The sequence below is a fragment of the Bradyrhizobium sp. SZCCHNR1017 genome (assembly GCF_032381375.1).
Lineage (GTDB): Bacteria > Pseudomonadota > Alphaproteobacteria > Rhizobiales > Xanthobacteraceae > Bradyrhizobium.
In genome coordinates this window covers 1-57,671 of sequence record NZ_JAUHIR010000015.1, presented here as the reverse complement: position 1 = coordinate 57,671, position 57,671 = coordinate 1, and the positions used below count along the sequence as shown (strand labels likewise).

Sequence of the window (57,671 nt, the reverse complement as noted above, 5' to 3'; positions counted from 1 at the left end):
TCCTCGGGGCGGCGCGATGCCTTCTGCCTTTCGCGATAACGCCAGCACGTCCAGATTAGCTTGGCAGCCTCGCCACGAGTGAGCCACCTGTCCCGGGGCTGCCCCTTCTCCGGCAATGAGACCTTGACAATCTCGCGATGAAATCCCTCGGCAGCATGATGGCCAATGGCGGCGCGCAGATCCTCCAGATCTCGCCGGGCGCCGCCCCGATTGCAGCGCTGCTTCCTATACGCGCGACACTCTTCGCCGTTGACCTCGCCGAGCGTCTTAGCGCCCCACCAGTCGTTCAATCGTTCAATCCGCTTCTTGAACTTCCTGATCGCCGGCACCGTGTCCTCAGCCTGACCGTCCACCGCGAAGCGGTCCCGCAATTTTTGGAGCTGAGCATCGATATAAACCGAGAGGACATCTGCGATCGGGATGTCGTCGATATGCCTCACGCGCCGCTTCGGCGTATATTTGGACGCTATGTATTCTTTGAGCTTCTTCTCGGCTGCTGCAACCTCATCCGCAGCGCAGCCTGTGCTGACATCCCGACCGTTGTCTCTGATGATCCAGGTCGCTCGGTGGGTGATCCTCCCGCGCTTGTCCCGACGGGCGGCCTTGAGCTGGAGTCGAGCTCCCTTGCTTCGTCGCGGCATAGCTCTCGCATCCGTTCAATGTGAGCCAGCGTCGTAAATTCCTTGCCGGCAATTCTCTCGATGATCAGCCGATTACGGTCGCGCTCCCGCCGCAGACCTGCAACTGTCATTCCTCCCAGAGGAAACGCGATCTTCACGGCATCGGCAAGGCGAAGGGGCGTGTCAGGCGCAATTTTCGGTTGCGGACGATCTGCCATCAGGATTCTTCAGAGCTAGAACGCGAGCTAGCACCAAACTAGCTGGAGCCCGACGCTGAAGGAATTGATAAGCCAAGGCTGGCGTGCAACGAAGTGTGCACGCGCGCAATCGGATAGCGCAGCGAAAACAAAAGACCTGCGCTTCAGCCGCGCCCTGCTGCAAATAGAAATTCGCGGCGGCGCCCCCCCGTTCCTCAGGGCCAGCAGGCGCTGCCACTTGTCGAATTGCCGCGGGATTGCGGCCTGCTGAGTTACCGCAACAGCGTGGCACCGCCCCACGCTCGTCCCGTCAGCCTCGTTTACTCTCGTGAAACAGTTCAGCCAGCGTCGCATCTAACGCGATGGCCACTCGGCTTAACGTATCGAGCCGAACATCGAGCTTACCCGCCTCCAGCTCGCTGATCAGCGCCTGCCGGAGACCAGCCGCATTAGCCAGTTCCTCCTGAGTCAAGCCCCTATCTAGCCGAAAACGCCGCAAATTGCGCGCCAGTATCTGCCGCGCGGCATGAATGTCCCGCCGAACCATGAGGGCAAGAGACACATTGGAAGCTCTTGCCATCCATACGTAATAACGTATATTCCGATCGATATCCTCAGAGCGGAAGACCTCTCGGGTGAGCGGATGCAGACTTTCAAGTGTGCAACGCCGCGACCGAAGCTGATTGTGAGCGAGAAGTGCGATGCCAAGCAGTCCTTCCGAGCGGACAATTGCGGTGACAGCGATCGAGCACAACAACAAGGAGGCCGAGGGCCAGCACAACGTGTCTGCAACAGCGTCAATACCAGCGTGAGCGAATATTAGCCACCATCGAAACACCAGGGACCAAGCCGGTGGCGGCTTTGAGGCTGTGTGCTGCGCAAACGGTTCTGTCGGAGCTCAAATGGACACGCGAATCTCGTTCAATAGTCTCGACTCTGTGACGTCGTCGGACCCAGACGCCAGTCTCTCGGCTCTCGAGGAACAGTTTGTTGCGCTGGCGACAGAACTCGATCGTGACGCTCCCGACCTATCTAAGCGAGCTGACGAGTACGTTACGGCATATGACGAGGCGCTGCTGGCCCGTCTTGATCCCATCGAACGGGCGATCATGGAAACTCCTGCTCACACGGTGAAAGGCCTGAGCATAAAGGCCCGTCATTTAGCCTACGTCCTGTCGGAGTATTGGGAAGCTCCGATCGATCAAATCGAGTGGCAAGGGCGAGCGGTACGTCTACTCGTTGAGGCGATCTGTAAGATTGCGCACGCGCCTGTGCACATTCGTCAGTCGAATTCCAGCGAATAGCGCCGCTCTGTCCTGGCCTTCGGGCAACGGAGGCGTGGCGAATATCTGCAAGGCGACTGGCTGTGCATGAGCTTAGCGCCGCAGCTAAATAACTGACAGAACGAGAATTTTGGAAGATCCCCCATCAACGGGGGACGGAGAGTGGGGACGGTAGCGCGCGACAAATCGTGATCATCACGCCTGATCATGCCCATTCACCGGCGACCGTCCTGGCGTACGGCAGGACACCGTGTTTCTCTTGTCCCACGCGTCGAGTTCACCTATCGGATATAGGACCGCTTTCCCGATTTTGACGAAGGCCGGCCCAACGCGCATTGCTCGCCAGTTCCGGATTGTTCCGACGCTCACTGCGCCACGGTAGCGATCCGAGACTTCCTCCGGTGTCAGGTATTTTCGATCCTCCATTGCATCACTCCCGATCACGCGACCATGAATGCAGTATTTTCCGGTCCCAACGGCGTTCGATAGCCAGACGCACTCGTGGATAGTGAAAGAGAAAGCGAACGGCGGTACAAAGGCGTATCGTCCACTTCGATCTAGCGTCGCGATGTCCGGTGTGCTCAAGAAACCGCATCTCATTTCGATGAGTGATATCGTCAGCTTCAGGCCAGAAGCACACCTCAGCGATCGATTGACGGGTCGTAAAGCTGCGCTCTCACTCCGGCAGGCCCGCCAGCCGCAGCCCCTTCTTGAACGTAGCCCGATGCTCAGGCCGCTGGATCGGTATCCAATTCTCCAGATCGGACATCCGAAACGCGGGATGCAGCTTGAGCAAATGCGCGGCTGCGTCTTTCGCCTGCTCCATCCGCCCGGCAAGCGCGTGCGACGCGATGATGATCAGCACGACGAACCCTGAACTCGGCAATTGCCGGAACGATCGTTCGGCCCAGGACAGAGCCAGCTCGAAACGCTCCGCGAACAAATGCGCCATCGCCATCCCGGCCTGCATCCGGAACATCTCTGGATCGAGCGGGCTGAATCGCATCGCACGTGTGAAGAAATCGATAGCGCTCTCGGGATCACCGCGCAAAACCCGCAGGAAGCCGCCCAAGAACCAAGCCGCCGCCAGATTGGGGTTGAGCAGCAGCGCCCTGTCGAGCAATGCAACCGCGCCCTCCAGATCACCGGCCAGATGGGCCAGCGTATGCCCCGCGCGGGTCAGCGCGACGGCGTCATCCCTGCCCAATTCGATCGCCGAACGAGCCAGCCGGATCCCTTCGGTGAACTCCAGGGACTGATCGGTCATCCAGCCGTTGATCTTTCGCAGGCAATAGCACCACGCCGCCATCGCATGGGCCGAGGCAAAACTGGGATCGAGCGAAAGCGCTTTCTGAAACAGAAGCGAAGCCTCGTCGATCGCGTCGCGCGTCCCGCGGTGCAGATGCGGCATCGCGCGCAAATAGTGATCATACGCGCTCAGATTCCCCGTCGGCTTTCGCCGGGCGCGGTCGATTTCCGCGCGCTCGAGTTGTGAGGCGATCACGCCGACGATGCTGGTTGCGATCTGGTCCTGAAGCTCGAAAAGGTCGTCGATCGTCTCTTCAAACCTATCCGCCCACAGATGAGTGCCGGTGGTCGCGTCCACGAGTTGCCCGGTGATGCGTACCCGGTTCGCGGACTGCCGCACACTGCCTTCGACGACGTAGCGCACGCCGAGCTCGCGGCCGACCTGCTGCTCATTCACGGTGCGTCCCTTGTAGGTGAAGCTCGAATTGCGGGCGATCACGAACAGCCAGCCGATCCGCGACAACGCGGTGATGATGTCTTCGACGACGCCGTCCGCAAAATAGTCCTGCCCGGGATCGCCGCTGAGGTTACGAAACGGCAGCACCGCGACGGAGGGAGCATCCGGGAGTGACAGCGTCGGCCGCTGGTCGCCCGCCGAAGAATGCGATCGGGCGTCTACGGCGGTGGCGGACACCTCGTCCTGCCGGACCTGCCCGATGAAGCGCATTCCCTTGCGCGAAATCGTCCGGATCAGGCGCTGCTCCTTGCCGCTATCTCCGACTGCCCGGCGCACGGCGTTGACGTGACTCGTCAATGTCGATTCGGAGACGATGCGACCCTGCCAGACGGCGGTCAGCAGATCGTCCCGTGTCACAACCTGATCCCTATTACAAACCAGGTAGAGCAGAAGGTCGAAAACTTTCGGCCCGACCGCGACGAGCTGCGAGCCACGGGTCAGCTCGCGCCGCTCAGCATCCAGGCAAAAATCTTCGAACAGGAAACGCAAAGCCGCTCCGCTTGGACGACAATCCAATGAGAATTGAAGGCCGATTCAGCCCGTCCGCAAGGCTTTCCTGCCCGCATCAGCTCATCCTCGCCGTCGCAATAAGGCCGTCTCCGGCTGGAAAAGTCGAGGAAAATCAGCATGAAGATCGTTGTCGTCGGGGGCACAGGCCGGATCGGGACCAAGCTTGCCGGCTTGCTGCGCCGCAAGGGGCACGATGTCGTTCAGGCCTCCCCCCGCACGGGTGTCGACGCCGTCACCGGTGACGGGCTCGACCTCGCGCTGTCGGGCGCGGACGTTGTCGTCGATGTCGCCAATTCACCGTCGTTCGAGGACGGCGCGGTTCTGGAATTCTTCACGAGGTCCACCCGCAATGTCCTTGCGGCCGAAATCGCCGCGCGCGTACAGCACCACGTCACACTGTCCATCGTCGGGACCGATCGCCTTCCGGATTGCGGTTACTTCCGCGGCAAGCTCGCCCAAGAGCGTCTGATCCGGAATTCGGGGCGTCGTTACAGCATCCTCCGCGCCACACAGCTTTACGAATTTGCCGACGATATCGTCGCGACCTCCACGCATGGACAAGTCGCCCGGCTGTCGCCGGCGCTGTTTCAGCCGGTCGCCGCGGACGATGTCGCTGCCGCGCTGGCCGCCGTGACGCTGGCCCCGCCGACCGACGGCATCATCGAACTGGCCGGCCCGGAGCAGCTCAGCCTCGACGACTTCGGCCGCAGATACCTCGCCGCGATCAACGACCCGCGCAAGGTCGTCGCCGATATCCACGCCCGCTATTTCGGCGCGGAGCTGGACGACCGATCGCTCACGCCGGGCGACCATCCGCGGCTCGGCGTCATCCGCTTCGCCGATTGGCTTTCCTCCCTTCGCCAGTAACGCAGCGCGGCCGGCGGTGCTCTCCGGCAACCGCCACGCGGCTCCTCGTGCGAGATGAACATGACCAAGGCTGTTCCACACGATCTTGAGGGAGAGGAGACGGCGGCAGCGCCCGAACCGCGCGAAGCCGCTCGCCCGTCGGCCAACCGCCCTCTCGCGGACGCCGAGATGGCCCGCGTGCTCGGCACCGAGCCATTTCGCATGGCACTGGACGCGACCGGCGGCGGGGTGACGCACTGGAAGCACGACCCGCTCCACGACGTCGTCGAGCCGATGACCCACCACGTCATCATGGCCTACAACGGCGTGGTTCAGCGCATGGAGCGGCGGTCGGGACGTTTCGTCTCGGCGGGCATGTTTCGTCCCGGCGTCGTGATCATCATTCCCGAGGGCGCGAGCTCGCGATGGGACATCCCGAAGCCGGTCGATGTCGTGCAGCTCTATCTTCCGCACAGCACGCTAGTGCGTGTGGCCGACGAAGCCGAAACCAACAGGCCGGCCGATCTCCTGGAACGGACCGCGCATCCCGACCCGATCACGTCCCGCCTGCTGCTGAGCGCGGCGGACGTCCTGGAAGGCAGCGAGGCCCTGGATTCGCTGTTCAGACAGCAACTCACCGACCTCCTCGCCACGCGTCTGCTGGCCGCGCACACCGGCGCGCCGACCGCGGTCCAGCCCATCGTCGGCGGTCTGGCGCCGAGAGTGCTGATGCGCGCCATCGAGCGGCTTCGCTCCGAGAGCGACGCGGACGTCTCGCTTGCGGCGCTCGCCGCGGACGCCGGCCTGTCGCGCTTCCATTTCTGCCGCGCCTTCAAGGAAAGCACCGGGCTCTCGCCGCACGCCTGGCTCCGCCAGCGCCGGCTCGAGCAGGCGATGCAGATGCTGCGCGACCCGGACGTGTCCGTCGTCACGGTCGCGGCCGCGCTCGGCTACGCCTCGCAGACCGCGTTTGCTGCTGCATTCAAGCGGCTGACCGGGGACACCCCTACCGATTGGCGCCGGCGGGCGCGTTAGCAGCAATTGCTCTTTAGTCGCCGCAACCGCGCTGGGGCACCAGCACACAGGGTTCGTTAGATCATCATCGTGTCCAAGCCCACCAATCGGAGATGACCAATGCCCTTGAACAAGCCGCTCAATCGGATTGCGAACACCACGCGCCGGAAGATCCTCGCGACCTCGGTGATGTCCGCGGTCTCGCTCAGCGTCCGTTCCACGACCGCGATCGGCGAGGAGTCAAGAAGCTCGACCTTCGCCGCGCAAGCGGTGGATCCGACGGCGTTCGTAACGACCAAAGACGGCGTGAAGATCTTCTACAAGGACTGGGGGCCGAAATCGGGTCAGCCGATCGTCTTCCATCACGGCTGGCCGCTCTCGTCCGACGACTGGGACACTCAGATACTGCATTTCGTCGGCAAGGGGTTTCGCGTGATCGCCCATGACCGCCGCGGTCACGGCCGTTCGAGCCAAGTCGGCGAAGGCCACGACATGGATCACTACGCGGCCGATGCTGCCGCGGTCGTCGACCATCTGGACCTGCGAAATGCGGTCCATGTCGGACATTCCACCGGCGGCGGCGAAGCCGCGCGCTACGTCGCGCGTCACGGCCGCGGCCGTGTCGCGAAGCTCGTGCTGATCAGCGCCGTGCCGCCGCTGATGGTCAAGACGGAGAACAATCTCGGCGGCTTGCCGATCGCCGTTCTCGACGATGTGCGCCGGCAGCTCGCCGCCGGCCGGGCGCAGTTCTATCTGGAATTCGCGAGCGGTCCGTTCTTTGGCTACAACCGCCCCGGTGCCACGGCGTCGCAGGCCGTGATCTGGAACTGGTGGCGTCAGGCCATGAGCGGCGGCGCCAAGGCGCATCTCGACGGCATCAAGGCGTTCTCCGAAACCGACTTCACCGAAGACCTCAAGGCCATCGCGGTGCCGACCCTCGTCCTGCACGGCAGCGACGACCAGATCGTGCCCGTCGCGGACTCGGCGCCGCTTTCGGCGAAATTGCTGAAGAACAGCTCGCTGAAAATCTACGACGGCCTGCCGCACGGCATCTGTACCACCCATGCAGCGATCGTGAATGCCGACCTGTCGGCCTTCATCGCCGGCTGATCCTCTGCATCGATCCAATCCAATCACAGGAGACACAAAATGCGACTGGTCGTCATCGGTGCCGGCTTCGCCGGTATGTATGCGGCATTGTCCGCCGCCCGGCTGCGCGACATCCACGGCGTTTCGCCCGAGGCGCTGGAGATCGCGCTGATCGCCCCGGAGCCGACCTTGGTTGTCCGTCCGCGGCTCTACGAACCAAACCCCGAAACGCTGACGGCGCCGCTGCTGGATGTGCTCAAGGCGATCGACGTGGTCTATGTGCAGGGCACCGCCGAGGCGATCGATGCTGCGGCGCGCGAAGTGAGCATAGCGGCACCCGGGGGCAAACGAACGCGGCTCGCCTACGATCGCCTGGTCGTGGCCACCGGCAGCCGGCTGTTTCGTCCGAGCATTCCCGGCCTTGCCGAGTACGGTTTCAGCGTCGACTCGCTGGACGACGCGGTGGCCCTCGACAGGCACCTGCACGGACTGGCCGGCCGGCCGGCCGGGAATGGCCGCGACACGGTCGTCGTCGCCGGCGGCGGGTTCACGGGCATCGAGGCAGCCACCGAGATGCCCGCGCGGCTCCGCGCCATTCTCGGCCCCGATGCGCGGCCGCGCGTCGTCATCGTCGAGCGCAATCCGGTCATCGCCCCCGACATGGGCGAAACCGCGCGTCCCGTCATCGAGAACGCATTGAAGCGGATCGGTGTGGAGACATGGCTGGGAGTCGGCGTTGCGTCGCTCGACCAGTCCGGCGTGACCTTGTCGGGTGGCGAGCGCATCGCAGCCGAGACCGTGATCTGGGCTGCCGGCATGCGTGCCGCGCCCCTGACCGCGCAGATTCCAGCCGAGCGCGACAGTTTCGGCCGGCTGCTGGTCGACCGCGACTTGCGCGTGCCGAGCGCGGCGGGCATCTTCGCGACCGGCGACGCTGCGCGCGCCGCCTGTGATGATGCCGGCAACTACGCGCTAATGTCGTGCCAGCACGCCACGCGGATGGGCGCTTTCGCCGGCAATAACGCTGCCGCCGAACTGCTCGGCGTTCCGACCGCGCCTTATCACCAGGCGGCCTACGTCACCTGCCTCGATCTCGGCGAGGCCGGCGCTTTGTTTACACGCGGCTGGGATCGGACGATCGAGATGGTCGGCGACCAGGCGAAGAAGACCAAACGCGAGATCAACACCGTCTGGATCTACCCGCCGCTTGCCGAACGTGCCGCCGCGCTCGCCTCCGCCGATCCGGAACGCGTCACCGATCTCTGACCGCCTCACCGAACGAGCCGGACGTCTTCAGGGATGAAACCAGCCTTCAATAACCTGCAACAGGAGACCAACATGAATCTGCAAAACACCTCACACCTTGTCACACCGAAGCCGGATGAACTGGTGCCGTCGCGCTATGCCCTGAAGGTCGGCGAGATCGACGTGCTGGTGATCAGCGACGGGGTGCTCCCGCTGCCGACCACGATGCTCGGGCACAACGCTGCGCCGTCGGCGCGGGCCGCTTGGTTCAAGGACATGTTCCTGCCGACCGACGCCTTCGATTGGGCCCTGAATGCCGTCGTCGTCCGGAGCGGCGGCAAGACCATCCTGATCGACGCAGGGCTCGGGTCGGATCCCGACCTGAACCTGCCGCGGGCCGGACAGCTGATCAAACGCCTCGACGCCGCCGGCATCGATCTCGCGTCCGTCACCGACGTCGTGCTGACCCATATGCACATGGATCACGTCGGCGGCCTGCTGGTCGAGGGCGTGAAAGACCGGCTGCGGCCGGACCTGCAGATCCATGTTGCGGCCGCCGAAGTCGAATTCTGGCGGGCGCCGGATTTCTCGCGAACGGCGATGCCGGAAGGCTTCCCGGACGCGCTGCGCGCAGCCGCGAAGCGCTTCGCGAGGGAGTACCACAACCAGATCCGGCAGTTCGACGAGGAGCACGAAGTCGCGCCGGGCATCGTCGTCCGCCGCACCGGCGGTCACACTCCGGGACACAGCATCGTCCGCCTGACGTCCGGCGGCGAAGCGATGACCTTCGCGGGCGACGCCGTGTTCACGGTCGGCTTCGACCATCCCGACTGGCACAACGGCTTCGAGCACGACCCGGACGAGGCAACGCGCGTTCGCGAGGGATTGCTGCGGGACTTGGCGAAGACGGGCGAGCTACTGGTCGCCACCCATATGCCGTTCCCGTCCATCGGACGCGTCGGGCGCGAAGGTAACGTGTTTCGGTTCGTGCCGATCTACTGGGACTACTAATCGTTCACCGGATTGAAGCCGGGCTGCGGCGCAGGACATCACCAACGGAGTGTGCCTACGCCGCAGTTTGCAAGGCTGGTCAGCCGGCTTCGCCGATCGCGCTTAGGCGCGAGCTCTAACTGGTTCCGGTGATCCGGCAGCGGTACTCCATGGGCTCACGGCTAGGTCTTCCCAATTTTGCGAACCGGCTCGCTAGGCTGCGATTGGTGCCATCCGGCACGTTGATCTCTCAGGTCTTTCTTCTTCTAGCAACACTGTGGGTGTCGGAGCAGTGCCATACTGCAATAAGTGAGCAACAGAACTTACGACCGCCGAATCTACGCCGCGGAGAGGCGCTTTTATCTTGCGATCGACCGTCGGCAGGTAACCGTCCGGTCCCTGCACACCTTCCCCCTCGTGTGTTGTCGTTCCATTTCGGGCTCTCTGCTACTGTGGAGAATCTCCGGTGGGATCCAAACATTTCGAGAACAAAGCGCGCTGCGAGTGGTGGTCGCTGCACATCGAAGCGTGGCGTCGGAGCGGTCTCGGGATCCGCAAATACTGCCAGCAACAACGTCTGACCGAGAACACGTTGCGGCGTTGGCTGAAGCGGCTGGCCGGCAACGAGACTGCGCTTAAGCTCGAGAAATATCAGACGGAATTGCGCCGCGAGCGCGCCCGGGAAGAGCGAAGAAAGGCGCTCCGAAAGCAGAAGCAGCGCAGGTTCACGGTCACCTCGGATGTGCGCAATCGGGCGTCCCAGGCATTCTGGGCGATGCATGTCGAGGCACTGAACTGGAGCGGAATGGAGCTCCGCGCCTACGCTGCGGCGATGCAGTTGTCGCCGCATTCGCTGCGCAAATGGCGCGACCGACTGGCCACCGGCGAGGTCACGATCGACTGGCGCGCCCATCTTCATCCCTCCGCCCGTCCGGCCGTTAGCACTAGTGCTAGGAACTCACAGCCCGAACGCCGCTTGACGGCTGCCGAAATCGGCGATCCGGCAGCGCCGCCGGCACCGGTTCGACGCTTTCTTCAGCGGCGAGGAAACGCTCGGGATCGCCAGGGAAACCGAGCTACCAGGCGCAAGGTCTCTGCCCTCGCGCGCAAGCACGGCATCGTCACCGGGCTGCTGTTCCGCTGGCGCGCGCAGTTCGGCATCGCGAATAAGAAACGCTCCAAGCTCGCCGTGTCGTGTTGCCCAATCATCAAACAGCTGCAGCGAATGCAGTTCGGACGCAGCTCCGAGCGCTTCGATCCCGACCAGCTTACGCTCGGTCTTGAGGACCTTGACAGCGACATCGGCCGCGTCGAGGAAGCGCAACCAAGGCTCGCTCCGGAAACCAAAGCGCCACCGCGACGTCGCACGCTGCCAGATCACCTGCAGAGAAAAGATGTTCTCCTCGACGTCGACAGCAGACTCTGCAGCTGCTGTGGAGGTACTCTTCATTTGATCGGCGAGAGTGTCAGTGAGATGCTGGATTGGGTCCCGGCGCAGCTTCGCGTCGTGCGCACTACCCCGTCCGAAGTACGCCTGCCGAGCCTGCAACAAGGTCGTGCAAGCCGGCGCGCCGGACTGGTTGATCGCTGGCGGCCTGGCGCCCCCCGCGCTGCTCTCGCACGTGTTGATCAGCAAATACTGCGATCACCTTCCGCTCTATCGGCAGTCGCAGATCTTCCACCGTCATGGTATCGATCTCCGCCGCTCGACGCTGGCGGGCTGGGCTGGTGGTGCATGCTGGTGGCTCGAGGCTTTGCACGAGCGGCTTTGCAAGAACGTGTTCGCCTCCAACCATCTGTTCGCCGATGACACGCCGATCCCAGTACTCGATCCTGGCCGCGGACGAACCAAGACGGGGGCGGCTCTGGATCTATGCCCGCGAGCAACGGCCGCGGAGCGGACCCGAACCTCCGGCAGCCATCTATCTGTTCGCGCCGGACCGCAAAGCCGAACGTCCAGCCGCACGTCTTGCTGCCTTCAAGGGCATCCTGCATGTCGACGGATACGCTGGCTTCGAGCAGCGGGCCGATAAGGAGGGCATCACGCTCGCAGCGTGCTGGAGCTACACGCGACGCAGGTTCTACGACGTGATCTCCACGGTCACGTCGACACTGTTCCCGGTATCGAGGGGCCGTCGAGCACAGTGAATTGCCGGAAGTCTCGATCGGCACGTTCATGAAGAAGTTCAGGTTGCAGACGACGTCGCGCTTGCTCAGGCCGTACCGCGAACCGGAGTGATCGAATGTCCGATGACGAGCCTCAACGTTGGTCGTTGCCAGCTATTCATAAATTTGTAATAGTGGGGTACGGAGGTCCGGAGCGAGGTCCGATGGAGTCCACCCAACTCTCAATTGTCCTGACCAAGCGCGATCGTTTCCTGAAGACGTTGCGCGACGAACTCGCTAAATTTGAAGCGCGAGAGAATGAATTCCTCCGGCAAGATCGCAAGCAGCGCGCCGCCGAGATGGGCCTTCCGCTGAGAGAGGCCGGGTCGGAATAAGCGAGCTAGACTGAAGCAGCTTCGCGCAGAGTGGAACCCAATTTTCGCGAAGGCTCCAGTCTGCAGCCCCCTGACGAGAGGCACTTGCGGCAGACATGTCGGGCGTGGAACGTCCGACGCCCGCTCAGCGTCGCCCCAAGCCCGAAGGAAACACCGCCGTAGGCCGATACGGCACGACCGAGCGTCCGAAATTGGCTCCATACTGCTGCCGTACCGCGGGAATGTTCACGGTGCCGACTTTGAGATCGGATGATCTCGCGTCGATCGGCGTCTGGTTTTCGGCGGGGTTCACGGCGTCCACCTTGCGCCTGAGGCTCTCGTTAATGCAGCCGAACGTGCGAGGCTGTGCCGATGCATCGCCCGCGCAGCGCTCGGGTTTGTCGCCAGACGTCGCCATGCGACCACCCAGCACTGGAGCCGCGGCCGCGTCCCCTGATCCCGGCAACAGCGGACTCGCTGGCGGGCGATCAGGCAGGTCCACCGTCACCGGCGGAAGAAGTTGCGGCTCGGCAGCGATGGAAGGCCCGCTGACGAGGAGCAACATCGCGGCAGGAACGGTTGTCATTGCCGGGATGGGCCATCGGCTCAAGAACAGCATGGGTTGTCACCTGCCCGCGCGCGCCTGCACGACTAGCGTGCTGAGTCTCGCATTGAGGGATGCCAAATCGACACGGCCGACCGTCGCCGGTCCGATGAGACAGCGGCGGCCACAGGCGCCTCCAGCGCGCACAACGCTGCTCGAACCGGCGCTGCCGGGCGCTCCGAAGGTCGCCGTCGGAACCGCGCCGGTCACGGCGAAGCCGCGGGCGGCGAGCTTGGCCCGCACCGCCAGGCAGTAGTTGACCGACAGATAGGAGAACCGCGTCTCGCCATGACCGGCGCGATATTTCATCGTGGCAGTACAGAGATCGCCGCCGGCGAGACGCCAGGCCTGGGCCAGGTAAAGCACACCATAGTGAATGTTGGTCTCGGGCACCGCGAGCTCGGCATTGCTACCGATAAACCCCAGCATCCGCGCCGTAGACGGCATGATCTGCATCAGGCCGATCTCGCCGGAGCCGCCGATCGCGTCGGGGTTGTAGCCGCTCTCCACGGCCATGACCGCCTCGGCAATCTCCGGCGCAAGTGTTGAGTTCCGAACCTCCTTGGTGATCAACGCCCGATAGGTGCCGAGTGCGTCTGACTGACCTGCATTCGAAGACGTGCCGAGGGAAGGAGACGAGGATGATCCTGGCTTTGCGAGTGCAGAAGCCACTGGCGGCCTGGCGACAACGTTCAGCGTTGCTCCAGAGCCAGCATCACTCTCGCGAGTGGCGCGATCCTCCGCAGCCGGCTCCGCGTGCAACGGGACGGCCGAGACGGCCCCCGCCAGTGCAATCGCGACGGCTGCGAGCACACCCCTGCGGCGGTCGCACGGTATGGCCGCGTTTGGCCTACCAGGATCGATGCTCACGCTGTCCCCCATGCGCGCGCTACTGCACCGGACGAGCCGGACCCGCATCAGCGATGTGGCCGTTTGCGGACGCGGTCGTCGTCGCCATCTGGGCATCGTCGGCCTGCTTCGGCTTGGCAAGGGCTGAGATCTCCTCACGGAGGAAAGACACCAGCTGCTGCACGAGCTGATCCCAGATCTCGATCTGTCCGCGTACATGGTCCGGCGAAACGCCGCCCGCCAGGGAGATGTCCAGCGACAAAGCCAGGAAGGGCGGGCTGAATTGCAGGCGCGCAAAGCGGCGCGTCGCGTTCCAGCGATTGACGAGATCGAGCGGCATCTCACCCTGCACATGCAGGACCGCAATCAGCGCGACATCGACGAAGACCTGCTCGTCGCCGGGCACCATATTGCCGGGACGAATGTCGAATGCGATCCCGTTGGTCGCGGACCGCAGATAGGACACGTTCGCGGCGGGATCGGTCAGTGTTTCGACGCGGTAGCCCGCGTGCTGGAACTGCTCGCGCAGCTGATCGAGGGGCAGCCTGTCGATGATGGTGTCGGACATCAGAAGCTCCGGCGAAGAAACGAGAGGACGGCCGGCGTGCCGGCAGCGCGAGCAGACATAGCGGCGCTATCTCGCCGCCGAGACCTGCTCGCTGAGCAGATTGGACAGCGCGAGCTCGTTGATGACAGGCGGATGCTGCTTCACGAGTTCGGCGAGATAGGCGCGCCGCAGCGCGCTCGCGCGCTCGTTGCGGATCTGCTGCACGAGCGCATCACGGACCTCGGGCAAAGTCCGCGTGTAGGACGCCTTGGTGTCCACCAGCTTGAGGATGTGCCAGCCATCGTCGAGCTTGATCGGCTCCGACACGGCGCCCTTGGCGAGCTCCATCACGCTGGTGCGGATCTCCGGCCGGATCTGGCTCTCGACGATCCAGCCCAAATCGCCGCCATTCTTGACCTCGCTGGCGTCGTTGGCGAGGGCCGCGAAATCGGCGCCCGGCGCATTCAGCTTACGCTGAATGTCCTCGATCGTCTTCTTGCTCTTGTCCTCGGCCGCCTTGTCGGAATCCTTTGTCAGCGGCACGAAGATCTGCGCCAGCTGGAACTGGCGCGGCATCAGCAGGGCGGCACGGTTGGCATCATAGACCTTCTGCAGCTCGTCCTCGCTGGGAAAGCCGGCGGGAGGTGTCGACACCGATTGCAGATACAGCTCCACCACGGCGTTCTCGCGCACGCGGTCAAGCTGTTCGGCGATGTTCGGCTGCTGATCCCACTTCTTGGCGACGACCTCCTGCAGCACAATCCGATTGGCCAGCATCATGCGAACGGCCTGGCTGAGCAGGCCCGGATCCTGTCCGAACGCAGCGCGTTCGCGCGGCCCGAGCGCGGCGACATAGCCGCGGATCTCGTCAGCGGAGACGTTGGTGCCACCCACGCGCGCGATGACGTCATCGCCTCCCGTGCCCTTGCCGGATGCGACGCTCTGCACCGGCGTCGAGGCCGGAGGTTGCGCGGCCGTGGCCGCCACCGGTGCTGACGGCTTCGGCTTGACGGCCGGCGCAGCAGGACGCGGTGGGGCGGTCTGCGCCGAAGCCACCAAGGGGGCGCAGGCCAGCGCCGCGGCGAGCATGGAAACCTGGAACGATCGCAGCCGGACTGCGCTGCCGAACGATGAAGAGCTCATGGTGCTGCCTTCTGGTCGAGGATCTTGTCTTGGAGATCTTGGATCGCGTTCTGGATTTCGACCCGCCGAAAGCGGAGGACGGGCTCACGCGCCACGATTGTGTCGCCGATGGTGACACTTTGATAACGCTGCAGCAGATCCTGGCCGTGCTTGATCAGTTGCGTGTTCTTGGCAACACAGCTGTCGGTCGATGCCTTGTACGCTTTGGCGTCAGCCTCGAACTTGGCGCGCGCCGCGTCGCGATCGCGGGCGACGCTGGCCGCCTCCTCATAGGCGGCCTTCCATTTGTCCAGGGTCTCGTCGCGCTCCGCGAGGCGGCGGTTGAACTCCTCCGTCATCTCGCGCTCGCGCTTCTCGACCCTGCGGGTCTCGGCCTTCGCAGCCTCGATCTGGACCTTGGCGGCGGCCTTCTCCTTGTCGGCGTCGGCAAGCTTCGCCTGCAGCGCGGCGCGCTGGTCCTCCAACTGGCGCGTCTGCATGGTGGCCGCGCGCAACGCCTCGCGCAGCTTGTCGGCGTCGCTGTCGGCGGCGTATGCGAGGCTCACCTGCATGCAGGCGATAGCTGCGATGCTGTGGACGATCCAACGTTTGCGCATGGGTCAGAACTTCGCGTTAAGGTCGACGAGCAGCACGTCGACCGCGTAGGGCGCGCCCCCGATGCTATTGGCACTCATCCAGCGCAGCGAGGCCCAGACATTCGGGCTGAGACCGTAGCTGCCGCCGAGGAAATAGCCCTTGAGATTGGTGCCACCGAGACCAAAATCGGAATCGACGAACGCATCGAGCGTGGCGTCGGACTCCAAATATTTGTAGCCGGCGTGGACATTCCAGTCGCCGAGCTGCTTGATCTCCTTGTTGCCGACCGTGACACGTGTCATCCAGCCTTTATCACCGCCATTGAACGGGCCGATGGTCTGTCCGTTCGACGTGGCTGCGCGATTGTTTAGCGCCATGCCGGGCGCCGTGATGCCGGTGCTTGCGGCGAGGCCGGTGCCGGCGGCAGTGAGCGCCCGATTAAAGGCCGTATTCCAGACGAACTCGCCATCGATCACGATGTGATAGGGATGAAAGTCGCCGAGATCGACCGATACGCTCACCGTCAGCGGCCGGTATTTCTGCAGCAGACCGAAATATTGATAGAGACCCGTCGTGCCGTAATTGTTCCAGGAGCCCACCTGGAAGTTGCGCAGCAAAGTGTAGGTGTTTCCCTTTTGGGCGAACAATGGCCGCGTCTGGTCCGTGTTGCAGACATCCGAGCTCGACTGAACGTAGCAAGGCTCGGAAGGCTGGCCCTGCACGTTCTCGAAATCGTAGAATGCAGCGGCGACCCGGAATTCGTGCAGTGGATCAAAACGCGACGCAAAGCCGCCCTGCGCGCCGAACAGCCACTTGTCGTGACTTGCAAACTTGGAGTCCAGCTGCGTCAGATTGGTACCAGCGTTGAAGTCGGTGTTGAAGATCGGAAAGGCGCCGATCACGCCGAACGGCGTGAAGCTCTCGGACACGCGATATTTGCCCTGTAGCGCAAAGCCGTCGAAACCGAGATCGCGATGCCAGACGAGATCGGTCGGCGACCAGAACGGATTATCGAAACGTCCGACCGATGCAACCAGGTCCCGGTCCCATGCCTGATAGGTCAGGTAACCCCGATCGAGCCACAGCCCGAACTTGGAAAAATTCGAACCACCGCCGCCCATTGTCTGGTTCGTCGAAACCGGAGAATTCGACTCTCCCGTGGCAATGCGGAGTCCAGCATAGAAGCCGCTAGTGAGATCCGCCTCCATTCCGAGGCGCGCGCGAAGCTTGACCTGGTTGCGGTTCTTGGAGGCGTTGTAAGTCGGCAGATTGTAGGCACTCGCCATGTCGTACGGAGAGCCTGTGTTCACGGTGTTGAAGTTGAACGCATCGAGCTGATCATTCCCGGTCGGGAAGAAGCTGCCCTGGTAGCGGGCACGAATATCCCCGTAGAAGCGGATGCGCTGCGCCCATTCCGGGTATTTGCCCGGAGACGCCCAGTTCTCGTGCTCGGCCTTCGCCATCACCTCGCGCTTGATGTCCTCACGCAGCTGCCGCTTGACGACTTCCGGCACGTAGGTGACGTGCCGCGTCCCGTGCGGCTCGGTCGCCGCCGCCGCGGCATTGGCAGCCTTGGCGGCTTCCTCGGCTCTGGTCGACGCGTTCTTCGCCGCCTGGCGCGCGATGTAGGCTTCGTCGTCGGCCTGCTTGATCAGCCCCGCCGCCTGGTCCTCGGTGAGGACGCCCTGCTTGACGAGAAGATGAACAAGATTGATCGTGGCGTTCGGCGAGGTCGGCTTGGCATCCGACAATTTCGGTCTGCTCGAGCCCGGCTTCTTTTCGGATGCTGCGGCCTGATCGGAAGTCTGGCCAAATGCCGGGGCGGCACTACCGGCCACCGCGAGCGAGGCGGCAATCAGAAGCGCACATCGGCGTGCATTTGGAAAAGTCTCGAACATCGTCCCCAGTCCTTTTAGTTCGTCGTGTCTGTCGAGAAATCAGCTCGGCCGGCTCGCCGTGACGCGCGTCACGATCGGCATCGGCATGTCCTTTGGCGGCGGTTGGCGCAGCATCAGACTGCCGAGAACGTCGTCGCGCAGCGCCTGGTCGAGCGCTGCGTCCCCCGTCGATGAGAGCAGCTGCACGCGGCTGACGCGCCCGGAGCTGTCGGCCCAGAGGCTGATCTGCACTTTGATGACCGCCTTCTTGGTCTTGTCGTTGGCGCGCAGTGCCGCCTCGATCTGCTGCTGAATGATCGAGGCGTACCATCCCCAGCGGCTCCCGCCGCCGCCTCCGCCGCCGCCATAGGGCCTGCCGCCGAGACCGAACAGATCGCCGGGGCCGGTCGCCTTGGCATCGAGCGACAGCGGGCCCGGCGGCTGATCGTCCTTGGCGTCCTTGACCGGCTTGTCCTGCGGCTTGTCGAGCGGCTTGTCCTCTTTGAATTCCGGCTCCGCCATCTTCTGCTGCTCGATCATCTTCTGCTCGACCGGCGGTGCCACCTTCGGGGGCGGAGGCGGTGGAGGCGGCGGCGTGATGTTGAGCAGCGTGATCTCGTGAACCTGACGCGGCGGAGGCGGCTGATCGCGCTGGGCGAGAACCCAATAGGCGACACCGCCCAACGGCAATGCGATCGCCATGATCTTTGCGGTCAGACTCAGCGACGAGCGCAACCGGCTTGGTTGGGCACCGGCTCGCGCCGGCTCGGCCGCTGCTTGACAGCCGCTCTCGAGCTTGCTCACGACAAGCTCCCGCCCGGCCTGGGCTCACCATGACGCTCGGCCATGTACTGCAGCACGAACTTCACCAGCGTTGTGAAATCCGGCGTTTCGAACGTGATCTTCGAATCCGGCGCGGCGGCGATCTTCAGGAGGAACGCCTCGGGCTGGTGCCGAAGCTCGACATAGGCGTCGCGATCGATCGACAATCGCGGCCGCGGACCGTGCGACATGGTCATCAGAAACGGGTCGCTCTCATCCTCTCCACTGACGTAGAGGCCGCGCAGTGTCGGCACCAGGCTGGCGAGCAGCGCTTCGCTCCGGACCGGAAACGGCAGCACAGCAGCAGACTCGTCGCATTCACTCAGCGCCGTCTCCCCTTCAGGCCGCGCTGGCAGCAATTGCATCCGCCGCCGCAGGATGAGCTCACGCATCTGCACGAGCACGCCAGCTTCAGGGCGATGCGAACCAGGCGGATGATCCGGGGGCCGTTTGCGCATGATCTGGTCCACCTCGATCACTTCACCAACGGCTTGGTCGCAAGCCCGACCTGGGTCAGGCCGATGCGGCCCAGCAGGTCGAGCACGTCCATCACGCTCTGATATTGCGCCTGCGCATCACCGCGCAGCACCACCGGAAATTCCGGCGTCAATGCCTTCTGCTGGATCAGGCGCTGCTCGAGCTCCGGCAAGGTCACCGGAATGGTGTCGAGGAAGATCTTGCCGTCGTTGGCCACGGTGATCGCCTTGGTCGTCTGCGTCGCGAGGCTCGGCGCCGCCGACGCTTTCGGCAGATTGACCTTCTGCCCCTGCACCGTCGCCGTCGTCATGATGATGAAGATGACGAGCAGCACGTAGGCGAGGTCCAACATCGGCGTGATGTTGATGTCGTCATAGGGCTTGGAGTCGGTATTGATCTGCATGGCGCTACTCCGCTGCCATGCGGCGCTCGACCGGATCCGGCTGATCCGCGGAATGAAGCTCCGCGAGCCGCGTCACCAATTCGTCGACGAACACCTGGATGTCGCCGGTGAGATCCTTGATCCGTGAGATGAGGTAGTTGTAGCCGAACAAGGCCGGGATCGCGACGCCGAGCCCCGCGACGGTGGCGACCAGCGCCGCGGCAATGCCGGGCGCGATGGCGTTGACGTTGACGTCACCGCTCGCCGCAATCGCAGCGAAGGTGATCATGACACCAACGACCGTTCCGAGCAGACCGAGGAACGGTCCTCCCGAGATCGCGATCGTCAACATCACCATGAGCCGGTTCAGGCGCTGGATCTCCCTGACGACGCCGCCGTCGAGAGCAGCACGGATCGCGGCCATCGACGTGGCGGAAAGGTAAGGCTGGGCGTTTCGGGCCGAACGTCGCTGGATCTCGTCGGCTGCAATGCGATAGATGCGATAGAGCGACGATGACCGCAGCACGATCGTATCGCGCTTGCCGATGCCGCCCGCGAGCGACGCGACGGCCTCGGCATCACCACTGCCGAAGATGGTGAGGTCGAACTTCGGATCGCGATAGACCTTCAGGAAGCGCGCATTGGCCTTCGCCTGACGCCTCAAGTAAGAGGCGCGATCGAACATAACCATCCAGCTGATCGCGGCCATGACCAGCAGGATTCCGATCACCACCCATCCGTCGAGCGTGACCGACTTCAGAATGACCGCGAAATAGCCGGACAGCCAGCTTGCCGTCTCCTCGTCGACGCTGAACGTGACGAGCTTGCCTTGATCCAGCCCCTGACCGATCGCAGCGATGCGGATGAAACCTGCCGGTCGCGCGACCTTGCTGATCTGGATCTCGTCGACGTCGCCGACGAATCCCGCAAACGTCGGGCTCGCCGCGACGGTAGCATCATTGGTACTTTCCGGCACACCATTCGCATCCGCCGAGGCCGCATCACCGGGTGCCGCAGCGGAAGCCGGTTGAGCGGCAGCCTGGCTGGCCGTCGCGGCATCGCCGCCACCGATCTGCGCGGTGGTGTCGAGCTCTGGCAGACTCGCATCAAGCGCTGCGTAGGCATTGCCGTCGAGATAGAGCGATATCCTGCCGCTGGCTGCAACGACGGCCAGATGATGCCAGCTCGCCGGAGCGATCGCCGCACCTGCCGAAGTCCGCTGCGCGGAGCCGGCATTGGTCATCTCTACGAATGGCGCGCCATTGTCGAGGCCGATCACGATGCCGCTGCCGCCGTTGCGGCGGCTGAACAGCGCTGCATTGGGCTGCAGCGTCGCCGGCTTGATCCACAGCGAGAACGTCCAGCCGGCATCGGCGGCCGTCGCCAGCGACGATGATGACGGCAGCATGAGAGGCGTGCGCCCGTCCAGCCGAAGGCCCGTCCCGATCAGGGAGCCCTCCGCCGGTTGTCCGACGCTTTGCGCGTTGTTGCCCCAGACCGTGGAGTCCAACGCAGGCGTGCCCCGCTCCGCCAGATGGTACACGAGGGCAAAATCGGGATCGTAGCTGCCCTTGGCATCCGCAGTAGGCACAGCTTTTTTGTTGCCGTAGTAGAGCCAGATCTCCGTCTTGGCGCCCGACGGCAGGCTCGGCACCGAGACCCAGACCAGCGCTTCGCCCAGGAGCGCGTCATATTTTTCGATGTGGTGCTTCAGCGGGGTCTTGTCGTCGCCGGCGACGAAACGGAGATCGCTGCCGTCGTCCTTGGTAGCGCTGAACCGGAAGTTGCCGGGATGCAGCCTCACCAGGACAGGCGTCGTGCCGATCGGATCGGTGATGTTGGCGCCGGCAGCACTCGCATCGATGCCGATCTTCTTGCGCAGCTGCCACTCGTCGTTCCACCAGGCACTTGCCGGCGACGACAGAATCGCCAATGCGGCGACCACACCGAACAGCCTCGCGGCGACGCGCTTCGCAACTCTCCCACAGCAGCTCGCTCGCCTGTCCTCGCGTTCCATGATCATCAGAATTCGCCCCAGAGCCGGACATTGAGGCGCGGATTGCCCGCGCGGGTATAGGTTTGGTTGGTCATCGGGACCGACAGCGCGAACACACCATTGAATGCGTTGAACATCTTGAAGCGGGTGCCGACGCCATAGCTCCAGAGGTCCGTTTGCGACGTCTGATCCGGCAGCGTGCGCTGGGTGTGAACCAGACCGGCATCGGCAAACAGGAACAACCGCGTCTCGTTGAAGGTGGTAAAGCGCGGCGCGCCCTGCCCGGTCTCGTCCTTCATCTGCTTCTGCAGCATCGCGCCGATGTCGGGGCTGCGCAGTTCGATATTGCCGATGATGCCGTCGTCGCCCAGTGCTTCCGATTCCAGATAGCCGCGCACGGTGTCGAGGCCGCCGGCGCTGATCTGCTCGCTCGAGACCAGTGGCCCATCCGCCTTCTGTCCCTGCAGCCTGCCCCAAAGCAGATAGCCTTCGGGCAGCTCCTGGGTGTGCGAAACGTCGACGTTCACATGCGTGAAGCTCGCGGACGCCGCATAGCGCTTGTTGTCGAACGCGACATGATCGCTCGACAGCGGCCGCAGATTGGACGTCAGCGATGCGTTGAACTGCGTCGTAAACTTCTCGCCCTGGAAGGTTGCCGTATAGCTGGCCACGGCAGGGAAATACGTGACCGGGGACGCGAAACCGCCGCCGTTCAGGGAGACGAGCTGGAAGAAATGCTTGTAGTCGACGCCGGCCGACAGCGTCTGCGTGAACCCATCGCGGCCCGGCAGCGTCATGACCGCGCGCGTACCCACGATCTGGCCGGGGCCAACGATGTTAGTGCCGCCGACCGTGGCGACGTCGCTGTTCGACTTCACGGCGTAAGCCAGCAACGCCAGCCAATCGACCGGTAGGCGCGCCAGATAGGAGGCAGAAAACACTTCCGTGTCCTTCGGACGCTGCGGCGCGACCTGATAGCTGAGCGTCAGGGAGTGCCCGAGCTGCCAGAGATTGTCGTAGTGAACCGTGGCGATCGCTCTGGTCGCGGTCGTATCGCCGGAACGACGGTTGTTGACTTCGAGGCTGCCGTGAATCGGCGCCTTGTCCTCGACGGTGAGGTCAACATCGACAGTTCCAGGCGCAACGCCGGCGCGCAGTGCCGGCGTCACCCGGCGATCCGGCCATTGGTTGAGCGCGTAGATATCCTTGGTGAGGTCGTTGAAGTTCGGGACGGTGCCCTCCTTGAGCGAAGGCGCCCCGTCCTTGATCTTGTCAGTATCGAAGTAGCGCGAGTTCTTGACGCGGAGCCGGCCGACCTTGAGCTCTCTCACCTTGAGAATGACGACCTTGTTCGACGGATTCTGGGGTGGGACCTCGACCGAGACGGTCTGAAACCCCTTGTCGTGATAGGCCTTCTCCAGCGCCGCGCGCGCCTTCTCGACATCGTCTGCCGTCTTGTTCGGACCAAGGAAAGGATAGATAGCCTCTTCGAGGTCGACCTGTGCCAGCTTCTCGGCGCCTTGGACGGCGAAATCATCGATATCGAAGCGCTGCAGCGGACCAGCCGCCGGCTTGGCCAGGGCTGCGCCAGTCGGCGGCTGCTGTGCTGCCGCAGCCTCGGCCCGAACCGGCGCGACGCTGCCGCCTGCAAAAGCTGCCACCGACAGAAGCATGGCCACCGAGCCGATCCATGCCGGCCGCGAAGGCGAGCGCCTGCCACGCTCGTAACCAATTCTGACCCGCACGGACTTCCGCTCACCTTCGGGCACGCCCATGACGCCACGGCAGGAAGCCGCGAGCATGGTGCCTCAGCAGGAAAGACGACCGGCCCCTCAAGAGACTGAATCGGAATTTTAACGAATGCCGAGTTCGACCGAGCCGATTCGCAGACTATCAATCCGTTCGCAGAACGACCGCGATGAGCCGCCGGGCAAGCGCCTCCGGCGTAGTCTGTGCGTTTCATTTGTAGTTCTGAAGCTACGGCGATCCAGCGCCGTCACGCTCCGTGAGGAGACATCAGCTCAGCAGAACGAGACCGCCCGGCAGCGAGCGTGCCTTGGCTCCGAACAGGTTCTCGGCCTGGCTGATGAAATCATCCAGGCGGTCGAGATGAAACGTCCCGGAAATCATGCGCCGCCCGAGTTGCTCGTCCAGGACCACGATCTTGCCTGGGCGATAGCGGTTGATCTCGGTGACCAGGCGACTGACCGGCCAATCGCGCACGATCAGAAGGCCATTCTGCCAGGCCTTGGCCGTGTCGAGATCCAGCCGCGAGGTCGAGCCAAGCCCTTTGTCGCCCGAGTAGGAAATCTGCTGAGCTTTGACGAGCTTGACGACACGGCCCTTGCACGCAACATCGACGCTGCCGTCGAGACACGAGACGGTCACGAGACCATCGAGGCACTTCAGGTTGAAGTCGGCCTGCGACGCCGTAATCTGACCGCCTGCAGCATCGATGACGACCGGGTCCCGTGCGGTCGATCCGCACTGCACCGCGGCCTCTCCCGAAATGAGTTCGAACCGCCGTGGCCCATCCGCGGGTCGCAAGGCGATGCTGGTCTGGGTGTTGAGCACCAGGGAGGCGTCACTCGCCAGCGCAACGCTGCGCCGCTCGCCCTTGGCAGTCCGCATGTCGGCGGACAGTTCCTGCAGCGACGGCCAGAGATCCAGCGGCGGACGGAGCGCCAGATAGCCGCCGGCCACTGAAGCTGCAGCCGCAATCGCTCCGCCGATCAGCGCGCGGCGGCCGAGACCAGCGCGAGGCATCGGCTCCGGGAGCGAAGCTGCTTTGACGAACGCAGCATCGCCAGCGAGCTTGCGGGTGGCGTCGCCAAAGCCGCGCCATAGCGTGACCGCCTGCCGAAACGCGGCTTCGTGCTCAGGGCTTCGCTGTCGCCACGACGTCAACGCAGTAGCATCGTCCGAGGTTGCCTCCCCGGAATGAAGACGGATCACCCATGCCAAAGCCTGACGAAGGGTCTGATCCATGTCCGACTGGCTGTCGTCGCCTGCGATCAAGATGAGGCTCGCTCGTTTCGGCGGCCGAGGGACGGTTCCCTCATGGCAACGCTCTGCGGTCATCTGATAGACGATTCGTATAGCGCTGGACCGAAAGGGAAAATCGAATACTTCGCACGCGTCAATCTCGATATCGGCGGAGCCGCAGTTCTATCCGGGCGCTGGTGCACCGCTGAATAGCGTACAAAGCCGGAATGCAGCAAGCTCCCTTCTCGCTGGATCGCGCCGCGCTAGCTGCGATTGCTGGATTGAGAGACGGCGCGAGGACCGAATCGGCGGACCACCTTGCGCCCGAGCCGGCGGCCGAGATGCTCCATGGCATGCTGCAGATCGAATTCGACGGTGCGTACGTTGATGCTGAAACGCTGGGCGATCTCACGATGCGGCATCAACTCGAGGTGAGCACAGATGAAGACGTCGCGCTTTCGCGGCGGCAACTCCGCAAGCGCCTTTTCGAATTGTTCGAGTTCGAAGCGAGCCTCGACCTCGGCTGCAGGTCCCGGCCGCTCGTCGGGCAGAGCCATGATCGCTTCGATTTCCGAGGCGTTCAGCAGCCGGCGCTCGCTCTTGCGGTGATCCTTTGCCAAATTGAGCGCCATCCGGAACAGATAGTCGACGGGACTGCGAACGGGGATGGCATCGGAGACGCGATCCGCCCGTACGAAGGCTTCGTGAAGCGCCTCGCGCGCGACATCCGGCGAGCCGAGGCAGCGCGTCAGGCGGCGGGCCAGACTTTCATAGTCCGCCGCGAGCACATCGCGCAGCGATTTGCTGTTCGAGTAGGACACCAACGCAGCCCCGTGACGCCGCCCGCATTTGCAGGCGGTTCTCAACCCCACTGTTGTACCTATCGGCGGAGAATGACAGTGACGTGACGACCAGAGATGGCGACGCCGTTGACCAACTACTGTGGCAGATCGAACGCGATCGTGTAGTCCAGGCTGAGCTGCCCGGGCAATTCCACCGGAATGCTCGGCAGCGGCTGCGCCCTCCTCACGGTGTCGACGGCGGCGGCATCGAGAGAGGCGAAGCCGGAACTCGACGCGATCCGGACGTTCGTGACCGTGCCGTCACGCCGCAGCGTGAGCACGAGACCGACCTGGCCCTGGATGCGCTCGCGCTGGGCACGTTCAGGATAATATTGAAAGCGGGCGATGTGCGACTTGACCGTGCGAACGAAGGTCATCGTCTTTTGGTCAGGCTTGGTCTGCTGGGCGGCCAGCGGCGAGCCAGGAACAGGCGCGTCCCAGGCCGGCGCGGCCGGCAGATGCGACAACACCAGGCCCGAAGCTGTTGAATCCCGGGTCGTCACGCTCTCGGACCCCGCCACGACTGCAGCAGCGACGACTTTCGGATCCTGAGCCGGAGCGCTGGCCGGAGACAAGGCCGGCGCGGTCGGTGTAACGGCCGGCCGCGCGGCATCAGCCGCCGGCGACGCGACGAGCCGCACCTGCATCACGTTGTCACTCGAGTGCATTCCGGTGCCGGTCGGCGTGTGACGCAGCCAATACACGCCGACGGCCAGAAGGGCTGGCACGGTCATCGCAACGGCTGCGAGCGAGCGCAGACCGATTGCCGGGGCCGCCGCACGCCAGTCGTGATGCTGCGACTCCTCATCAAGGTGCTTGGACCACCACGCGCTCTGCGCCATCGAATTCAATCCATTCAAGCACGCATGCCGAAATCATGAACCGGCCGGCTGGGGGACGCCGAGCGCCACATGATCTTTCCCGCAGACATCTTCCCTGGCATAGCCAAGCTGGTATCGCGTTATTGATCCGATGTCGAGGCGCCGCGCGATCGTTTCGGCCGCTCGCGGAGCCTCGACGTCAGAGGCGTTCAGCAATTTGGAGTCTGCAACTACAAAACGAAACCGGGCGCCATGACGGCGCCCGGCTCAGGATCGTGACTGGGCGATCTGCACGGGACCCGCGTCCCCTGCAGCTGCCTTACTGAGCGCCGGCGCCAGCGGCGACGGTGCTGCAACCGTCGACCTGGGTCGAGCTGGCGGCGATGGCAGTACCGCTGCCTGAGGCCAGGTACGACGAGCTGATCGCCGTCACAAAGGCGCTATTCAAAGCATTGAAGCCGTTGTTCTGCAGCACGCTGGCCGCATCCTGGCTCGAATAGAACCAATTCAGGAAGTTGGTGATGTCCGCCACGCGGGTCGGGGCCGACGCCGTGTTGTAGCAGCTATAGAGATAGGCGAAGGTCGTGCCCGTGACGGGATAGGCACCCGCGATGATCGGCAGACCGAGCTGCGACTTGCCGACAACGTTCACCCCGCTCACTTTCCCGTCGGCAGGAACAACCGTCACGCCATCGGCCAACGTTGCACCGGCCGCATACTGTTGGTTGTACAGATTCCAAGCCGTATAGGTTGTGCCAGTGGGGACCGCAACGCTCCTGAAAGCGTTATCGGCCGATGCCGGGGTCGGCGCAACGAAGCTCTCCCCAAGGTCACCCGGGTGATAGACACCACGAGCCCGCTGATCATCGTTCTGGACGCTGGCCGACAGCGGCGCGCTGGCGGCGGGGTTGTAGGGCTTGGCGAAGTCGTTGCTGACATAGCCGATGCGGCCGCCCAGATAGTTGCCGTTGGCATCCTGCGCGTTGCTGTTGACGGTGTCGGCGACTTCGCCGGTGCCGTTGCCGGCGAGCCAGCCGCCGGCGCCGGTCGAGACGTCCACACCCTTCACGGCCTTGATGTTGGCGATCAGGTTGGCGAAGGTCGTCGACGGCAGGTTGGCGGCCGACGCGTTGGTCTTGGCGGCGATCGTGGTGGTCGTGGTCGTACCGGTCACCTGGTCGTTGAGCGTGACGACCGTGCTGGCGAAAGTGACGCCCACGCCGGTGAAGATCTTCGCGTAGTTGTGCGAACCAGCGGTGTCGTCGAGCTGCGGGCAGCTGTTGGCGAGGAAGTTGGTGAGGATGAAGCTGGTGCCGGAGCCGTCGGAACGGAACGCGACCTGGATCGGCAGCGAGTTCGACACATAGGCCTGAGCCGCGCCGCCGTTGCCGGTGTTGTCGTCCATGAAGGTCTGGACGCGGGCCTGACCGGCGTTGTCGAGCGCCGCGATGGCAGCGGTGGAGCTCCAGTCGCGCACCTCGCCCGAGAAGATGGCGCAGAGCTGAGCGGTCGAGAGCTGGATCGCCGAGCCGGGGGTGCCCGCGGTGCCGGCCGAGTTGATGGTCCAGGTCGCCGTCGGGGTGGCGTTGGTGTTGACGACGATCGCGACCGGCGCCTCGATCATCGGCAGCTGGATCGCCGGACCGAATGCGGCAGCGTTGTAGGCCGTTGCCGAGGATGCGTTGCTGGCCGTGATGGTGGTCTGGTTCTGCCAGTTGCTGACCGAGGAGAAGTTGGTCAGGGCCGTCACGCTCGGCGTGTTCGTCGGCGAGCTCGGAAGCGGCGAGTCACCGGCGCCGAAGTCGACGCGCGCATAGGGATAGGTCGCGAGCGCCGGAACGCTGCTCTCGAGGAACACCGGCGGCACGGCCGGCAGCGACAGCGACGGCGCGCTGCCACGCAGCAGCTGCTTCGGATCGTTGGTGATGAAGGCGCGCTGGCCGGCACCGGAGCCGACGGCGGCGTAGAGACCGACCGTTCCGAGCGCACCGAGCTGGCTGCAATTGGCGCCGTCCGGCGTTGCGGGAAGCAATCCGGGAGTCGGGGTCGCCGCATTGAAGCCGGTCGAGAAGCTGTAGCCGTCGCTGGTCACGGTCTGCGCGTTATAGCAGTCCATCGCCTGACGCATGGCGAGCGATACCAGCGTGCTGCCGCCGCCGTAGACGGCGGTCTGGGCAGCGACGGGCTGCACCGCTGCGGCAAAGGTCGCGGCAGTCGACAGCACCAGCACCGAAGCGGTGCAGCGCAGGCGGCTGATCGAAGAACGAGTCGTCATCGGAAATCTCCGTGGGGTTGCAGTCGGATTGCGAGCCTTCGATGCACAATGATGCAGGTCATCATCGATGGGAGGAGGACCCATCGTGATGCAACGATCAGTCGGACGAGCGATCCACTCTCCGGCACGACCGGTGCGATCATTGGGGACGGATTGACGATCCCACAAAGCTCGCCCGCATCATTGCAATCGGTGGCTTGCATGGGAGAGACAATCGACACGGCGTCTCAGCGAATCTCTTTCTTCGAAAAATCTCGCGCTACCGTTCGGTGATCGAGCAGTGCGCCGGAACCTTGGTGGCTGCGAGCGAGCACAACTCTGTGTTTGAGACACGTGCTGCAACACATGTCATGGGTCAGTCATTGTGAGCCGGTACTTTGTTAGTGACGAGAACTTCGCGGCCGTGTGTTCCGAAAGGTCACCCAGGGGCGGGCGTTTCAGAAATGCGGGATCCGGGCCGAGCGGCGTTGCTGCGCGCGCTGATCGATGGCTATGACGAACTGAAGCGGCGGCTCGCCCGCCGATTAGGTTCGACCGAGCTGGCGGGCGAGGCGCTTCAGGATACGTTCCTGCGCCTGGAATGCGGCAACGACGTCGGCGTCATCCAGAGTCCGCGCGCCTATCTGTTCCGGACCGCGCTCAATCTCGCAACCAACCGCCGCGTGGCTGAGAGCCGCAGGCTCACGACATCGGAGATCGACGCGCTGCTCGAGATTCCGGACGATTCGCCTGATCCCGCCCGCATCGCAGAGTCTCGCTCCGAAATGGCGGCGCTGAGCCGTGTGCTGGGGCAACTCTCCGCACGTCAGCGCGACATCGTCTTCGCGACCTTCGTCGATGAGCTATCGGTGCACGAGATCGCCCGACGGCACCGGATTTCCACCCGCCGGATTCAGGTCGAGTTGCGCGAGGCGCTGCTCCATTGCGCAGGCCAGCTCGATCGTTCGCTGGAGCGGCGGGCACCGTCACGGCCAGACGCCCGCCTGTTGGCTTGCCCTCCCGTGCGGGCCTGGACGCCGGCGCTGGAGGACACTGGTAGTTAGGACCGCGGCGATGACGGCCGTCCGCGCCATCGCCGCGGACCTTTCACAAGCTGGACTGTCTCGCGGGGGCCTTCCGACCCTGTCGTCGTCGAGTCGACGCAGCGCCAACAAAAGGCGACCTACGGCGCTCGCCCTCGGTCTCATCGAAGCGCAGCTTACCCGCGCGACGAAAAGACATGACGTTACCGGCCTGCTCGCGCGGAGCCATATGACGCCGGCTCACGGCTGTGGACGGCACTCCGCCGCGCCATCCTTGCAGGCCTCGGGCTTGGATCCACCGCTCTGAGGCGCCATGGCGCCGCTGTTGTTGCCGCTCTGGCCTGCGCCGTTGCGCGCAGGCGTGTCGGTGCCGGAACTGCCCTGGCCGCTGCCACCATAGCCGAGCACTTCGACGATGATCACCGACGGCCGCGCATCAGTGGACGACTGCTGCGACGGCGCGAGCTTCTGCGGCGCGGCCGCCGTGTTGTTGCCGAGGGTCAAGGCCGCCACCGGCGGCGGCGCGACGGTCGGAAGGCCTGTCGTCGCACCCTGGACGTTGATGTTGAAGGCGTTGAGGATATGCGCGGCACCGAGGCTGAGATTGCCGGCGACGCGAATTCCGGCCGCGCCGGCGTCGATGGTGCCGGTCGGCGCGTACAGGTTGACGTCGCTCTGGCTCGGGTCCTGCCCCTTCAGCGTGACCAGCGCGGCGATGCCGGCGCCGGTCACCAATCCGGTCGGATTGAGGTAGCAATAGCCGTTGGCGTCGCAGATGGTCTGCTGCGGCGGACTGGCCGCATAGGTCTTGGAGCCCTGCCCGGCGTTGATGTCGCCATTGGCGGAGAACATGTCGATGTCGCCGCCCTGCATGGTCATGACCCGGCTCTGCGCGAGCTGGATCGTGCCGTCGCTGTAGCCGCGAATCGTCCCGCCGGCGAGCGTGAAAATTCCTTCCTGAATGGGACTCAGCAGGTCACTTCCATTGCGGCCGACATTGATGTTGCCGCCGGGCACCAGGATGTTGATGTCGTTGCCCATCTGTGTCTCGAGCACCGAGCCGCCGAGCGAGATCGTGCCGGTGACGACGCGATTGGCTGCGCCGTTGACGCCATTGACGGGCCGGTTGTCGGTATAGCCGAGCGCCGCCGGGAACAGGGTCGAGATCGCGGCATAGGCGCGGCCATACTCGCCGGTATACGCGCTGGCCGGATCGTTGCGATCCTTGCCGACCCGGATGAGAAAGTCGTTGAAGCTACTGACGATCGCGAGCTTCTCGCGCAAGGTGGGCGTATCATGTCCGGCGGCGATGGTGGCGAACCTCGCACTCGCGGCGTCCCTGCTGATTCCGAGGACGCCGGCGATGTCGGCCAGGAAATCGAAGCCGACATCCGGCGCGGTCGGCGCGATATAGGTATTGATGAAGGCGATGTAATTGGCGCGCGCACCGGTGCCGAAATAGCTGCTCAGAGCCTGATCGACCAAGCCGTGCTGCTTGTCGACGGCCAGCGCATTGAAGTCACTCCATGCCTTGGCGCGGGTGGCGGTGTCCCACGACTTGGACGGATCAATCCCGTCGTTGAGCTTGGCGGCGATGAGCCGCAACAGATCGATCCCGCTGGTGACCGACCGGGCCGGATCGACATATTCGGCGATCATTGCCGCGTAGTCGATGTGCTGCGGCTTGACGCCGGCCATCACATAGATGTCGGCGCTCTGGTTCGGCAGATATTTGACCAGTTGTCCCGGGACATCCGTATTCGTGCCGTAGTTGGTGCCGTTGCCCGCCGCAACCAGGCCCGCGTAGCCGTTCTGGCTCTGGCGGAGCGGACCGATGTTGCGCCCGGCCTGGATCAGCCACGAGCCGGGACCGTAGAGGACATAGGAACCGCCGATGATCGAGTTTCCCGCCACCAGAGATGTGACGTCGCTGACATTGTTGTTCTGGAAAGTGATGGTCGCAAGTCCGGCATTGGTCTGCGGGACACCGTCGACAGCCGACGTGATCGCAAATTCAGACAGAATGTTGTTACCCGCGGTCATGTCGGCCGGCTTGATCAGCGCGATGGCGGCGGTGCTCGCCATCGTGATATCCTGTCGCGCGGCGATGATCACCGGCACCGGGTCATTGGCGTGCAGCGCCTGGGTCAGATCGGCAAAGGTCTGCCCGAGCGGATTGATATAGCTCGTGACGGAACTAGCGGCACTATGCACGTATTTGCTGGATGCTCCGGTCGCCAGATCCAGCATGACGAGTTTTGAGTTGGAGTTGAAAGTGATTGACTGGGCCGCCAGCAGCGACAGCGTTCCCGAAGCCGTCCCAGTTGAGCTCGGGATCGGGACGATGTTGATGGTCTGCCCTACGGCACCGACGAGGATGGATCCGCTGAGGGCCGTGACGTCCAAGGTGGCGGGATAATTCGAACCACCGACGGGCGTTCCATAGACGTTGGTGCCCTTGGGCACCAATGTGCCCGCAGTCGCGGTTGCGAGAGTGATGTCGCTGGAGACGCTGGTCACGGAGATCCCGCTCCGGTCACCGTAACTGGTGAAAGGCGTGCCCATCCAGGAGGACGTCGCCAGATTGGACGCTGCTGGCAGGGCGACGTTGGAAACGACGGGCAGTTGCGCCGGATCATAGACGGACAGGAGGTTGATGCTGCCTCCGGCCAAGCCGCTGATGAAGCCGTTCTGCACGCCGAGGATCAGGTCGAGCGGTTTACCGGTCGGCGAAGTCGTTCTCGCCTTGGCGGTCGCGTTCGAATTTCCGGTCGGGATTGTCGCCGAAAGCGCGGAGTTCGGGTCAGCACTGATCGAGCCGCCGACCTTGATCCGACCGCTGCCGAGCCCGACCAGGAAGTCGCCGCTGAGAAGGTTGCCGCCGGCCTGGACCGACAGGTTGCCGCCGCCAAAGGTGACCATGTGCGCCGGATCGCTGGCGGTGAGGCCACCGGCGACGACCAGGGTTTCGGGAAGCGAGACCCCGATCTGCTTGATGTCGTTCCCCGCCACCAGGGTCGCGTCGCCGCCCCCGAGCGCGCCGATACCCTGGAAGAACGACGCGTAGTTGATCCAGGCTGCGGTTTGGCAGCTTGCCACGACGGTGCAATTGGCGAATGGTGTCGACGTCCCATTGCCCCAGCCGCCATGGAAGTACCAATTGCTCCACAGCTGCATCATATACTGATAGGCCGTTCCGGTCTGTGATCCCGCGGCATTGTCTATCGGCGTCTCCACCCCGATGATCGACTGCCCGGCGCTGATGGACACCGAACCACCCCCTGCGGCCCAGGTCGGCACATTCACGTTTCCATTGGAACAGCCGTAGCAATTGTAGTTGGACGGGAGCGTCAACGGCGTGAAATCGCTGGGCGCCGCTGTCGCCGCGCCCGCGGTATAGACTGCACCCGGAGCCATTTGATCGAGCAGCTGGAAATTGCCGGCCGCGGCAATCGTGATGTTGCCGGTTCCCGTGCGCACCAATGTCGGGATCACGAGTAGCTTCGTCGCCGACGAGAAATAGTTCACGTGGCCGTCGATATTGACGTTGCCGGTCGAGGCGCCGGTGAGCGCCGACACAGGTGTGACCGCGTATGGGTTCACCGTCGTGTCGCGATTGGAGGCGAAGGCCGCGCCCGCGACCAGGTTGATCGAGAACGAACCGTTGTTGACGCCTTGGACCCGCGACATCAAATCCGCTGCGGCCGTCGTATTGTAATCGGCCACCTTGCCCGATAGCGCCGGATTGTTGGCGATCAGATCAGCCACGGCAACGGATCCGCCGAAGTAGTCCTGTGTTTCAAAGAAGCCATCGCTGATGGTGGCCTTGACGGCGACGTCGTTGACCGCACGCACGGTCAGGACGCCGGGCTCCCCAGCAGCAGTTCGATAAGCCAGGGGCGTATTGGCCGTGGCGACGAGCTGCCCGGTGTAGTTCGTGTAGTTGGCGAGAAGCTTGCCGGCGACGTCGGTGATGACGGTATTCGCGGCGACCGACGTGCCATTCACGGCCGTGAATGCCGTGGCGTTCGTCAAGCCCTTCACGCCGCCGAGATTCCAGTTGCTGGCGACGGTGACGTTGCCGCCATTGATCGAGGATGACGGGTTCGACAGCACGATCTCGGGACGCACGTGCAGGATGGCGCCGAGCCCGCTGGCGAAATCGAACGCGTCGCCGTCGCCCGCGCTGACGGAGCCCGCGAGCGCCTTCTGAACGAAGCCGGTCAGCGTGGTCTGATAAAAATTGACATGATCGGCGTTCGCCGTGGTCGGCACGAAGATGCCGATCCCTTGCGCGACGTTGGTCGTCTGCGACAGCGAATAGGGTTGATTGACCGTATATTTGGCGGTCAGGGCCACACCGTTCGCCGTCACAGCCGGAGCAGTGGCGTAGGTCGTGTTCGGATTGGTCGCAACGAGGCCGGCGATGAGCAGGTTGGCGGTCACGGTTGCCGCCGTCGTGCCTCCGGTCACGGTTAGCGTGATCGGGCTCGTATAGCCGATGGCGGCGGTGTTATCCAGAGTGACCGTACTGACGGCACCCGAACTGAAGGTCAGCGACTTCACGACCAGTCCGCTGCCGCTGCCGCCGCCCGTCAATGTCACGACGACCGGATTGAGCGTCATGGCAGGGTCAGAGTAACAGGTGAATGTCGCACCACCCCCCTTGCAGGTGCGAGCCGTCGGTGTGCCGAAGCCCGACCCGCGGCTGGTCGTTGGCACCGTCAGCGCCCCGGTCTGGGTGGTCATGATCGCCGTGGCCACGCCACTGGCGCCGCCGACCAGGATCGTCGGCACCGACGTGTAGGTCGTTGTCGTGCTGTAGCTGATGGTATCGCCGGCGATCACGGTTCCGGCGACCCGCGTGCCTGTGCCGTCGAACCAGCCGGCGGGATCGATGATGCCGTCGAAATGGCGGCCCGCCGTCGTGCCGTCCGTGGTGCTCCAGGTCGCATAGGCGTTCAGCGCCAGACCGCCGCCGGATGTCGATCCGTTGGTGACGACGTTGCCCTTGAAGCGCACGTTCACCGTGGAGTCGCTGAGCAGTGGCGCGCGCACGATGACCTGGCCGGCTGGCGCCGTGGGCCCGCCGCTCACGTCGAGAACCGCGCCGGCATCGACCTTGATCCAGCCGGAATTGGCGCTCGCCACCTGCTCGAAGCCGTAGGTGGGATCATAGGCGTTCGGTGTCGGCGTTCCCGTCGTGGCGAGGGTGATGGTGCCGCCGTTGGGATTGGTGGCGCCGTTGTCGAGCGTGGAATAGCGGCTGAAGGCGGCATCATCCTGGGTGACGGCGCTCGCAAGCAGCCGCGCGGACGATTGGATCCACACGCCACAGGAGCTCGTGCAGCCGGATGACGACGGCAACGTTCCCGTTCCGAACAGCGAGATCTGGCCGCCGCTGAGACCGCGCGCATCGATGGTGCCGCCGACATTGACGCTGCCGCCATTGGCAGTGAGCTGGACGTTGCGCGACGTCAGTGTCGCGCCTGCCGGAAGCTCGATGTTGCCGCTCTGCAAGGTCACAGTGAAACTGCTCGAGAAGTTCGGCGTCGTGCCGTCGAGCGGCAGCGTGCCGTTCAGGTTGCCCGCTAGCAGGCTGAAAGTGCCGCCGAGATCGTTGAACCGCGCCCCGCCATTGAGCGTGCCCGCCAGCGTGGCGGTGCCGGTCGTGCCGTTGTTGCCGGTCTGGATTGCGAGCGACCCGGCATAGCCGGCATAGGGATTGGACACGTCGATGGTCGCACCGACGATGCTGACATTGCCGAGGCTGGAGATCAGCTGCACGCTGCCGCCCGGCGCATCCATGAACTGATCGTTCACCGGCAGCCGCATGCCCTGGGCGTTGATCGCGGCGCCGGACGTGAGCGCGACGTCCCCCGCCGCCGCAGTCAGGCTGACCTTGCCGCCGGCGGCATCGATATGCACGCCGTTCCGGACCGTGACCGACGCCCCGGTCAGCGCCAGCTTGCCGCTGATGCTGTTGTCGGCGGCAAACACGCTGGCGCCATTTCCCTGCACCACGAGATTGCCGCGTGCGGTGACCGTCTGATTGGCGCCGGCTTTCACCACGACGTCAGGCGCCGACAGCGTGAGATCGGAGCCGCCCCAGATCGAGATGGTCGGCACGCTGGTGTAGCCGGTTCCGCCATTGGTCAGGGTCAGCCCGGAGATGCCCGTGCCGCCGAGCGTGGCCGTCGCCGCCGCACCGGCGCCGCCGCCTCCGGTGATGGTGACGAGCGGCGCGCTCGTGTAACCGGTGCCGCCATTGGCGACCGTCAGAGAACTGACCGTGGCGACCGCCTGCACGGAGGCACCGGAGCCGCCGCCGCCGGAAATCGTGACCGTCGGAATGCCGGTGTAGCCGGTGCCTCCTGTCACGTTCACGCCGACCACACCGAACTGCGGTTGAAGCCCCACGGTGGGTGCGGCTGTCGTGCCGATGGCCGCGCCGGAGCCCGAACCGGCGGAGACCGTCAGCGTCAAGTTGGCGAGGACGCCGCTGAAGCCGGAACCGCCGGAGATGATGTTGACGCCGGTGATGGCGCCCGTGGAGCTGATGACGGCCGTTCCGGTGGCAACGGCTCCCGTGACCGAGTCCTTGATCGTGATCAGATCACCGTTGCGATAGCTCGATCCGCTGCCGGAGGTAGACACGTTGAACGATACGATGCCGAGCAGCGCGGTGCCGGTCGCCGTCGTTCCGCCGGCGCCGGAGATCGTCACCGTCGGCACGCTGGTATATCCCGTGCCAGCGTTGTTGATCTTGATCGAGCTGAGGTTGAACTTTGCCGTCGCGGTGGCGGCAGCCGCATCGATGCTCCCTGCTCCGGTGAAGACGATGCCGTCGGAAGCGTTCCAGTTGACCTTACTGAACCCGCCGAAGCTCTTGGCGCCGGCATCCGCGGTGATCACCTTGGCAGCGTTGAGGTTGAGCGTGCCGCCTGCGCCGGCAACGACGGTCGGATCGGCGCTGACGCCGGACGCGCCGCGACTGTTGATGAGAGTAATGTTGGCCGCCGCGATGGTGGCACAGTAGGCAGAGCAATCCGTGGCGCCAGCCCCGCTCGTGTTGCTGCCGATGCTGTAGAAGCCGGAGCCGTCGAACGTCAGCGTGCCGATCGGATTGGCGGCGTCACCGAGCGTCAGGCCGGCTTGGTCGTAGAAGTCGAATCCGGTGTTGCTGCGCAGGGTCACCGACGTGGCCGCGGCAAACAGGCTGTTGAACTGACCGGGCGTCAGATTGAGGCCGCTTGCCGCCAAGCCCTCGGGACCGAAATTGAACGTGTTCGCGGCGATCGACAGGTTGGGCGCCTTGAGCGTGACGCCGGTCGTGGACGCACCGTTGCTGTTCGCCAAATCGGGGGCGAACGCACCCGACCCGCTGGTATCGACCATGAGCGAGTTGCCGGCCGTGATCACGACGCCGGCGCCGGCCACGAGCTGCGCCGTTCCAACAGCCGTGCCGATGGCGAAGCTCCCGGTGCCGGCGGCGCCGCTGCGGGTAACGGATACCATGCGGCCGTTCGACACCCGCAGCAATGCGCCGTCGCCGCTCAGCGTGATGTTCCGGCTGGTCCCGGATACGGTTCCCTTGGTGGTAACCACGCTGCCGGCATCGACGGTGAGTCCCCTGGCGCCGCCGGCCTGGGTGACCAGGATCAGCTCGGGACCACCGAGCTGATGCTGTGCATCGGACGCAACCTCGAGATTCGCGGCAATCGCCGTGATCGAGCCCGGCGAGGTGACGGACGCGGTGCCGCCGATCAGCACGCTGCCGGCGCCCAGATTGCTGATCTGGTCGGCATCGAGGAACAGATAATTGCTGACCGCCGCGCTTGCCGTAAAGCTGCCATCGGCGGCGACGGTGCCGAACTGGCCCAGCCGATCGCTGGCGACGATCGCGATGTTCGCGGCTGCGATGTCGATCTGCCCGGTCGCTCCCTGGACCGCCGGCGCCAGATCGCTGCTGCCGGCGGCGAAATTGTTGGTGCCGCCCAGGCTCAGCCTGCTGGTCGCACCGATCACGAGCAGCCCGCCATCGACCGGCAGAGCAGTCGGCGCGAGGCCGTTGTTTGCCGGGTAGCTCGAGAAATAGCTGGTGCCGCTCGTGATGCTGATCTTGGAGGACTGTCCCCAGACCGCCTGCGATTGCAGCTGGAACAGCACCGTTTGCGACGAGCGGGCGCCCGTGATCGCATTGCCGAATGAGCCGGTCACATAGACCGAGCCGTCAGCCCCGGTGAAGCTGCCGGTCGATGCTGCAGCACTGGCTGCGTATTGCACAACCCGGTAGGCGCCGGGCAAGGTCGCGTACATGCCGGGGAGCAGCACGTAGGTGCCGGCCGCGATTCCGTTGCCACCGTTCAAGGTGACCGAGGTCCCCGGCACGATTCCGCTGGCATTGTTCAATGCCGAAGCGGGAAAGCTGGACAGCTTGCTCCCGCTTGCAACGAGACCGGCGGACGTCACGCTCTTCCCGGAATAAAAAGGATAGGTGGCGAAGGCCGGGTCGTAGGCGGCCACCTGGGCCTCGTAGGCCGGCACCAGCGCGTAGACCTGACGCCCATCGGCATATGTCGACGTGAAGCTGGTGGTCGTGCCGCTCGAGGTGACCGTCGAAACCGTCTGATAGTTGAGCAGGACGTTGCGGGTCCCGCCGGTGCCCGGAACATATTCGACCGCATACACGTCGCCGCCGCCGCTGGCATCGATGCTGCCGCCCAGCTTGACCGAGGAGCCGAAGACGCTGATCGATTTTGCCGGCGCTGCGGTTTGTTGGGGAACGGGACTAGAGCTATTGTTCAGATTGATGCCGTAGTACCAGGTCGCGCCATCGACCGTCGTTCCATAGGGGATGTCGAGACCGCCGGTCGAGACCGCGGTCAGACCGCCGGCGCCGAGAGTCACCGACTGGGTCTGCGCCAGTGCGCCCGAATAGGCCGTTGCCGATGTCGACACGATCGACTGGGTCACCGCCAGCGGCATATCGCCGGCCGAGCGCAGCCCGATGACGATGTTGCCGAGCGGCGCCCACAGCGTGCCGTCCTGCTCGATGTTCTGCGCGTCGAGCACGAGCGTGCCACCAGCCGACAGCGGCGCGGTGGGCGAGCTACCAGCATATTGCTTGATGGTCAGCGTCGGCGAGGAATCGCTGACGCTCATCGTCGACATCAGCAGGAAGGCGGTGCTTGTGGCCGGAAAGATCTCGGACGCCGTGATGGTGAGCCGGCCCGGCGTGACGAAATAGCCGCCGAGCGTGGTGCCGGTGGGCGCAACAGCTTCGCTGCCATAGCGGCCGGGCAGCAGCCGCACTGCGCCGGCCGTGGTCAGCGTGGCATTGCCGACATTCACCAGTGACAGGTCACCCTGGAGATCGATCCATTGCGTGACAAAGCGGCCATGGGATACGCCGTCCGAGCCGACATAGAGCGTGCCGTCCGCCAAATTCTTCGCTGCGGGGGGAGAGGGGAATTGCTCATAGCTGCTCCCTGCCAGCCGGACGTAACCGGCGTCGAGCGTGACGGTCGCGCCACCGACGCTCGTCGGAGTATCATTGATATTGGCCAGTTTGGCGCCGGCCGCCAGGATGCTGATCAGGTTGCTTCCGCTGTGAAGCACCAGCGATCCTGGCACGCTGATCTCCGTCGACCCGGCAAACCCGATCGTGGCCTTATTTTGCACGCCCAAATATCCACCGGCGGCGAGCGACACGGAGCTGAGTCCGCTATTATTGATCATGTCGGCAGTGAGCGTGACAGTCGTGGACGGCGTCGCCAGACCGCTCTGGGCGATCAGGATGCCGGACCTGATGCCAATGACAGATTGCGTATCGGCGTTGTAGATGTTGGAGATGATCGACCCATAAGACGCAAGCGTCCCCGGCAACGCGAAATCACCGAGTGACAGGGATCCACCCGTGGCCAGCGGCGCGCCTCCGGCCGCCGACAAGGTGCCACCGAGATAGACCGTGGAGCCTCCAATCTGCAGCGTGCCGCCATTGCTCCACACCGCCTGGGTCTGGAGCTCGCGCCCGACGGGGACTTCGATCACCCCCGCCGCGCCGGCAATGTTGATCGTGGCGCCCGGCTGCACCTCGACCGTGGCGTTGCTGAGCAGGGTGACCGTGCCGCCATCATAGACCGTTCCGGTCGTATAACGGCTCACCGTCGGATCGGGCACGAACACGCCGCTCACGTCGAGCATGCTGCCAGCAGCAATCGTGAGATTGCCGGAGCTCGCGAGGTTGATAGCCCCGCCTTGCGCCTTGACGCTGCCAGCGACGGTCAAGGCGGCATTGTTCGAGACCATCGTGACCGTGGCGCCCGCCCCGGCGGCAATGCTGCCTTTGAAGCTCACGGCCTGATCGGCGACCAAGCTCACCGTTGCACCGGCATCGGCGGTAATCGTCGTCCCCGCGCCGACATTGATGCCGCCGGTCACGTTCGCAAAGCCGGACTGGGACAGATCGATGCCGGACTGCGTGAGCGACAGATTGAGCGGCTTGCGCAGGCCATCGATCACGGTCCCGGCCTGGGCAAGATCGCCCGCCTTTGCAGCGTTCGTCGCGGTCCCTGCCAGCGATCCGGGAGCCGGGGTCAGGAGATTTGACTGTTGCAGCGTCAGCGCGGTGTTTGCGGCGACATTGGCTTCCGCCAGCCCGATCAGCGCGTAGCTGCCGAACCCGCTCTTGCTGAAGAAGGAGGTCGGCAGGTTGATCTGGCCGACGCCGCCGCTCTGGGTCTCACCCGGTGCATAGGAGACCGTGTCGGTCCCACCGACCTGGACGTAGGGCGCCTTGAGTGTGAAACTGCCTCCCCCGGCAAAACTCTGGGCGTAGATGCTGCCTTGCAGATAGGTGTTGGCACGATAGCCACTCTGGATCGGCGTAAAGATGACGGTGCCGAGATCCAGCGTAGCCGACGCGTGATAGAAGGTGCCGCCCGCATTCACCAAGACTTTTCCTGAGCTGTCCAGGATCGCAGTCTTCGCAACTTCATAGGTCGGCAGCAGGAACGAACGAGACGAGACGTAGGTATTGAGGCTGAGGCTTCCACCTCGTCCGAGCGGCACCCCGTCGGCACCTCTCTTAAGGACACCGCCGCGATCGAGATAGCCCCCGCTCGAGACGTCGATGACGCTTCCTTTCGCCAAGGTGATGCTGCGCGTGAGGTCGTCGGTCGCACTGACGATGTTGTCGACCTTCTTGCTGAGGTCGGTTCCGGAGGTGGTCGTTCCCGATCCGATCAAAGCTCCGATCGTGGGGACGATGTCCGCCGTCGTGCTGATCGTCACCGAGCCGCCGTCGACATAGGCGGATCCGAGCAGCGAGCCGTTGGCGGCGCCGCCGTCGTTGATCCACAGTCCGCTGACATCGAGCCGACCCGTGACGAGGAGATCCTGCACCGCCACGGATCGGTCGAGCCCGGTGTCGATGGTCGATCCGGTCAGGACGATACTGCCGCTGCGCGCCGTGATGGTCCCGTCGATCCGCTCGACGTTGCCGAGCGTCACGCTGCCACCGGGCAGCACGGTGAGCGCGGCATCTGCGGTCATCTGCAGCATGGCATTGCTGCCGGTGTTGATGCTGACACTGCGGAAGGCTGACGATGTGAGGAGGTCGCTGAACACTGGGAATGCCAGCGTGCCGTCGGCAAGCGCGACCAGCGTCGGAGCCCAGGATGTTCCGAGCTTGAACGTCGACAGGCCAAACGGATCCAGGCCGGCGTCGGCCCGAGGTTCGAGCAGCACCGTGTAGGTCGTGCTGTTGGTGCCCGACAGGGTCACGCCGAGGCCGGCGCCATTCGGCCTGCCTTCGAGGCCGGCGCGCTGGCGCTCACCGACAACGATCCCCGATACGAACGATCCTTCCAGAATTGGCGCGGCCGCGGTGAAGCCGGCGGAGCCGGCGCTTCGGCCGGAGACGTAGCCCGGATCATAATAGCCGGCCGCCAACATGCTGGCGTAGGTCTCAGTCGCGCCCCAGCGCGCATGATCGACCGTGAAGCCGCTGAGAACGGTGTAGCTGAGATCGGACGGCGCGCTGCCGATGTTGTAGACGCGGCCGTTGGAGCCGACCACCCGTGTCGTGGCCACGAAGCCCGGGGCATATTGGACATAGCCGCCGGAGAGGTTGATCGAGGAACCAGGCAGAGTGATCGCGTTCTGTCCCGCCGTGATCGTGAGCTTGCCGCCCACGGTCAGCAACTCGTCGATCGTTTTCGGAATCAGGCCAGTAAAGCCCTGGGCATTGAGAAGCGGCGAACCGACCCACGAAAATCCGTCGGCCCGCGTTCCGCTGAGCCGTGTATCGATCGTGACGGTGCTGCCGATCAGCCCCCGCGCCAGCGGCGTATCCGCGACCTCGGCGGCAGTCACCTTGAAGCTCAATATGTAGTTGGAAGTCGGCAAGGTCACGCCGGAGAGACCTGACAGATCGATGCTGCTGCCGGCTTCCATCAGAACGGTGCCGCTCGTCCCGTTCGACAGAATTCCGGCAGCCAGTTCGACCGCCGCTCCGGGCGCCCTGAGGAACGCCCCTCCAGCACCATCTGAAGTGCCTTGCAGGTCGACGTCACCGCTCGCCTTGATCGAGATCTGCGGCTGGATGTTGGCCGCGAAATAGGTCGACGTGGCCGTATTGGTGGGGATGGTGCTGCTGGTCTCGTCCGGCAGGATCGTCGTCAGGCTGCTCGGTCCGAGCACGATGCTCCCGATCGCTCCGTTGGTCGTCGGAGTCGTGTAGGATGTGCTCAGACCGATCGACCCAGGTCGGGTGACGCTCGTCGTAGCTTCGATCACTCCGAGTTGGCGGATGCTATCGGCGACCACGCTGACCGCACCGTCGTTGGAGACGATCAGGCCATCATTGGTAACGAGGCCGCCATTCGGCAAAACCGTGGTGAGAGATTTGGTCGCGATCGCCGCCGAGAGCGCGATCTGGTCCTGATTCGCCACGTTGACAAACACTGTGGTCGTGCCCGGCGTGAACGAGGTCGCCGTCAGCGCCTGCTTGCCCCCGGTCGCCGACGAGAACGGCTCGGTGAGCACGATCCCGCTTCCAGCTGCGAGGACGATCTGGCCATTATTGGCGGTCAGCGTGCCGGAATTGGTGACCGTAGGTCCGATCAGCGCTACATAGCCGTTGCTGGTCGTCGAGCCACCGGGGTTGGCGGTGATGTTCGCACCCGGCTGCACCACGATGCCGCCGCCGCCGAGCGATCCCAGCGTCTGGTCGCCCATCACGAAGACGGCAGATTTGCCGCTGGCCACCGAGAGTCCGTTGGAGTTCGTTGCGGCCGTGACGAAAAGCCCGCTCTGCAGGAAGAAGTCGTTAGCGCCGCTCTCGTTGGCCGGTGCGGCAAACGAGTACGACGTACCGTTCGCGGTGACGCTCTGCAGGCTGTAGTTCGGGCTGGTACCCGAGAAGGCCGAGGCAGCAGCGGTCGAGGTTCCAGCGATATCGTGGGTGGTCGCAATCAGTGACCCGACATTCACCTGACTGGCGCCGCCGAAGATGATGCCGTTCGGATTGATCAGCAGAACCGTGCCATCGGCCTTGATGTTGCCGAGGATCTGGCTCGGCTTGCCGGTCGCATCCACGCGGTTGAGAGCAACCCAGCCGGGATTGCCCTTCTGATCGAAAACGAGTGTGGTGTTCTTGCCGACATTGAACTGGTACCAGGTCATGATCGCCTGAGAGGCGGTCTGCTTGATCGTGACCGTGGTCTGGCCATTGCTCGCGGACTGAACCGGCTGGTCGGCTCCGCTCCAGAGGTTGGTGGCCGTGCCGGCCTGGGAAGCGTTCACGACGCGTGGATCGACCACGAGGCCGCCGGGCGACAAACCGTCGGTCACAGCCGGAAGGCCGACGCCGAGGCTGTTCGACGTGCCGGTCGTCGCGACATTGCGGGCAGCAGCCTGCGCCGCTTGCATCGCCTTCAGCATGGCTGCAGCCTTGGTCATCGCATCCTGCGACTGCTTTGCGATCGTTGCTGCCTGTTGAGAGGCGGCCGAGGCTGCAGCGCTCGCCGCGGCGGCAGCCGACGCCGCCCCCGACGCACCGAGTGGTCGCGCCTGGACGGCAGCGCCATTCAAGAAGAGCGCGATTGCACTCACGCAACCGAGCCATACCAATCGCTTGAAGCGGGACGTATGCGCCCCGCACGCAGCGTGCCGGTACGCGACGGCGGGACCTGCAGCCGGCGCCTGTACCCCGATGTCCGGCGAGCGCCGGCCGCTGTCGCCCGCATGCACAGCACGTCGCTGGCACGTGATCGCCACTGCTGCCCGCCTCGCGTGCATCGACCTGCCCTGCGACATCGTTCGCTCCTGATTTCCGGCGCGCGCAACCTCACCTCCAAGCGCGCGTCCGGGACGCGCGCCGCTGTGGGTCGGTTCACTGGTAAACAGACGATTGATCGGGACCGGCACCGAAAGAGTTTCGGTCGCGATCGGCGGAATGTCGACGCCGCGTGCCGGCCGGATGCGCGATCCAGTCGAATAACGCAACCTGAGCGCATGACCGCCGCCAACGTCCGCGGCGGGACGGTCGACCAAGCGAGAACCGAAACGTCAGTACGTCCGGACACTGACGCCGACACGGACCGGCTGCGCCGTTCCGGGCGGTTGTGGGCGACTCATGGTGAGCCCACGCAATGCCGCGATCAAGGATGTATCCCGCGCCGGATCGCCGGATGTGGCGGCCACCTCGACCTGCTCGATGGTGCGCTCGTTGTTGATCCACAGGTTCACGACCGCGCGATAGTTGCCGTCGCGCGTCCGGGGGTTGCTGCGCAGCGCGTTATGGACATCCCTCCGCACCGAGTCACTGAACTCCTGCGAGTGTGACGTGCTCGCCGCTTCGCCCCGGACGTGCAGCGTTCCGAGCGACAGATCCGCGCCAAATCGTGGCGTGACACCATCGGAACCGGTCGGAGCATCAAGCATCAGCGTCACCGCTCCAGGGCGGCTGTATTGGACTTTGAGATCGGTGCCCGCCAGGAGCCTGATCAAGGCCTCACGGGAGGTATAGAGTCCGTCGATCGCCGCGGACTGTCGTCCTTCAGCCGACCTGCTTTCATAGAGCAATTGAACTCCAGCCGTCTGGCCGAAGGCCTGTAGCGCCGCCGCAAGTGGCTGCGCTGGAATTGTAAAGAAGCGGGGCTGCTCGTCGCCTGGGCTGCCGGCTTCGACAGCCAAACTCGCCGCCGCATTGACGAGCATGAACGCCATGGCGACCAGCAGCGGCAAGACGGTACGATGCAGCACGCCGCTCCTGGCCGACACAGCCGCAATTTGATGGTGACGCTCCCTCCCCATCGAACGCTCTGGAACACCTGCAGGCTAATGTTAGACCATGACCGAGTTATGAGCTTAACACGGAGATATGACGGGCATTCGAGACCGTCCGCTTTTCCTTGTGCTCCGTCCGAAAGTTCTGCCGCAAAGGCTGCCGCCGATCAGGCAGCCGGTGCCGCCGCGACCACGTTCGCTCCGTCAAACTCGGAATCCTGCAAGCTGCGCCAGCTCGCCAGCTCCGCGAGTTCGGCTTCAGGCCGCCGCGCGACGATTTCGCAGCGACCGAGATAGATGCAGCCTGCATTGCCGTCGACGGTGATCCAATCACCTGCGGAAATGACCGCTTCACCAATGTGCGCCTGACGAGCTTCGCCATCAACCCGGATCGCGCCACACCCGACCACGCATGGTTTGCCCATCTGTCGGGCGACCAGCGACGCATGTGCGGTGCGAGCACCCACGGCGGTGACGATCCCGGCGGCTGCATCAAAACCGGCGACGTCAGCGGTGCTGGTGTCATGACGCATCAGGATGACTGGATCGCCCGATGCCGCGAGCCGCTCTGCGGAAGCGCTGTCGAATGCAACTCGTCCGGTTGCGACGCCGCTCGACGCCGGAATTCCGACGGCTGCGGGCTGCCCGGTTGCGACAAGCGAGGTCTCCGTGAGCGCGGTGAGGTCGATACCTTCGATCCTTCCGATCGCCTCCGCGCGCGTGGTCAGCCCCTCATGCACCAGATCGACCGCAATGCGGGTCGCAGCGTACGGGGTGCGCTTCGCTGCTCGTGTCTGCAGGATCCACAGCCGGCCTTCCTCGATCGTGAACTCCACGTCCTGCACATCGCGAAATTCGCCCTCGAGCCGCTTGAGCGTGGCGCGCAATTGCTCCGCCACCGCCGGCAGCGCCCGCACGAGAGCCGCCTCCGTCTCCGGCGTCCGTCGGCCGGACACGACGTCCTCACCCTGCGAATCGAACAGCACGTCGATCACCGGCTCGCGCGCTCCTGTCGAGGGATCGCGCGAGAATGCGACACCCGCACCGGACGACGTGCCGCCATTACCGAAGACCATGGCTTGCACGGTGACGGCAGTGCCCTTCAGATGCTCCATCCCCTGCAGGCCGCGATAGGTCTGTGCCCGCTCGCTGGTCCAGGATCGATAGACGGCTCGTGCCGAACGTTCCAGCTGGAGCGCGGCATCCTCCAGCCAGCCGTCGTCGTCGAAATCTTCCAAGAGCTTGCGCTCATCGGAAGCCAGGCGCTCGAGCGCCTCGCTGTCCAGCTCGCGATCGTTGCTGACGCGTTCGGCAGCAATCATCTGGTTCAGACGCTCGGCCAGCGGAGCGGGATCGATCCCGAGGACCGTTTCGGCGTAGCTCTCGAGCAGGCGCCGCCTGCAGTCCCATGCCAGGCGGAGCCGTCCGGTCGCGCGAATGAGACCGCGCACGGCGCGGGACGTACAGCCGACGTTGAGAACAGTGTCCAGCATGCCGGGCATCGACCGCGCGGCGCCAGAGCGGACCGAGACGAGCAGCGGGTTGCGGGAGCAGCCGAACGATTTTCCGGTCGTCTGCTCGAGAAAGGCGATCCCCTCCTTCAGTCCTTCGACCAGTTGGCGCGTTGCGTGGCCCTTCCCGGCCACCACGTCCGCGCAAAGTTGCACGGGCAGCACGAAGGCAGGCGGAACCGGCAAGTCCAGCGCCGCCATTCTGGCCAGATTGGCCCCTTTTGCGCCGATGTCTTCCGCCGTGGGCAGCTCACGTCGGCCATCACCGATCCGTACGATCATCATCACATCATTCCTCAAGCCGAGAGGTCACTCATCGTGTAGCGTCGCAGCAGGTGGCCGAAGCCCGCCAGACAATCGGTTGCGCGCTCGATCGCTCGCGCGAGCTCCAGCGCAGCCAGCGATGCGGCGACGTCGAGCCCGCCGGAGAACACGCTCGCGGTGATCTCGCGCTCCCTGGCATCGGCCTCATGCTCCGCATCCATCAGCCGGGCAACGGCCGCAAGCGCATCCTCCGAATCCGCGCGGCGGCCTTCCTGGACCTCTGCGGCGGCAGCCAGTCCAGACGCCGCCTGCTCAGTTGCAGTGACGGTGATGGAGGCCAGACTTCCCAGCGCGGATCTGATCTCCGGCTTCATCGGCCCCGGCGCCAAAGACGCGATGAACGCGGCTTGTTCCAGCTCGTCGATCGTCTGCTCGATGCGATCAACGAGCTCGCCGATGACTGGCTTCGCATTGAGCCGTGCAATTTCAGCACGCGCTTCGATGGCGATCTTGTCGGCCTTGCGCTCGATCCGGCCAGCCCGTTCCGCTAGCTGTCTGACTGCGACCGGATCCGGATCAATCATGGACAAGGATTGCAGAACGAGCGCAGCGACATCGCGCGATAGGCCGATCTGTCGGAGTACCATGGCAAGCAGTGCGCTATCGACGCGATCGAGATGCCTGACGAGGTCGGCGCCGATCCGGTCACGCGCCAGCCGCGAGGACTGACCTCCAAGCAGAGCCTCGGTCGAAATCTGCAATGCCATCTTGAGGAAGCTGACCGCGCCGTCCCGTCCCAGCACCTGATCGAGTCTCTCGCCGAAGCCGATGCGCGTGGGAGCCGCACTACGAACGGCTGCACCGAGCAGTTCGTTGCCGCCGAGTTCCAGGAAGCCGCGGTGGCCGATCCGCTGGCGAGCCGCCCACTCCAGGATCCGTACCGCATCGTTCTTCGCGACCCAGCTGCGCAGCAGCTTGCGGGCTTTGTTCCAGTCGATCAAGAACACCAGCGACGCACCGATGACGGCGAGCAATTCGTCTCGATCATCAGGCCTGCCATACTCGTAGGATCCGGTGATGAGATAGAAGGTCCCGTCGTCCTCGAGTCCGGCGGCGGCATGCTTGTCCAACCCGCTCCATTTCAGCGGCCGACCATCGAACAGCGACACGAAGAATTTCGCGCGCGCAAGATGAATGTCGGTATAGGTGATCGTGACAGTACTTGCCGTTACGACGATGACGATCACATGGGCATCGGTGGTGCCGATGTCGTTCTGAATCACCAGGCGATCGCCCGCCCGTATCGCGGTCGCATCCAGCCCAGGATGGTTGAACTTGAGCGGTCGTGTCTCGTTGAGGCCACGCATGAAACTCGCGATCGGAGCGCGATCGGAGTCCTGGATGCCGAACACATGGGCCCCCGCGATGACCGCCTCTGACTGACTTGCGGCCAGACCGTTCAAAGCTTTGTGCAGATCCATCACCAGCCGATGGAGGCTGTCCGGCCCTTCATGGTCCACGCCCGTAAGACGACCGATGCGGGCGATCTCGATTTCCGGCGTCGCGTCGAGATGACCGGCGCTGCGGATCGAAGCCAGGCGCTTTTCGAAGTGTTGGCCTTCGGCCGGATCGCCAGCGGCCGCCGCGCTGATCATCGCGACGATATCGCCCTCGATGCTCTTCAGCAAAGGCGCCAGTCCCGGTGCAACGACCTTGTCGTCGCCGGCGAGATGAGCTCCGCTGATCAGCGTGACCAGCGCGGCAGGCGCAATTCCGGCGGCGCGACTCTCCATCGAGAGATCAGGCACGTTACCGCGCGGTTGCTTTGCATGTTGTGCCGCCGCCTGCAGCGCACTGAGACGGAGCTTGATGCGATCGTTCGCCGCCAAGCCTTCCGCAACCAGTTGCGGCAACAGGATGTCGGACTGTCCGAGCTCTTTGACGATGTCTGTCTTCATGGGCTGATGTCGCAGTCTGATGAAGCGCTTCGTAACAGCCATCGACCACAAAGGTCTTGCGCTGGATCATTCATGAAATTGTCACACTCGAAATCGAGCGCGCGGCATCCGCGGCTTGGCCATGAGGATGTATTGCCTGTTCAGAACGCCGTGGTCGTGCGCAGGCCGAATACGATCGCATCTGGAATTCGCCGAGTCTGCGTTGTTGGGATCGAGCCTTCCGCCACCTGGATGCATCACATATTCGATGATGCGCTCCATGGCTTCGGCGACGTCTTCGACGATCTGCTCGAACAGCACGGCTGCACTCTGAACCCGCTGACCGCCTTCGATCGCACGTCGCGTCACCTCGACCGCATGCAGTGCCTGATGACGTCCGCTGATGAGCAGACGCTCGGTCATCGCAAAGCGCAGCAATCCCGCCTCTTCGGTGGATCCGCCGATATAGCGCGCCAGGTCGGCGATCACGCCGTGCACGCATGCGTCGGATCCGTGCAACTGTTGATAGGTCTCCTTCGACAGCAGCAGCGCCCGGGCAGCCGGCGACAGCTCGGCATTGGCCAGCCAGTGCAACGCCCGCGCATCGGCCAGATTGAAATGCAGCCAATACCACCCTTCATGGTCGAGATGCAGCGGGACGTCGTGGCCCAGCGCCTGGGGTGTGCCATCCGCCGTGAAGCGGAAGGCCCACACCAGTCCTTCGAGAGGCGGCACGGTCACAGCAGCGAGGGCCGCTCTGTCAGCGCGCATCTTCAGAATATCCGGCTGAAGATCACGTAGAGCGATCCCGAGAACAGGATCGCGGCGGGCAGCGTCAGCACCCAAGCCATCAACATGTTGCGCACGGTCGACATCTGAAGCCCGGAGCCGTTGGCCGCCATCGTGCCGGCCACGCCGGACGACAGCACGTGCGTGGTGGAGACCGGCAGACCGAACACGTCGGCAGCGCCGATCGTGGCAGCGGCGACCAGCTCGGCCGAGGCACCCTGCGCATAGGTCAGATGCGACTTACCGATCTTCTCACCGACCGTGATCACGATGCGCTTCCAGCCGATCATGGTGCCGAGCCCCAGCGCGATCGCGACCGCGATCTTGACCCAGGTCGGGATGAACTTGGTGACGCTGTCGAGCGAGGCCTTGTACGCGTTGAGGGTCGCGATCTCGTCTTTGTTGAGATCGTTCTCCTTGTCCTTCATCAGGAAGCGGATCGCCTCGGAGGTCAGGTACATGAGGAATTTGAGCAGATAGAGAAGCGCCGCGGCGCAGATGAAGCCGACCAGCGGCGACAGCAGCAGCGCATAACCGATTTCGATCGCCTTGCTCCAGTCCACCCCGGGGTGCCGTCGCGGCCGCGCAGCAGCGCATTCGCGATGCCGACGCCGATGATCGATCCGATCAGCGTATGCGAGGACGAGGCCGGCAGGCCAAAATACCAGGTACCGAGATTCCACAGGATGGCTGCGATCAGCAACGCGAACACCATAGCGAAGCCGGCGCTCGACCCGACCTGGAGGATCAGCTCGACCGGCAGCAGCGAGACGATGCCGAACGCCACCGCGCCGATCGAGAGCAGCCCGCCGAGGAAGTTGAAGAAGCCGGACCACATCACGGCAAACTCGGCCGGCAGCGAATGAGTATAGATCACAGTGGCCACCGCATTGGCAGTGTCATGGGAGCCATTGACGAATTCGAAGCCGAGCGCAATCAGCAGCGCTGACGAACAGCAGTATATAAGGAAGGTATGTAGTCACCTGACGCCCGTGGCGTCGACGTCGAGATAGATGCTGTAGGCCACGAACAGCAGTCCCGCGGCAAGAATGCCGAGGAAGAAAATCAAGGTCAGTGGGTTGAAGCCCTTGTCCAGGTTCGGCCGTCCGGTCGGCTCGATCGGCCGTTCGTCTCCGACGGCTTGGTTGAGGGTGATATCGGCCATCTCGCTCGCCTTTACTCGAGAGCCCGATAGTGAAGCGCGGATTTAAAGCGCAGATGACACGCGGTCGCACCGGCACAACACAGCCTCTTTTGAGCTGATGGGTAACCTCGCTGGAGAGTGGGTCGCGAAGCATCGGATCTAGGACCCGCTGACTAAGAATCAGCAGTCAAGAATGATCTGGCTTGCTTGGGCCTTCCCGGGAACCGCACCAGTTTCGCACCAGAAACAACGAGGACAAAACACAACGAACGCGATCCATCCAGCATGAAAACGCAGCAAGATCAACGGAGCCGATTGATCTTCTGCCGCTCATAACGGTCTGGTTGCAGGTTCGAGTCCTGCCGGGCCCACCAATGAGCTCAAGAGTTTACGGCTCACGCGCCAAGTGTTTTTCGAGGTGAACCACCGTTTCGACCACCGATACGTTCTGCTTGCGATCCCTCGAGGTAATCGCGGCCGCGGCCTCGCGCATGCAGTCCGGGATGATGATGGCCGAAGGTGTCGAGCAGCACCTTGACCGACATTCCGAGAAGGCCTGAGACCTGCCACGGATAGCGCGCCGCTGCAGGCGGGGAATATCTCGCCGCACACGCTGCGCCAGACGGCGGCGACGTGGCTTATGCACGCGCGAAGCCCCTCATGATCAGCAGGGATCAGCGCCCTTGACGTAAGAAAAGGCGCAGGTTGATCCGTCCCCATACCAGGTGTTTGATTGCGGACTGACGTAGACCTTACATATCCTGTCGACCACGTAGGGAGGGCCCCATTTCTTGTCGGGCGTTGCAAGAGACTTGGGCAGCAGCTCGCCATTACAATTTATACACGTCCAGCCATTCGCCGCCGCGACCGCTCGGCTCATCGGGATCTGAGCATGGCTGACACAGCTGTGGCCGGGGTGAAGACTTTTCGGCGCAGCTTGTGCAAATCCGTTTCCGATTGCCGCGACGAACAACATGAGCGCGACGTCTGAGGGAGATAGCTTCATCGAGATGCCCCGCTATTGACCTGGCGGCCGGATTGCACTTCGGAGCCTCTCGGTGAAAAACGATTGGTCGAGCTCCGTTGAAGGCAGGCGCTCAGCCTTGGCGACTCTCCTTGACCCGAGTTGTGTCGGCCCCATGGTGATCAGCAAATCGTCCGTCGTGGTGCGATTTATGTTCAGCAATGTCCCCGACGGATCTATCGCTACCCTGACGAGCTTCCATGTAGGTGTTGCAGTTCCACCCGCGACGACGACGAACTGAACGTGGTGGCTGATCGTGTCGAATGGCCCCCCCTGAACCTGATCGGACAGGACATACATCGAATCCCAGGATCTTAGGGAGGACTGCAATGTTTGCTCTATGCCCAGGTCGCCTCCAATTGGAGCCAGCCCATCGTTCGCCGTCCGGCAAGGCACGGGCATATGATTGGCATCCAGCGCAGCCGGATCAGCCTCGTCGAGCAACTCACTAAACAGAAGGAAATACGTCATCGTCATCTCCCGCGTCGCGTCCCCCTTGTATTGGCCGGTCGCCGTGAAAACGAAGCTCATGGGCACGTTGGAGCCCGCTATGGATGGATTGACAGAGCCCTCGTCGACCGCCTTCAGGTTCAGCGCGATCTTGGCGGCCCAGCCTCGCAGCACGGCGAGCCGTTTCGGATCGCGATAGACGTTCGCCCTTATGGCGCGCCTCAGTTCACACCGGACGTGTTGGGCGACGCTCTCAACGAACGTGTCAAAACGGTTGCCTTCGGGATGACGAAAATCCATCACGGGCAGGACCGACCCGCAACCACCCACCAACAGACAGACCGCAAGGGGACCAAATATCGATCGCACAGCAAGCACCGCGTCGGAGACAACTGCGAGAACGTATCAATGGAAGCACCTCTGGCAACCGGGAGTTTTATCCTGCGAATGGATAAATGCAATCAGTGATAGAAATGACACAGGCATCGTCTTCGATCGGCGGCGCTGCTGCTTGCCGAGATGCTGTTTTTGACGACAGACTTCCTCCGCGTTCCCGAAGCCGATTTCAACCATATGTTGATCTGCATCAACGCGCCTTCGTCCCCGTGTGATGACATCCCCGGCACTTTTTCTGGAGGAGTAGAAGTATCGCGAGCCTGCCGCAGTTTGCTTCCATCCGCAGCGAACAAGCGCTGAATAGGTTCGCAAATAGCATGACGGCGGAACTGAAGCGCTCCTGACTAAATGGCAACTGTTTGGAGACGAGGAAATGCACGCGCGGACGTTCGTTTCGCTAGTTGCGTTTGGAATGGCTCCGCTCTTATGGATGGGAGCCATCGAAACGTCCGCTTCGGAAAGTCCGCCCGTAAGGGTCGTAACGCAACTCCGCCATACGAAATCAATCTCCCTGGTCGCATTCTCCCCCAATGACACGCTGGCGCTTTCCGCAGGCGACGACATGAAACTGTGGGAGCTGGCGACGGGGCGCGAAATAGGGAGCTTTAACGGTCAGGCGGAAAGCGTGACCGCCGTCGCCTTCTCTCCCGATGGGGCGCTGGCGTTGTCGGCTGGATGGAAGACATTGAAGCTCTGGGACCTGGCAACGGGACGCGAGATCAGGAGGTTTGATGGCCATACGAACGCCGTCATTGCCGTAGCCTTCTCGTCCAACGGTAGTCTGGCTATGTCAGCAAGCGCTGACAAGACGTTGAAGCTCTGGGACGTGGCAACCGGGCGCGAGATCAAGAGCTTTCGCAGCCACGCGACCCTACTCAATTCTGCAACTTTCTCAAGCGACGGCAGGCTGGCGTTGTGGGGCGGCTGCGACGCGCTGGTCCGCGGGACGTGCCTGAGAAGTTCTCTAGAACTGATTGACGTGGCAAGCGGGCAGGTGCTGAGACGGTTCTTCGGTCATATTAATTGGAGTACGAATTCGGTCGCCTTCTCGCGAGACGGCAAGCTCGCGCTGTGGGGCGGCTGCGATGCGCTAGACCGGGATGGGCTTTGCACAGGAGGCTCACTGAAGCTGTTGGACGTAGGTAAGGGGCACGTGCTGAAGAGCTTTGCCAGGCAAGCGGACGAGTTTTACTCGGTTTCCCTTTCCCCTGATGGCACGCTGGCGCTTTCGGACAGCATGGCGCTGGCGAGCGACAAGACCCTGAGAGTGTGGGACGTGGCGACCGGGCATGAGGTCAAAGGCTTCTCGGGTCATGGTTTCACCTCTGCCATAGCCTTCTCCTCGGATGGCCATCTGGCGTTGTCGGGGAACTCGGACGGCGTGCTGCAACTTTGGGATCTCGCGTCGGGGCGCGAGCTTAGGAGCTTGGCCGGCTATTCGGACCAGGTTCACTCGGTGGCTTTCTCGCCAGATCGCAAGTTGGCACTCTCTGGCAGCAACGGCAACACCCTGAAGCTTTGGGATGTGGTCTCAGGACGGGAGCTGCGAAGGTTCACTGGTCACACGGGCTCGATTGAGTCCGTTGCGTTTTCGCCGGATGGCAAGTTCGCGCTCTCGGGAAGCACGGACAGGACGCTGAAACTCTGGGACGTGGCGACTGGGCGCGAGCTTAAGACCTTTGATCGCCGTACAGGGGGTCCGCTTGTTTGGTCCTTGGCCTTCTCTGAGGATGGTAAGCTGGCGCTATCCTGGTGCTTCTGGGGGACTATTCAACTTTGGGAAGTGGCGAGCGGCCGCGAGCTTAAGAGCCTCGTCGTTCCAGTCACCGTCACGGCGGTGGCCTTCTCTCCCGACGGTAAGCTGGCGCTATTAGGCGACTCCCTCTTGGGCGAACGTACATTAAAGCTCCTCGACCTCAGCAGCGGGCGCATTCTCAGGACCTTTGCCGGCTCTCATGAGGTGATCTCATCTGCGACCTTCTCCACTAACGGCAGGCAGGCGCTTTCGGGGAGTCTCAATAAGACGTTGAAACTTTGGGACGTCGCTTCGGGGCGTGAGCTCAGGACTTTCTCCGGCCATGTCGAATCGATCATCGCGGTTGCCCTCTCTCGCGATTCCAAGATGGCGCTTTCGGGAAGCGCGGACGGTACAGTGAAGCTGTGGGACGTGGCTAGTGGACGTGAACTCAGAAGCCTCAACGGCCACAAGGCTATGGTCACCTCTATATCATTCTCCTTTGATGGCAGGCAGGCGCTCTCAGGGAGCTGGGACGGTACAGTCCGACTCTGGGATTTGGAGCCGACGATCACGAGCAAGGAGCCCGGAAAACGGTCAGAGCTCGTTGCAATGCTGGCAGACGATACCGGGGAATGGCTTGTCATTACACCGGCTGGCTTCTTTGCGGCATCAGACCATGGGGCTGACAAATTGCTCGCGGTCGTTCGGGGTCTCAAGACTTACTCGGTGATGCAGTTCTATGACCAGCTCTACGCTCCGGAACTTGTGCAGGAACGACTAACAGGCGATGTGACGGGCCGCTATCAAAGTGCGGAGGCTCGACTCGACCTGGAGAAGATTCTGGATTCCGGACCCGTGCCGAAAATCGAGCATTTGGAATTGCGCACCGATGCAGCTGGCGAAACCATCCAAGTAACGGTGCAACTCTCTCATACAATTGGCAAAGGTATCGGCCGACGGCTAATCTGGCGCCTGAACGGAACGCCCGTTGGCGAGACCGAGCCTTCTGAGCTGCGAGATGCAAAGGATGCAAGGGGGCCAATTGCGGTTTCTCAAGGAATCAAGGTTGATCCTAGCAAGGACAACATCGTTACAGTTACGGCTTACAATGGAGCAGATCTGCTTGCGACCGAACCTTACCCGATCAAGATTAATCGCTTCGGCGTGCAGAGCAAGGAGACCGAACCACGCTCGCGCATGTTCATCGTCGAGATCGGCGTTAATGACTACAAAGCACACCAACTGAAGCATCTCGACTTTCCTGTTAACGACGTGCGCGCGCTCGCTGAAGCATTTAAGAACGTGGCCGAAGCGGGCGGATATGAGAAGCCCGTCGAGATTATCGATCTGACGCAAGAGCGTGCTATCAAAGACAATATCTCACTGGCCTTTGCGGATCTCGCTAAGCGGGTGCGGCGCCAGGACGCCTTGATCGTACTGCTCGCGGGTCACGGCGAATCGGTCGAATCTCGACAGGGTGATATTGTCGTCCCGCGTTACTTCTACTATCCAAGCGACGCCGAACTTGGCGGCGAGCATACGGTCGAGACCGATGGCATCGGGATCGAGACCTGGGCTCGCTGGATAGCGGAAGTCCAAGTCTCCAAGAAGCTGGTCATCGTCGATACCTGTAAGAGCTGGGGAGCTATCGGCACCGTGCGCGCGATGGATGCTGAGCGAATTGTACAGGAATCGCTAGCCACTCGCCTGCAGCACGCCATTGGTGAGAGCGTATTCACTGCATCTAGGGACGCCGCTCTGGAGGGACATGCGCTTGGTCATGGAGTACTCACTTATGCAGTGTTGGAAGCCTTGGCCAAGCCGCAACCGGGAAACGAGTTGCTTGACGTGAAGGCGATCGATCGTCTGGTCGAGCCCGAGGTGAAGCGCCTCAGCCAGCTCCTGAACAGAGAGCAACAAGTTTACAATAAGATCGGTGGATACTTTCCGGTTGGCCTTCCTCCCTCTGGCTTTCCACCGCCGCCTTTCGAACCGGTCGACGTCGAGCCCGGCAAATACGTCATCTGTAGCCAGATCGAGGTGCGCTCCAAGGCGTCTCCGGAAGAGGAAAGTCCAGTTGAGATCCTGAATGAGAGCGGGGTCGGCTGCACGGAAGTTCAAGTCATCGAGTTTCTGGGTAGCTGGACCAAGATCGCCAGGCACGGAGTTGCGAAGGGCTATGTCCCCGCCAAGGATGTGCAACGGCTGAATTGAGTGGCAAGGAGACCGGCCATGCCCATGCGATTCGCGTTAGCTTCGATAGGCCTTCTCGTCGTCAACCCCCAGGCTGCGGCGCAAGAGGAGATCCACCCGTTCGAAAAACGCATCATCAGTTGTGAGCCAAGCCGCATCGAAGACCATAACTGGCAAGTTGCCTTTAATGTGAAATACCCCGACGGCAAGACTTACCTGTGCGGGGGCTCAATCATCTACGGGAAGTGGGTATTGACAGCGGCGCATTGCTTTCCCACACCCGACAAGCCTCGCGATGGCCGCGCCAAAACAGGCGTGACCAATATTGTCCTCGACGGCGAGTGGACTGAGATTGCGCGCGTTGTTCGACATGAAGATTATAATGCCAAAACTCAAGAGAACGATCTTGCGCTGGTAAAACTAAGAAGCACGCCGAAAGGGAAGCAGATCGATCTCATCGAAAATGACCAGAAACTCTCCGTCGGCCAGATCCTTCAAGTTACAGGCTGGGGTATCACTGAGACAGGGACGCCATCCGACACACTTTGCATGACGACGGTGCCCTACGTTGACAATGCCACATGCAACGCCGAGAACTCATATAACGGCGCCATCAAGCCCAGCATGATGTGCGCGGGCTATGCGAAAGGTGGAAAGGACTCCTGCGGTGGAGACAGCGGTGGGCCCCTTGTCTGGCGTCTGAATGGCAGGGCAATCTTGGTTGGCGTGGTCTCTTTCGGCGAGGGCTGCGCCCTGCAGCATAAATATGGCGTCTATACCCGAGTAAGCGCCTACCGGGACTGGATTGACCGTGTTATTTCCTCTGATAGAGACTGATCTAGGTCGTCTGCGAACTGCATTTCGGATCCTAAGAGCCCGGAGGAAACGGGTTCGATATTGGTAATTGCGGTCTTGAGCTGCCACGGTGGACATCCGTCGCAGCAAGTCAGGTAACCTGTCGAGAATAGGCCGGGCTGTTTCTTCAGCGCAATCGTTCCGGTGTCCGGTTTTGCGGAATGAGGTCGCGATGTCTAAGCTTCGTGGATTCCTTGCGATCGTTGGACTCTTCCTCGCGTACGGCTCTGGCTTTAGTGCGGCTGCGGAAGAGAGTATTTCCGAGCCGGACGCCTCGCGGGCTTCGACGGCCGGCGAGATGCGGCTCGCTCAGGAGACCAATCGGGTCAGCGCCGATCTTGGGCAGCAGAAGTTCCTCGTTCCATATGTCGTTACATCGGACGGACCGAAAAAGTTCGAGTTGTCGGTGGCGCCGTACGCTGAGCACGTAATCTCGCTTTGGCTTGCGACTGAGCAAGGAACGATAGCGATCGAGCTGTTTGATCCAGATGGATAGCTGCTGGCATCGTGGCGGGAGCCGCGGGGTGAGTGGAAATTCGAGCAAAAGCTTGCTCCGGGCAAGTCCGGAACATACCTCTTCTCAGTGCAGGCGATCGATGGTGCGCTCGTGCACGGGGTTATCGGGGTCAAGGGCTCAATCGTCGAGCGCTGTCCGAAAGACAATGCGCGGGTGATCGACCAACCGGCCGACCCACCGCACTATTTGTGGCCATACCTGCTCATCAGGTCGCTCCGGCTTGCTGGATCGTGTCCCCAAGCGTGGTGTAGCTGGCGGCCCACCGCGTTCGCCGGCTGGAGCCGGGCCTGTCAGCTGGCGAT

Annotated in this window: 36 protein-coding genes and 5 pseudogenes (1 of these 41 running past the window's edge); 13 read left to right on the top strand and 28 right to left on the bottom strand. The window is 63.4% G+C overall.

What is annotated here, in order from left to right; translation table 11 throughout:
- Positions 1-641, bottom strand: partial view of a site-specific integrase gene (locus tag QW863_RS28715; protein WP_315769434.1) — the 5' portion only. 601 nt of this gene lie to the left of the window's left edge; the window shows 641 of its 1,242 coding nt (coding positions 1-641); it begins with the start codon at positions 639-641; its stop codon lies off the left edge, out of view.
- 486 nt (positions 642-1,127) lie between these two features.
- Complete coding sequence (locus tag QW863_RS28710; RefSeq protein ID WP_315769432.1) at positions 1,128-1,379, bottom strand: helix-turn-helix transcriptional regulator; 252 nt, start codon at positions 1,377-1,379, stop codon at positions 1,128-1,130.
- Positions 1,380-1,719: 340 nt separating this feature from the next.
- Between QW863_RS28710 and QW863_RS28705 the strand changes: the two genes are divergently transcribed.
- On the top strand, positions 1,720-2,121 hold the full coding sequence (locus tag QW863_RS28705) for a hypothetical protein (RefSeq protein ID WP_315769431.1): 402 nt from the start codon (positions 1,720-1,722) through the stop codon (positions 2,119-2,121).
- Positions 2,122-2,295: 174 nt separating this feature from the next.
- Here the strand turns inward: QW863_RS28705 and QW863_RS28700 are convergent, their stop codons facing one another.
- Together QW863_RS28700 and QW863_RS28695 are read right to left on the bottom strand one after the other, a co-directional pair.
- Positions 2,296-2,526: a helix-turn-helix domain-containing protein gene (locus tag QW863_RS28700; protein ID WP_315769464.1), complete on the bottom strand. Its 231-nt coding sequence runs from the start codon at positions 2,524-2,526 to the stop codon at positions 2,296-2,298.
- Between the two features lie 250 nt (positions 2,527-2,776).
- Complete coding sequence (locus tag QW863_RS28695; protein WP_315769429.1) at positions 2,777-4,354, bottom strand: winged helix-turn-helix domain-containing tetratricopeptide repeat protein; 1,578 nt, start codon at positions 4,352-4,354, stop codon at positions 2,777-2,779.
- Between the two features lie 138 nt (positions 4,355-4,492).
- Between QW863_RS28695 and QW863_RS28690 the strand changes: the two genes are divergently transcribed.
- The 7 genes and pseudogenes from QW863_RS28690 to tnpC form a co-directional block, all read left to right on the top strand.
- Positions 4,493-5,242, top strand: a complete 750-nt coding sequence (locus tag QW863_RS28690) for an SDR family oxidoreductase (protein ID WP_315769426.1) — start codon at positions 4,493-4,495, stop codon at positions 5,240-5,242.
- 60 nt (positions 5,243-5,302) lie between these two features.
- Positions 5,303-6,256 (top strand): AraC family transcriptional regulator, encoded by a 954-nt coding sequence (locus QW863_RS28685; protein WP_315769423.1) that lies wholly within the window; start codon positions 5,303-5,305, stop codon positions 6,254-6,256.
- A 99-nt stretch (positions 6,257-6,355) separates the two neighbouring features.
- Positions 6,356-7,345, top strand: coding sequence for an alpha/beta hydrolase (locus QW863_RS28680; RefSeq protein ID WP_315769421.1), 990 nt, complete (start codon positions 6,356-6,358; stop codon positions 7,343-7,345).
- A 39-nt stretch (positions 7,346-7,384) separates the two neighbouring features.
- A complete protein-coding gene (locus QW863_RS28675; protein ID WP_315769419.1) occupies positions 7,385-8,590 on the top strand; it encodes an NAD(P)/FAD-dependent oxidoreductase in 1,206 nt (401 codons plus the stop codon).
- A 72-nt stretch (positions 8,591-8,662) separates the two neighbouring features.
- Entirely contained in the window at positions 8,663-9,580 is a 918-nt protein-coding gene (locus tag QW863_RS28670; protein ID WP_315769417.1) for an MBL fold metallo-hydrolase, read from the top strand.
- A 445-nt stretch (positions 9,581-10,025) separates the two neighbouring features.
- Positions 10,026-10,139 (top strand): annotated as a pseudogene (gene tnpA / locus QW863_RS36040) (IS66 family insertion sequence element accessory protein TnpA); the annotation flags it as partial.
- 627 nt (positions 10,140-10,766) lie between these two features.
- A pseudogene (gene tnpC, locus QW863_RS28665) lies at positions 10,767-11,650 on the top strand (IS66 family transposase); the annotation flags it as partial.
- Between the two features lie 25 nt (positions 11,651-11,675).
- Here the strand turns inward: tnpC and QW863_RS28660 are convergent.
- Positions 11,676-11,785, bottom strand: a pseudogene (locus tag QW863_RS28660) (DUF1989 domain-containing protein); the annotation flags it as partial.
- A gap of 104 nt (positions 11,786-11,889) precedes the next feature.
- Between QW863_RS28660 and QW863_RS28655 the strand changes: the two are divergent.
- Positions 11,890-12,060 carry a hypothetical protein gene (locus tag QW863_RS28655; RefSeq protein WP_315718492.1) on the top strand — a complete coding sequence of 57 codons (171 nt, stop codon included), beginning with the start codon at positions 11,890-11,892 and terminating at the stop codon, positions 12,058-12,060.
- A 124-nt stretch (positions 12,061-12,184) separates the two neighbouring features.
- Here QW863_RS28655 and QW863_RS28650 read toward each other — a convergent pair whose 3' ends face one another.
- The 15 genes from QW863_RS28650 to QW863_RS28580 all read right to left on the bottom strand — a co-directional run bounded on the left by QW863_RS28650 (position 12,185) and on the right by QW863_RS28580 (position 28,235).
- Entirely contained in the window at positions 12,185-12,658 is a 474-nt protein-coding gene (locus tag QW863_RS28650; RefSeq protein WP_315769415.1) for a hypothetical protein, read from the bottom strand.
- Positions 12,659-12,664: 6 nt separating this feature from the next.
- A complete protein-coding gene (locus QW863_RS28645; RefSeq protein ID WP_409977979.1) occupies positions 12,665-13,525 on the bottom strand; it encodes a lytic transglycosylase domain-containing protein in 861 nt (286 codons plus the stop codon).
- 7 nt (positions 13,526-13,532) lie between these two features.
- On the bottom strand, positions 13,533-14,060 hold the full coding sequence (locus QW863_RS28640; protein WP_315769413.1) for a YbjN domain-containing protein: 528 nt from the start codon (positions 14,058-14,060) through the stop codon (positions 13,533-13,535).
- A gap of 66 nt (positions 14,061-14,126) precedes the next feature.
- Entirely contained in the window at positions 14,127-15,182 is a 1,056-nt protein-coding gene (locus tag QW863_RS28635; protein ID WP_315769412.1) for a peptidylprolyl isomerase, read from the bottom strand.
- A complete protein-coding gene (locus QW863_RS28630; RefSeq protein ID WP_315718488.1) occupies positions 15,179-15,778 on the bottom strand; it encodes a hypothetical protein in 600 nt (199 codons plus the stop codon). The genes QW863_RS28635 and QW863_RS28630 overlap by 4 nt, the downstream gene beginning before the upstream one ends.
- Positions 15,779-15,781: 3 nt before the next feature.
- Positions 15,782-17,656 carry a putative porin gene (locus QW863_RS28625; RefSeq protein ID WP_315769411.1) on the bottom strand — a complete coding sequence of 625 codons (1,875 nt, stop codon included), beginning with the start codon at positions 17,654-17,656 and terminating at the stop codon, positions 15,782-15,784.
- A gap of 39 nt (positions 17,657-17,695) precedes the next feature.
- Positions 17,696-18,439, bottom strand: a complete 744-nt coding sequence (locus QW863_RS28620) for a TonB C-terminal domain-containing protein (RefSeq protein ID WP_315769409.1) — start codon at positions 18,437-18,439, stop codon at positions 17,696-17,698.
- Complete coding sequence (locus QW863_RS28615) at positions 18,436-18,915, bottom strand: hypothetical protein (protein ID WP_315769407.1); 480 nt, start codon at positions 18,913-18,915, stop codon at positions 18,436-18,438. The genes QW863_RS28620 and QW863_RS28615 overlap by 4 nt, the downstream gene beginning before the upstream one ends.
- 17 nt (positions 18,916-18,932) lie before the next feature.
- Positions 18,933-19,337: a biopolymer transporter ExbD gene (locus QW863_RS28610; protein ID WP_315718484.1), complete on the bottom strand. Its 405-nt coding sequence runs from the start codon at positions 19,335-19,337 to the stop codon at positions 18,933-18,935.
- Positions 19,338-19,341: 4 nt separating this feature from the next.
- Positions 19,342-21,339, bottom strand: a complete 1,998-nt coding sequence (locus QW863_RS28605) for a MotA/TolQ/ExbB proton channel family protein (RefSeq protein WP_315769405.1) — start codon at positions 21,337-21,339, stop codon at positions 19,342-19,344.
- The gene (locus QW863_RS28600; RefSeq protein WP_315718495.1) at positions 21,339-22,985 is read right to left on the bottom strand and encodes a ShlB/FhaC/HecB family hemolysin secretion/activation protein; all 1,647 of its coding nucleotides are present in this window, start codon (positions 22,983-22,985) and stop codon (positions 21,339-21,341) included. Before QW863_RS28600 ends, QW863_RS28605 begins: the two co-directional genes overlap by 1 nt.
- A 343-nt stretch (positions 22,986-23,328) precedes the next feature.
- Positions 23,329-24,300, bottom strand: a complete 972-nt coding sequence (locus QW863_RS28595; protein WP_315769458.1) for a FecR family protein — start codon at positions 24,298-24,300, stop codon at positions 23,329-23,331.
- 260 nt (positions 24,301-24,560) lie between these two features.
- Positions 24,561-25,118, bottom strand: a complete 558-nt coding sequence (locus QW863_RS28590; RefSeq protein WP_315718482.1) for an RNA polymerase sigma factor — start codon at positions 25,116-25,118, stop codon at positions 24,561-24,563.
- A 116-nt stretch (positions 25,119-25,234) separates the two neighbouring features.
- Entirely contained in the window at positions 25,235-25,981 is a 747-nt protein-coding gene (locus QW863_RS28585) for an energy transducer TonB (protein WP_315769403.1), read from the bottom strand.
- A gap of 298 nt (positions 25,982-26,279) precedes the next feature.
- The gene (locus QW863_RS28580; protein WP_315769401.1) at positions 26,280-28,235 is read right to left on the bottom strand and encodes a substrate-binding domain-containing protein; all 1,956 of its coding nucleotides are present in this window, start codon (positions 28,233-28,235) and stop codon (positions 26,280-26,282) included.
- Between the two features lie 467 nt (positions 28,236-28,702).
- Between QW863_RS28580 and QW863_RS28575 the strand changes: the two genes are divergently transcribed.
- On the top strand, positions 28,703-29,278 hold the full coding sequence (locus tag QW863_RS28575) for an RNA polymerase sigma factor (protein ID WP_315769399.1): 576 nt from the start codon (positions 28,703-28,705) through the stop codon (positions 29,276-29,278).
- Positions 29,279-29,497: 219 nt separating this feature from the next.
- On the opposite strand, the gene QW863_RS28570 is transcribed toward QW863_RS28575, so the two are convergent.
- The 8 genes and pseudogenes from QW863_RS28570 to QW863_RS28535 form a co-directional block, all read right to left on the bottom strand.
- Complete coding sequence (locus tag QW863_RS28570) at positions 29,498-43,222, bottom strand: filamentous haemagglutinin family protein (RefSeq protein WP_315769397.1); 13,725 nt, start codon at positions 43,220-43,222, stop codon at positions 29,498-29,500.
- A gap of 609 nt (positions 43,223-43,831) precedes the next feature.
- On the bottom strand, positions 43,832-44,527 hold the full coding sequence (locus tag QW863_RS28565) for a TonB C-terminal domain-containing protein (protein ID WP_315769395.1): 696 nt from the start codon (positions 44,525-44,527) through the stop codon (positions 43,832-43,834).
- 191 nt (positions 44,528-44,718) lie between these two features.
- Complete coding sequence (locus QW863_RS28560; protein ID WP_315769393.1) at positions 44,719-46,347, bottom strand: PEP/pyruvate-binding domain-containing protein; 1,629 nt, start codon at positions 46,345-46,347, stop codon at positions 44,719-44,721.
- A gap of 11 nt (positions 46,348-46,358) precedes the next feature.
- Positions 46,359-48,284, bottom strand: coding sequence for a hypothetical protein (locus QW863_RS28555; protein WP_315769391.1), 1,926 nt, complete (start codon positions 48,282-48,284; stop codon positions 46,359-46,361).
- An 81-nt stretch (positions 48,285-48,365) separates the two neighbouring features.
- On the bottom strand, positions 48,366-49,109 hold the full coding sequence (locus QW863_RS28550) for a CorA family divalent cation transporter (protein ID WP_315769389.1): 744 nt from the start codon (positions 49,107-49,109) through the stop codon (positions 48,366-48,368).
- Positions 49,037-50,217: pseudogene (locus tag QW863_RS28545) on the bottom strand (inorganic phosphate transporter). The gene QW863_RS28550 and the pseudogene QW863_RS28545 overlap by 73 nt, the downstream one beginning before the upstream one ends.
- A 374-nt stretch (positions 50,218-50,591) precedes the next feature.
- The gene (locus tag QW863_RS28540) at positions 50,592-50,741 is read right to left on the bottom strand and encodes a hypothetical protein (RefSeq protein WP_315718474.1); all 150 of its coding nucleotides are present in this window, start codon (positions 50,739-50,741) and stop codon (positions 50,592-50,594) included.
- Between the two features lie 473 nt (positions 50,742-51,214).
- Complete coding sequence (locus QW863_RS28535; RefSeq protein WP_315718473.1) at positions 51,215-51,970, bottom strand: hypothetical protein; 756 nt, start codon at positions 51,968-51,970, stop codon at positions 51,215-51,217.
- A gap of 658 nt (positions 51,971-52,628) precedes the next feature.
- Here QW863_RS28535 and QW863_RS28530 point away from each other — a divergent pair.
- The 3 genes and pseudogenes from QW863_RS28530 to QW863_RS28520 all read left to right on the top strand — a co-directional run bounded on the left by QW863_RS28530 (position 52,629) and on the right by QW863_RS28520 (position 57,348).
- Entirely contained in the window at positions 52,629-56,018 is a 3,390-nt protein-coding gene (locus tag QW863_RS28530; RefSeq protein WP_315718472.1) for a caspase family protein, read from the top strand.
- Positions 56,019-56,036: 18 nt separating this feature from the next.
- Positions 56,037-56,804 (top strand): annotated as a pseudogene (locus QW863_RS28525) (S1 family serine peptidase); the annotation flags it as partial.
- A gap of 220 nt (positions 56,805-57,024) precedes the next feature.
- Positions 57,025-57,348, top strand: a complete 324-nt coding sequence (locus QW863_RS28520; RefSeq protein WP_315718470.1) for a hypothetical protein — start codon at positions 57,025-57,027, stop codon at positions 57,346-57,348.
- The last annotated feature ends 323 nt before the right edge of the window (positions 57,349-57,671 follow it).

Excerpts from the sequence above, each read along its gene's own strand:
- QW863_RS28705 (WP_315769431.1), top strand. The coding sequence starts at position 1,720 with ATGGACACGCGAATCTCGTTCAATAGTCTCGACTCTGTGACGTCGTCG.
- QW863_RS28700 (WP_315769464.1), bottom strand. The coding sequence starts at position 2,526 with ATGGAGGATCGAAAATACCTGACACCGGAGGAAGTCTCGGATCGCTAC.
- QW863_RS28690 (WP_315769426.1), top strand. The coding sequence starts at position 4,493 with ATGAAGATCGTTGTCGTCGGGGGCACAGGCCGGATCGGGACCAAGCTT.
- QW863_RS28685 (WP_315769423.1), top strand. The coding sequence starts at position 5,303 with ATGACCAAGGCTGTTCCACACGATCTTGAGGGAGAGGAGACGGCGGCA.
- QW863_RS28680 (WP_315769421.1), top strand. The coding sequence starts at position 6,356 with ATGCCCTTGAACAAGCCGCTCAATCGGATTGCGAACACCACGCGCCGG.
- QW863_RS28675 (WP_315769419.1), top strand. The coding sequence starts at position 7,385 with ATGCGACTGGTCGTCATCGGTGCCGGCTTCGCCGGTATGTATGCGGCA.
- QW863_RS28670 (WP_315769417.1), top strand. The coding sequence starts at position 8,663 with ATGAATCTGCAAAACACCTCACACCTTGTCACACCGAAGCCGGATGAA.
- QW863_RS28655 (WP_315718492.1), top strand. The coding sequence starts at position 11,890 with ATGGAGTCCACCCAACTCTCAATTGTCCTGACCAAGCGCGATCGTTTC.
- QW863_RS28650 (WP_315769415.1), bottom strand. The coding sequence starts at position 12,658 with ATGCTGTTCTTGAGCCGATGGCCCATCCCGGCAATGACAACCGTTCCT.
- QW863_RS28645 (WP_409977979.1), bottom strand. The coding sequence starts at position 13,525 with ATGGGGGACAGCGTGAGCATCGATCCTGGTAGGCCAAACGCGGCCATA.
- QW863_RS28640 (WP_315769413.1), bottom strand. The coding sequence starts at position 14,060 with ATGTCCGACACCATCATCGACAGGCTGCCCCTCGATCAGCTGCGCGAG.
- QW863_RS28635 (WP_315769412.1), bottom strand. The coding sequence starts at position 15,182 with ATGAGCTCTTCATCGTTCGGCAGCGCAGTCCGGCTGCGATCGTTCCAG.
- QW863_RS28630 (WP_315718488.1), bottom strand. The coding sequence starts at position 15,778 with ATGCGCAAACGTTGGATCGTCCACAGCATCGCAGCTATCGCCTGCATG.
- QW863_RS28625 (WP_315769411.1), bottom strand. The coding sequence starts at position 17,656 with ATGTTCGAGACTTTTCCAAATGCACGCCGATGTGCGCTTCTGATTGCC.
- QW863_RS28615 (WP_315769407.1), bottom strand. The coding sequence starts at position 18,915 with ATGCGCAAACGGCCCCCGGATCATCCGCCTGGTTCGCATCGCCCTGAA.
- QW863_RS28610 (WP_315718484.1), bottom strand. The coding sequence starts at position 19,337 with ATGCAGATCAATACCGACTCCAAGCCCTATGACGACATCAACATCACG.
- QW863_RS28605 (WP_315769405.1), bottom strand. The coding sequence starts at position 21,339 with ATGATCATGGAACGCGAGGACAGGCGAGCGAGCTGCTGTGGGAGAGTT.
- QW863_RS28600 (WP_315718495.1), bottom strand. The coding sequence starts at position 22,985 with ATGCTTCTGTCGGTGGCAGCTTTTGCAGGCGGCAGCGTCGCGCCGGTT.
- QW863_RS28595 (WP_315769458.1), bottom strand. The coding sequence starts at position 24,300 with ATGGATCAGACCCTTCGTCAGGCTTTGGCATGGGTGATCCGTCTTCAT.
- QW863_RS28585 (WP_315769403.1), bottom strand. The coding sequence starts at position 25,981 with ATGGCGCAGAGCGCGTGGTGGTCCAAGCACCTTGATGAGGAGTCGCAG.
- QW863_RS28580 (WP_315769401.1), bottom strand. The coding sequence starts at position 28,235 with ATGACGACTCGTTCTTCGATCAGCCGCCTGCGCTGCACCGCTTCGGTG.
- QW863_RS28570 (WP_315769397.1), bottom strand. The coding sequence starts at position 43,222 with ATGACCAAGGCTGCAGCCATGCTGAAGGCGATGCAAGCGGCGCAGGCT.
- QW863_RS28560 (WP_315769393.1), bottom strand. The coding sequence starts at position 46,347 with ATGATGATCGTACGGATCGGTGATGGCCGACGTGAGCTGCCCACGGCG.
- QW863_RS28555 (WP_315769391.1), bottom strand. The coding sequence starts at position 48,284 with ATGAAGACAGACATCGTCAAAGAGCTCGGACAGTCCGACATCCTGTTG.
- QW863_RS28540 (WP_315718474.1), bottom strand. The coding sequence starts at position 50,741 with ATGTCGGTCAAGGTGCTGCTCGACACCTTCGGCCATCATCATCCCGGA.
- QW863_RS28535 (WP_315718473.1), bottom strand. The coding sequence starts at position 51,970 with ATGGATTTTCGTCATCCCGAAGGCAACCGTTTTGACACGTTCGTTGAG.
- QW863_RS28530 (WP_315718472.1), top strand. The coding sequence starts at position 52,629 with ATGAAACTGTGGGAGCTGGCGACGGGGCGCGAAATAGGGAGCTTTAAC.
- QW863_RS28520 (WP_315718470.1), top strand. The coding sequence starts at position 57,025 with ATGTCTAAGCTTCGTGGATTCCTTGCGATCGTTGGACTCTTCCTCGCG.